The following is a 57671-nucleotide window of genomic DNA, read 5'->3' on the forward strand; positions in this document are numbered from 1 at the left end:
CATTGCTGCGCGAACGACCAAGCCAGCAGAGGGATAAAGGGAAGGAAAAACAACAAGATCAGGAGGGTGAGCAATACCGTGTAACCACGAACAGGATTAACGTTGTTTCTGCGCATAACCTTCCCCCCATTTCATATAGAAGAGGATTAGTATCATGCTGATTATCGTAATGACCATGTTGATTGCCATAGCCGCAGGCCGATACGTAAGATCCGGGTTGAGATAGGCTTGATAGGCCAGAATCGGCAGCGTTGGCTTGCTCACAGAACCCAATACGTAAGGAACTTCAAACGATCCGAATGTATAAGCAAATACAATAATCGAAGAGGCTAGCAATGCAGGCAGCATGAAAGGTAAGGTGACAAGCCTCCATCTTTGCCAGCCATTTGCACCGAGCAGCTGCAATTGCTTCTCATAGGGAACAACCCAAGACTTTAGAATACTCAGCACGGACACGGCAATAAACGGAACCTCTTTCCACACATATTCCAGCACGATTCCAATTCCATGCTGATCGGCAACCCACACAGGAAACTGTGAAGGCTGCTGAATCATCCCAGCCAAGTAGGCGAACCGGGAGATCAATCCGCTTTGCCCGAAGAGTATCAATGTGGCTATCGCGCCTACAACATGGGGGATCGGCAGATTGAACTGCAGCAAGAAATGAAGCCACCCGCCTTGGCTTGTATACCGCCGAATCCAGAGCGCCAGGCTAACTGCAATCACAGCCGCCATAGTCGTTGTAACTAGCGAGATTCCCATTGAATATAAGAGTGCACGATAAAAAAGAGCAGAATGAAATAGCTCAATGTACACATTCAGCGATAACTTCGACTTTCCGATAAGCGGCAAGTAACCTAAGCTTTGAAGCCCGTTCATAAACAAGCCGGCAAAGAACGTTCCCGCTACCAACAGAAGGGCTGGAAGAAGCATCCCCCCTAAGATTAGCAGCTGCACGGGTCTACTTCTGGAATAAAACATGTTTCTTCCAGCCTTCTTCTAACGCCAGCGTGTACGCTGCTTGCAGATCAGGAAGCTTATGCTTCAAAAGAACTTCTGCAGGTACGGCTGTTTCACCGCTTATGGCTTTACGTTCCTCGTAAAGCTTCTTCAGTTCGCCTGCTAATTTCGAAGGATCAATCCCAATTCCGTCTCCCCAGCCGCTGTTCGGATCCGCTTTCTCGAATTGCAGTTGTGGATCAAGTATCAGATTGGCCACTACCATGGCTGCAGCTTTGTGTGCAGCATCATATGGGATCGCAACATAATGATAATCGCCGATTGTGCCTGTGTCGAAGACATATGGCTTTGCTCTGTTGGGCAATTTTCCTTTGCCAATATCCGCCTTAATACCTCCGATATCTTGTGTGAAGGCAAAGTCCACCTCGTTGTTATTGAACAGTGCCGCGAGTTCAGCGGTCGTTTTGGGATACGTTTCGCCTTCTCGCCATAAGGACGGCTTTAACTCGTTTAAGTAATCCCAAACCTTCGCTGCTTCGGTATCAAACCGCTGTTGATCGAAGGGTTCCGACCATTTCTGATACCCACCACTCAGCTCGTAGAACAACTGCTTCACAAATCGCGTACCTGTAAAGTCAGGCGGAGCACTGTAAGTGAATCGTCCGGGATGTTTCGCTGCCCACAGCTTCAATTCCTTATAGTTATGCGGCAGTTCGCTAGGCTTGATCCGGCTTGCATCATACACGAATTGAAACTGCGCACTGCCCCAGACGGATTCGTAGTCTTCCGTATCCAGACCGAAGTCCTTCACGACAGCTGGGTTTGCATAATCGACGAATCGTGCATTCGGAAGCTTAGCTGCAAAGGGACCAAACAAAGCGTCTGCTTGCTTCAGGGTGGCAAAGTTCTCGCCGTTAATCCATATCAGATCCACGCTGCCATCCTGGTCTTTGCCGGCTTGCTTATCGTTTAGCACCTTATTAACCGCTTCCGCAGTATCACCGAGCGGGACGCGGTGCAACGTGATTCCATACTGCTCCTTCAATTCGCGACCATATTTCCGGTCTACGAATTCATTGATCGCATCGCTTCCGCCCCACATATACCAATTCACGGTTTGTCCCTTGGCACCCGCTAACACTTGATCCCAGCTGCTTGAAAGAAGCGGATCGTCGGCAGCTTTTCCTTCCTCGGTGGAAGGTTTACCTGAACAGGCGGCTGCGGCCAAACCAAACATCGTTAATAAAAGAATGAATAATGCATAACGTGTGTATTTCAACCGAAGCCCTCCTTGACTATTAACGAAACCATTTCACGTAGGTCTTGATTACCCGTTCCACGATACCACCTTGAACCAACTTCTCACGCCAATATTGATCAGCCGTTCGCAATAAAGCTTCCGAGCGGGCAGGATACGGATGCACCACTTGCGAAATATGGGGGAGCTTGTGTCCGAAGCGCTTCGCAAATACTGCCTGCTGCATCCAGTCCCCTGCTCCATTCCCGGCAGCATGAGCCCCCAAGATTCTTCCTTTCGTATCGGTAATCACCTTGACGATGCCGTCTGTATCCCGATCGGTTATAAATCGATCCACCTGATCCAACGTCACGGTGTAAATGCGAATTTGATCCCCTCTATCTCTTCGAGCCTCGTCTTCCGTCATCCCCAAATGAAAGATTTCCGGGTCCGTGTAGGTTACCCATGGAACGTGATCGTAGCTTACTTTCCGTTTCAGTCCGAACACCGCGTTGGCTACGACGACTTTACCTTCCATTCCCGCAGCATGCGCAAACGGAAACGGCTTGATCACGTCTCCGACTGCATAGATATGTGAAAGGCTTGTCTGCAGTGTGGCTTTAACCGCAATATGATCATGATCCATTTGAATACCGATGCGTGAAAGTCCAAGATGATCGGTGTTCGGCTGTCGTCCGGTCGCAATCAGAATGGCTTCTGTCTCCAATTGAAGCTTCTCCCCGTCACGCTCCACAATAACTCGCTTTCTCCCGTCAGTCATGGCTTCAACCTTGGTCACACTCGTTTTAAACAGAAACGACATTTCTTTGTCCAGCGCAGTCTGTACGTAGGAAACGAGATGTTTGTCTTCTTTGTTTAATAGCTGCGATCCTCTTACGAGAACGGTCACTTTGGCACCGAGACGGGCGAACGCCTGAGACAATTCCAACCCAACCGGCCCTGCCCCAATAACAACTAGGCTCCGAGGCAGCAATTTCATATCAAATACACTTTCATTGGTCAGATAATCTACATCCTGCAAACCATCTATAGGTGGAATGGCCGCTCTGGAACCTGTGGCAATGACAATGCGTTTGCCATAAATCACTTCGCCGCCGCTTATCTCAATATGGTGCCTATCTCGGAATTGACCGTGACCTTGAAATACATCTACCCCCATACTGCGAAATCGTGCTGCGCTATCATGAGGTTGAATGGCTGCTCTGGCCGCTTGGACTCTTCGGAATGCTTCCAGATAATCGGCTTCGCCCTGCAATTTCATTCCATAGGCTTCTGCAGCTTTCTTAGCCGTATATAGCTCCTTAGCCGCCGCGATCAGCGCTTTGGATGGCACGCATCCGGTATGCAAACAGTCCCCTCCAGGCTCAGGTTCCTTCTCAATCAACGCCACCTTTGCCCCAAAGTTGACCGCACCTGCCGCTACTGTAAGTCCCCCTGCTCCACCGCCAATGACAATAAGATCATAGCTTTTCAACGTACGTGCTCCTTCTCTTTATGGATTAAACACTCGTCGCTTGAGAACAAGCGGTATCAGTGTGACAAGCACGAACACAATCGCAGCAATGACGAGGTATGATTTCTTGTCGTGCAGGAAACTCGAGCCAAGAAAACTATAAGCAAACGTTCCCGGAATGATGCCCAGAAGCGTACCGAATAAAAATGCCTGAAATCTCAATTTAGCCACGCCGGCTCCATAACTGATCAGATCAAAGGGGAATATAGGAATCAGACGCAAAAGCAATATATAAAGATAACCCTTCTGCTCCAGCTGCTTCTCAAGCCTGCCCCATTTCTCCTTCGACCTGTTTGAAATCAATCGATGACCCCATACTCGCGCTAACCCGAAAGACAACACCGCGCCAAGCGTCGCGCCGACGATCGTATACACCGTGCCCCACACCGGACCGAAGGCCAGTCCGCCCGTCAATGAAAGAACGGATGCGGGGAATAGAATCAAAGGACGCACCGCATAAATGAAGATGTACAGCAGAGGAGCAGCCCCTCCGAATGTTACTATCCACGCCCTTATGCCTTCAGGACTGAGATGCAGAACGCTATGATTGAACCCTATTAAACCGATGACGACTACGATGAGCAATAAGGGTTTCTTTATATTGGTTACCGCCTTCATTTGATGTCGTTGTTAAATAGAGCGACATAAGCGCCATAGCCTCTTTCTTCAAGCTCCGCTTTCGGAATAAATGTCATGGCCGCTGAGTTTACGCAGAATCGCATTCCCGTTGGCTGAGGTCCATCCTTAAACACATCGCCTAGGAACGAGTTCGCATTCTGGCTCCTCACTTCCGTCCCAAAAAATATCCCTTTACGTTTAAGCACTACGTTCGTTGACTCCAATGGGTTTGTAAAACTAGGCCAGCCTGTACGCGCATCGTATTTGTCTATAGAACTGAATAAAGGCTCGCCGGAAACGACATCTACATATATCCCCTCAGCTTCGTTATCCCAGTATTCGTTAGCAAACGGCTGCTCATCTATGCCACGCTGCGTTACGTCATACTGGAGCTTCGTCAACTTCAACTTTTCTTCTTTGTAAGCATCCACTTCGACATCTCTCCTTCGCATTTTATTCAAAAAAAAACCGCCGGAAAGGAACTCGCTCACCTTGTAGCTCAGTGGACTTTTCTTGTAGTAGTCTTGATGTTCGTCCTCGGCCTTATAAAACGTTGTTGCTGGGGCGATTTTCGTTACAACCGGTTTACGGGATCTAGAGGCATTTAGATTTTGTTCCCTCCGGGATCCTTCAGCCCGCTCTTTCTGTTCTTGGTTCTTGTAGAAGATGGCGGACTGATCATCCGTAGGATCAACGTTACGCCAGAAAACCCGGAGCAGCTCTTCATAGGAAATGACCTGCGGATTATAATGAACCTCGACCGATTCGAGATGGTCTGTCGTTTTAGCAACGACTTTGTTATAGGTCGGGTCAGTATCCTGTCCCCCCGAATAGCCGGTGTACACCTTCGAAACCCCGTCAAGCTTCTGGTAAGCTTCTTCCATATGCCAGAAGCAGCCGCCCGTGAAAATAGCGGTATCGGAAGTCGTAGGCGAGTTTTCATGAACCGTCGTCAAAGCATCCTGAGCTTCGACTTTCGATTTCAGCGATTTAAGCATGCCGTAAACGACGCCTTTGTGATAGTACATATGCATCGAAGTCAAGTAAATGAGCTCGCCGATATTTTGGGCTTGCAGGCTGTTCTCTCTCACGGGCTCATCCAGTCGATCTTTCAACGTCTCGTGGATATGATTGTGGAGTTCTTTCAGCTTGGTGATCAATACATCCCACTCAGGCGGTTCTGCTTGCCAATCCGAAGGCTTCGAGCCGTATGCGAAAAAGTCTTTATAGCTGTCCGGAAGCACACTAGGCTGCTCCGAAAGTTCGAGCGCATCAAACTGTGTGATGACAAGCACATGCCCCAGATGCCAATGGAGGTTGTTTTTAAAACCTTCCGGTATGACGCTGCGTTTGTCCGGCGGACATTGATTAAGCACACTAATAAATTGATGGATGTGTTTGTTAAATATGCGAAGTGCGAATTCAGCTCTCATCTTCTTTCATCTCCTCGCCAAATTGCGCGGCATAATCGCCATAGCCTCTATCTTCAAGCTCCGCTTTCGGAATAAATTCCATGGCCGCAGAGTTCATGCAGTAGCGCAGTCCCGTTGGTCTAGGCCCGTCATGAAACACATCACCCAGAAAGGAATCCGCATATCGGCTTCTTACCTGAGTCGTCGATGAAAATAACCCGGATCGTTGTTTTAGAACGATATTGTTCGGCTCCATCGGTTTTGTAAAACTAGGCCATCCCGAACCTGCATCATATTTGTCCTTTGAGCTAAACAGAGGCTCGCCCGAAACAATATCGACGTAAATCCCTTCTTCCTCGTTAGCCCAATATTCGTTTTCAAATGGCGGCTCATCAATCGCCTTCTGAGTGACGTTGTATTGGTGCTTTGTCAGCAATTTCAGCTTTTCTGCTTTATTAAAATCTTTATGAAAACCCGTTTTTGCAGTGAATGTCACTTCCCGGTCCTTGCTCCAAGCTTTATTCAGAAAAACATCGCGTCCGGAGGCGTACTCGGTCAGCTCATAGCGGATTGGGTTTTTCTTATAGAAATCCTGATGCTCCCTTTCGGCCATGTAAAACGTCGATGCCGATGAAATCTTAGTGACAATCGCTTTATCGAACCTTTTTGATGCTGCCAACGCGTCTCTCGATGCTTCAGCCAGCTTTTTCTGTTCATTACTGCTGTAAAATACAGCCGATTGATAGTCGGCGCCACGATCTGAGAATTGGCCGTCTGCATCCGTAGGGTCAACATTACGCCAGAAAACTTGAAGGAGATTGTCATACGTAATTTGATTAGGGTTATAAAGGACTTCCACCGACTCCAGATGTCCTGTAGTTCCGGAACCCACTTCTTCATAGGTAGGATTCTTCGTGTGTCCGCCTGTATAACCCGTTTCAACACGCAAGACACCATCAATCTTCTCGAAAGCCTCTTCCATATGCCAGAAACATCCGCCTGCAAAAACAGCTTTTTCGTAAGGCGTGTTCGAATGTTCAATAAACGTATCTAATAGCTCTTGAGCCTTCGCTATTTCTCTTTTGTGATAAGACATATAAATGAGATAAACAATCAAGAAAACCAGGGCAATCGTTAACACATATAACATGCTTTTTTTGAATTTCAATTTCTATTTCTCCTCCGCAGCATCTATTAGAACGATGCATCCAATCTTAGTAGTTCAAGAAACAATTAATTTCATAAATAGATCCGCCAACAAGAGCAACGAGAAGAGACCAAATGATTATTTTTTTGTACATATTCAATATCCTCCTCTTATAAGTAACTATCTATATAAATTTTGATGGTTACAATATATCACGCGCGCACTAATAAAACAAGTAACTATCTATTTTATTTTAAGTGGTTACATTTAGAAGCGAAAATAAACCGAAGTCGATGAGCTATCGACATCAGTTTATTTGTCCACTATATGAGGGATTCGGTTTTGCCCCCTTCCGTTACCTTGCTCTTAATGCGCACCAGAGTGTCTGATGATACGTAAAACCACTGATGCTGGTTTCCCCCGCTCAATGAATTGGCCGGCTATCTCGTATTTATCAAATAAGCGGGGTTTCTCTTTTTTACGAGTTCTCTCAGAATCTCGTTCTCGAGTTCTTTCTCCCCCAGAATCTTCATGGCCTTCTCATATTTCAATTCGACTTTCTGCAGTCGCTGCAGTTCTTGAAGGTGCTCATTGGCCGATGGAATTTCTTCCGGAGCGATATCATCTCGATGCTCCCGCATCCAATTACGGACGGTTTCCGGACGAATGTCATACATGAGGGCCAGCGTCCCCACCTTCATACCAGCCAAAGCTTCTCTTACCACCTTCAATCTTGTTTCGTGGTTCAATCTTTTCACCATTCCGGATCCCCCCTTATTTAGTTGGTATCATTCTTCCACAATCAAAGAACTCGCGACAGACCACTAAATGCTCGGTCAAACTCATGGAATCATTATTTCTGCTGCTATCGTCTAGCTTTCTGACCATTGCATTTGCCTCATCAAACAGGGTGGCGCGGCCTACATATGAAATTGAATAATCCATTAAACAATAACCGCTGCCGTGCTCTTTCGTTGGATGTAAGATCAAGGTAACATCAGGTGTTGAATCGTCTTCGTCTTCATACGAATAAATATCGATTTGCCACGCTTTAGAGCAATAGGAGCCGTCGCGGATATAACCATGATCATGCTTGTATTTGTCCAGTTTAAACCAGCCCTTTTTCATTTATTCCCTTCTTCCGGTTTTCATTTGCTATGTGTAAGATCACTATCATTGCATTATAACAACGATAGAACAGGAGCAAATCTGTGAAAAGTAATGATCTGAACAACAATAAAGGCCATACATGCAATAGAAAGCATGATAAATATCATATTTACATGCCAAAAGTCATGCCGTTCCTTATAAAAGATGACGTACCGCAAATAAGGCTGCTTGAGTCCGGTCTCGCAGCCCAAGCTTCGCGATCAGATTGGACACGTGATTCTTCGCTGTACCTTCCGTAAGATACAGCAAGCCGGCAATTTCTTTATTATTAAGTCCCTCCCCCAGCAAAGCGAGCACTTCTTTCTCTCGCTCAGTCAATAGTCTCAGCTCGTCCGGCTCGGCTTTACTTAATGAATGTGCCTGATCCGAGCCCCTATCCGACATTTTATTTAATTCTTTGATCAGCATGGCCGTGATATCGTGTTGAAGCACCGTGCCCCCATTGTACACAGATTGAATCGCGCAGATGATCGCCTCCGACGGCATATCCTTCAATAAGTATCCATGAACGCCTTTCTCCAATACTTTCATAATGAGTTCCGCATCATCGAACGTGGTCAGAATCAATACCTTCGTCTCCGGAAAGTGCTTGAGAATCAATTCTGATCCTTCCACGCCATCCATTCCCGGCATGCGAATATCCATCAACACGACGTCCGGCTGCCATTCGACTACTTTGGCAAAGGCATCTCTTCCATCTTCAGCGGTACCGACCACCTCCATTCCCGGCTCCAACCCGATGATGGTCGCAAGACCCTCTCTCATCAGCCGCTGATCGTCGACAATCAGAATTTTCAATGTTGTCCCTCCATTTCCGGTTTCGAATAAGGAAACGTTACTTCAACGGCAAAGCCTGTCTGCTGATCCATTCTGAAATGCACCTCTCCGTTCCACTCCTTCACCCTTTCTTGCAAATTGATCAAACCAAACCCCGGCTTCAGCTCGGCAGGCAGCTCTCCGTTATTACGTATGCTTAGCGAAAATCCGGTTTCGGCATAAGCCAGCAAGATGGCAATATGGGTCGCATGGCCATGCTTCTGAGCATTCGTAAGCGATTCCTGTACAATTCGATAGGCCGTCAATCGTAAATCGCTTGGGAGATCAACCGGCGTACCTTCGACTTCCAGAACAGTTTGAACCTCAGCGAATTTAGTGAAATCTTCCGATAAACGGGCAAGTTTTTCATTTAAAGGTGTAGATGTATGAGGCTCTTCTCTGATCGCTCTAACGGAAAAACGCACCTCCTGCAAGGCACACCTAATTAGACTCTCACATTCCAAGTAGGTTTGTTCACTGCGTAAAGCGTCCAGGCTGCTCAGCTTGCGAGCCACTTGCATTTGAACCAACACTGCCGTCAGCTTATGACAAACCGTATCATGAATATCCCGTGCAATTCTCACTCTTTCCCTCCCGGCTGCCCACTCCTCCGTCTGGCTGGCATACGCCTGCAGCTGCTCGTGGGATTGCATCAATTGCGTATACAGCTGCATGGCTTCCGTGCTTGCCTTTTTGTAGAAATGAATCAAGAAGCTCACAATGCACGCAAACACAATAAATGAAGTGGTAATAAAATAGCTTGTCACATCAAACCGTTGATACAGGGACCAATCGATGGTGCTCATCACACTCAAATAGATGATTAGCAGAAGCACTCCAGATGCGATGAGCGCTCGTGTATTCTTGACTAACATGAAAATGGCTAAAGCCGTTATTCCTTTAAATAAAGGATCGGGTAATTTACCGCCTATATAAACATAGCCGTATGAAGCCGATACCATGAAATCGATAATGAGGAGCTGTAATAGCCAGTGCTTCTTCATGCTGGAGTAATAGAGATTCACGAAAAGAAAAACCAGTAAGGAGAATATAACAAACCCTAGTCTCCAAACGTTTTCAGAAGTGAACATCCACGCCAGGACCAAATCATAAACGAGCTTCAGCCCAAAGAGCCATCTGAGCGAAACCGAATTTTTCCACATACTATCCGTTGATTTCAGCATCATCTATAACTCCCTTTGGAGTAATTTTCCCCTAATAGTCTTAACCATATCGCAATGTCCTATGAAGGCATTAAAAAAGGAGCTTGCTCACAGCAAGCTCCCAGGCTGCCCGCTCAAGACTCGACAGCCATTTTTTTATCACCTTCATTTAACAACATCACCGCGTTCATATCGTTCAAAACTAATCTCGCTATCCTCTTCTTGCATGCCGCGAAATTCTAACGAACCGTAGGGGCGTTAATTGGCCGAATTTCGAGGCTTCGGGAATCTAACGAACCGTAGAGGCGTTATGTAGGGATAATCGGCTCCCACATACTCAATATCATTCAAATAGAACCCCTACGGTTCGTTAGAAGTATTTCGGCGCCATTATTGGGCAAATAAGCGCCGTATGGTTCGTTAGAACATTCCGCCGACTACGGTAACCAAACCGTTGTGCGAATTTTCGCGGATGCCAAAAATCTGCGGCCCAGAGCGGGCCGCAGAGCAGAATGACCTATCTAATTCCGATTAGCGCAGTGACTTCAATCCTGTGCGGATTTCTGCAGTAAGAAGCGCAGGCTGCTCAAAGGCCGCGAAGTGTCCGCCCTTCGGAAGCTTGTTGTAGTGAATAAGGTTCGGGTAAGCCTTCTCTGCCCAACTCTTCGGTGCTTCATAAAGCTCATCCGGGAAGACGCTTACGGCAACCGGAAGTTTCACGCCTTTGACGGCGAAGAAGGAGCTTTTGTTCTCCCAGTAAATACGTGCCGCAGAAACCGCGGAGTTCGTCAACCAGAAGAGCGTGATGTTGTCGAGAACGTCGTCGCGCGTTAGACCTTCATTGATTCCGGCAAAAGATCTGGAGATCAGGGCAAGGCTCTTCCAGTCGTGGTCAAGCATAAAGGCTGCCAAACCAGTAGGCGAATCCACAAGGCCAGTCAGTGACTGAGGACGCGTTCCCATGAAGAAGGCGTAATAGAACTTATTCTCGCCAACTTGCTCCACCGCTAGTTTCTCTTCGTCAGAGAGACCGGACGGCAGCGGGTTGCCGGACCACATTGCCGCATCAACGTCAGGCGGAATCACGCCAGCCATGTTAGTGTGAAGGCCGAGCAATCCCTTTGCTTCCTGAACGCCCATGAAATCAACGACGATCGCACCCCAGTCGCCGCCTTGCGCTACATACTTCTCGTAGCCAAGACGCGTCATCAGCTCGCCGTAAGCGCGCGCGATGCGCTCTGGATCCCAGCCTGTGGCAGTCGGCTTGCCCGAGAACCCGTAACCAGGCATCGATGGAATAATGACATGGAATGCATCCGCTTCGCTTCCGCCATGCTCCGTAGGATTGGTAAGCGGTTCGATCAGCTTCATCTGCTCGATGATCGATCCCGGCCATCCGTGCGCAATGAGGATCGGCATCGCGTTCTCATGCTTCGAACGAACGTGGATGAAGTGAATGTCCAAACCGTCGATCTCAGTAAGGAAATGCGGGAAAGAGTTAATTCTCGACTCGATTTTGCGCCAGTCGTATTCATTCGCCCAATAACGAGCAAGTTCTTGCATCGTTTCAAGCTGCGTGCCTTGCGATTGATCCGAGACCGTTTCTTTCTCCGGCCATCTTGTCGCATTGATGCGATTGCGTAAATCGGTTAGCTCTGCTTCTGGAACATTCACGTGAAACGGGCGAATACTTTGTGGATTAGTCATGTTGTTATCTCCTTTTGATATGAGTTTGTGGGTGGTCGAGCCATCTAGCGCATCGTGGAAGTAATTAGCTCGTCATAACTATGCTCAGCCCAGCATCGCAGGGCTTGAATTTTGCTCAGACAGAAAGAGATCTTCTGGGTAATGGGATATCGACTGCATGAAAGTTGTCAGCGGTGTTCTCTCAGGCAAGCAGTTCGGAATATATCCCGGATTCATAAGCATGTAAAGCGATGTCGTCAAGCGTTTCGTCTTTCCCCACTCCACTTTAGTAACCATCTATATATATTTTGTTGGTTACAAACAGAACTATATCATGACCCATCACTTAATGCAAGTAACTATCTATTTTATTTTTAGTAGTTACGATATAAGCCCGTTGTCGTCATCATGTTAGACACGCAGCCGATAGAGGGAGCGATACGCTGTCCCATGCTGTCCGTAACTCCTCGTATTCGGTGAATGTTCTCGTAATGCGCGGAGACAGAGAAGTGGATAGCTCCTGTTGTGCGCAGCCGAGCGGTTCGGCGAGCTCTGCAATCGTGATGCGCTCGGCACCTTGCCGTCCGATCAACGTAACCAATGTTCCTTCCGGGCACGATTTCGGAAGCCTGATCATCAGCTGGTCCATGCAGATCTTGCCGACTACCCGGGCACGCTGGCCATCAACCAGCACGTCCGTACCTTGCATCCGCTGATTCCAGCCATCGGCATAGCCGATCGGCACCGTTCCGATCCATTCGTCTTGCTCGGCTTGGTACGAATTGTCGTAGCCGAGATATTCCCCTTTGGCCAGCTTCTTCACATGGATCAGACGGCTATGAAGGCTTAATGCCGGCTCAAGCTTCACGGAACGCACAAGCTTCTCCGGGTAAAAGCCGTACATCGCCGCCCCGATTCGCACCATATCCATCGCCAGATGAGGAAACCGCAGCGCTGCGGCGCTGCCCGCGCAATGATAATGCCGGATCGCTAAGCCGGACGAGCGGCCCCATTCCTTCATCTCTATAAAGCGTGTGGCCTGCTGCTCCAGAAAGTCCGTGTCGGCTTGCCCTGCCGTCGCGAAATGCGTATAGAAGCCGTCCACTTCAACATCCTCCGCGCGCAGCCATGGAACGAGCTCGTCCCATTCTTCTTGCGTTCGAATGCCAATCCTTCCAAGTCCCGTGTCCATTTTCACATGAACCCAAAGCTTTCCTGTAGCGGAATAAGGCATGAAATTTCGCATCTCGGCAAACCATTTGGCACTTGTGACGGTTAACGTTAAGTCAAGCTCGAGCGCCATTTGCGTGAGCTCCGGTTTAATCGGCGTCAATATGAGAATAGGCAATTTCGTACCGCCAGCGCGTAAATGAAGAGCTTCCTCCAGGTATGCGACCGCTAGATAATCAACTCCCGCGGATTCCGCTGCTGCAGCCGACTCGATGTCTCCATGTCCATAGCCGTTCGCCTTCACGACGGCCATGAGCTTAACTGAAAGATGCAAGGTGCGGCGAATGGTCTGCATATTCTCACGAATGCGGCTCAAACTAACTTCAGCCCATGTGTCTCTTAGCATCCCTTTCACCTCGCTCATTTTGTATATTGAATTGTTTGTTTCTCTTCGTGGCGGGCGATGGCGTGCCCGATCAATTTCTCGACCAACTGTGCATAATTCGTTCCGTCGGTACGCTCCCACATAACCGGATACATGCTGAAATTCGTAAATCCGGGCAGAGCATTAATCTCGTTAAGGAACAAGTCGCCTTCCCCATCGAGGAAGAAGTCGACACGGGCAAGACCCTCACAGCCGTGGGCTTGATAAGCCCGGATCGCCAGTTCGCGAATTCGCTCGATCAAGCCGTCCGGAAGCTCGGCGGGAATCGACATCGTAAGCTTCTTATCGAAGTACTTGGATTCGTAATCGAAGAACGTGTGGTCATGGATGAATTCCCCGGGCAACGAAGCTAGAGGTCTTTCGTTCCCGATGACGGCCACTTGAATTTCTCTGCCTGCCACTTCGCGTTCAAACACGACCTTCTTATCGTAGGAGAACGCTTCTTGAATTCCGGCCAGCAGCTCTTCCCTGTTCGAGCATCTGTTGATGCCAATGCTCGAACCAAGGGAAGACGGCTTCACGTAGCACGGATAGCCGATATTCTCTTCGACGCCGCGAAGGATAGCCGTTTCATCCGTTGCCCACTCCTCGCGGCGGCACACGAGATATTCCGTTTGATGAATGTCGGCTTGGGCCAATATCTGTTTCGACATCGCCTTGTCCAACGTAAGCGCGGCCGACAGCACGCCGTTTCCAACGTAGGGAACGTTCAGCAGCTCCATCAAGCCTTGCACCGTACCATCCTCTCCGTTGGAGCCGTGCAGAAGCGGCATTACTACCTTCGCCCCCGGCAATGCCAGCACACCTGTCAATATTTCACCAATTGATTGGGCTACGTCTTTAGACACGGGTCGTGCAATCAACTGCTCAATCGTTAACCCTTCCTTGGAAAGATGACCAGGCGTGCACCATAAGCCTTCACGGTTAATGTAAATCGGATAAACCTCAAAGCGGCTTTCATCTATGGAAGAAAGAACGGTAACTGCCGTTTTCAATGACACGTCGTGCTCGACGGATTTGCCGCCGTATAGTAGGTATAGTTTCGTTTTCATGTGTAATGCCTCCTCATTTGCTTCTTGTCCGCTGCTCTATCTCTAAGATAACGCTCATGGCCTTGGAGGTTTATAACACGCCATAAAGGATTTCTTAAGAATTTCTTATTTGTAGATTCGCTTTAAGTCGGAACTTCCGTTTGTTTTCAACTAACCTCACCGTAACGGCGGACATCCCGATGGACACCAGGCATACAGCGGCAAAATGGAGCAGGCTGTTCGTGATAAAAAGCCGTTCCAGATTCGTTGCCTCTGCCCCTCCGCGAACGAGCACGATGGCAATCGGATGCAGAATGTAGACCCATACTCGCCACTCACGGAAGGTTTTGCTCGACTGGACCTTCCACTGCATCGCCCAATGGAACAAGAAGTACGTGGCGGGCAGCGCGAAAATGTACATGCTGTCATGCCGCGGAATTCCCGCTTCGTGCAGAAACGATCCTTCAAGGAGCATCATGCCAAGCGAAACCGCAAACAAGGATGCATTGGCCAGCGGCGTTCTCTTCGAAGGCCCTTGCTTAGCTGCCCAAGCCCCGAGAGCCAAGAAAATAGGCGCATAGAAAATCCCATTACGCGTGTAATCGAACACGGTGAACATACCTGTGTACAATTGAGAGAGCCCTGTGCCGCTTGGCAGGATTCCATAATAGCTATCCCCCAGCAGCCCTGCAATGTACAAGAAACCAGCGATAGCCAGCACAGCGTTCATGGACCTCATCCGATAGAGCAAGAAAGTGATCGTCAAACCCAGCATTAATGCCGGCAAATACCACAGATGATAGAAAGTACCGTCAAACACGATGTCCTTTATAAAGGAATAAACCGTGAAGGAATCCGTAAAATAACCCTTATACAGATTGAGCGGAAGGTACAACACAATCGCAATCAAATATAATTTCCCGGTTCTCAGCATGTAACCGCGCAATGCTTTACGATCCTTCAGTGCGTCCCCGGTTAGTTTGCGGAAGAACAAAAACCCGGCCGTCATGAAAAAGACCGGAACGGCAATGCGGGTAAGCAAATTGCTTAGAAGAAAATCGGCAGTGGCGCTGTAAGAAAGAAACGGGCCCGTGTGATTGGCCACGACCATGATTGCGACAGCGAATTTAAGCCAATCGAGTCCGCCGAAACTTGGTTTAGACATAAGCTTGGCTGCCTTGATCCCGAAATGCTGTAACAATAAACCCGTCGCTGTTATTTCCCGATACTAGGTATCGATCGCAAGGTATTAGGGGAATGGTCGTATAAATCCCCTCATCCGCCGCCGGTACATAATAAATCTCAACGTACGCCCGATCATCCTCGAATACGAGATGATCGCCTTCGTACGGGAAGCTTCGGAGACGATCGATATATTCCTCCAAGCACCAATCGTTCCGCTCCATAAGCGCGGCGTGGGGATAGCCGACATAACGAAAATGCCATGGCTCGCAAGAAATATGCGTGATGGATTCCTTGCCTTCCTTATAGCGTTGGATGAATCCATACCGGGCTGCAAGCTGCTTGAAGGTCAAATAGACATCGCTATCCGGAAATGAAGGGGCGATGAAATCCACGTCCTTATTCATCTTGCCGACGTCTATAGCTAGTCCCGTCTGATGCTCGCTCTGGTTGGGCAATGCAACATAGCGTGCCGTGTACTCGGGCCCGTTCTCAGCTAACGAGGATTCATAAATCAGCTCCTGCTCCAATTGGGTCCGATACCCGCTCACTGCGATAATATCGTTTATCCCTTCACAAGCCTCAAGCACATTCACCAAATGCCACAAGCAGGTCTGTTCCAGCAGCATGTCCTCACTCAGCGTATGGACAGCCGGGAACGTACTAAGCGGCGTTAAATTCCCGGAGGACACCGTCTGTCGAACGGGGTTCTCACGATTAATCAAGACCAGATAGCCTTGGTGGATCTCAGAATTAGCCGCTTGCACGGAAGTAACTTTCGTATTCCAACCTATGTTTTGTTCGGCTTGGTATAATTGTCGTCCCATCTCGCACGAACCTCCTCTTTTATCGTTCAATGTGGTTGCAACTCTAAGATAACGTCCAGAGCCGAGGAGGTTTATAAAACGTCATAAAGGAAACCTTAAGATTTTCTTATTTGTGGATTCATGAGGTAGGTTGGGGAGACGATATCTGATAAGCTAATGCTACAAATACGGCAATTCCACTACAAATAACGGAGAGATTCTATGAATCCGATTCAAATTCTGATCGCTGACGATGACCTTGAAATCGCCAAGCTGATCACAATCTTCTTAACCAACGAAGGCTATCAAGTGCTGACGGCAAGCAACGGTCGTGAGGCACTGGACTTGATCGCCAAGGAATCGGTTCAACTGATTATCCTTGATGTCATGATGCCGGAGATGGATGGTCTGGAGGTCGTTCGAACGGTTCGGGCGCAGTACGACGGTATTCCGATTCTGATGCTGAGCGCTAAAGCGGAGGATATAGACAAGATCATGGGACTGACGACAGGCGCTGACGATTATATGGTTAAGCCGTTCAATGCCCTTGAGCTGCTAGCCAGAGTAAAGTCGCTGCTCCGCAGGTCCATGCTGTTAAATTCGCAAACACAAACGCAACCGGCCCAGGACCAAGACGAAATCCAGATCCAATCTCTGAAAATCAATAAGAAACTACATGCCGTTACGGTAGAAGACCGGAACGTGAATTTGACGTCGACGGAGTTCGATATCTTGTATTTGCTGGCGAGCCATCCCAGGCAGGTGTTCAGTGCGGAGGCGATTTTCGAAGCCGTGTGGAAGGACAAGTTCATGGAGTCCAATAACACCGTTATGGTTCATATCAGCAAGCTTCGCGATAAATTGGAGAGCGAGCTGGGCGGCGTCAAGCTGATCCAGACCGTATGGGGAGTAGGGTATAAAATTGATCCATAAAAATCCGTGGAAGAGCCTTCGTTTCAAAATGTTGTTTTTATTCGGGTTAAGCGCGCTGGCGTCCATCGTGACGATCGGTTTCCTAGGCATGGTCGCGCTCGTTGCAGACAGACTTGATTTTCCTTACATCGGCCCGCTATTGCAGCTAATAGAAGCGAGGTTCGGCGTGCTGGTCACGTTTATTTCAACCGGACTAATCTTTACTATCATCTATTTCTTCGCTTTCAGCCATTCGACTATTCGCTACCTGATGGAAATTTCGCAAGGAATCGAGCAGATCTCCGGCGGGAATTTCGATTTTCGCCTCCCGATTCGAGGGGATGACGAGCTCGGCGCATTGGCGGACAATATCAATCGCATGACGACGCAGCTGAAGCTGTCTATCGAGGAAGAACGGCGCGCCGAGCGAACGAAGGCCGAGCTGGTCACGAACGTTTCCCACGATTTGCGCACCCCGCTGACGTCCATCGTCGGGTATTTAGGACTCATCGATGATGATCGTTATCAGGATGAAGTCGAGCTGCGGCAGTACGTTCAAATCGCATACCACAAATCGATGCACCTGAAATCGATGATCGATGATTTATTCGAGTTTACGAGGACAAGCGGAGGCATGAAACTTCGGCCGTCTCCGATCAATCTGGTCGAGCTGATCGGGCAATTGGCTGGCCAATTCCGTTTGCAATTCGAACAGGCGAAGATGGAATGTCGCTTGGTTCTCCCCGATCATCCCCTTGTAATCGTCGCAGACGGGGACAAGCTCGTCCGGGTGTTCGAGAACTTGGTCGTCAATGCGATCCAATACGGGAAAAGCGGCAAGCGTATCGACATCACGACTTCGAGCGACGACGGCCAAGCCGTCGTGGAAATCGCGAACTACGGCGAGCCTTTGCCGGCAGCCATCATTCCGTTGTTGTTCGAACGGTTCTATCGCGGCGAGCAGTCCCGTTCGCGAAATACAGGGGGCTCGGGCCTAGGCCTTGCGATCGCCAAAAACATCGTCGAGCTGCATCACGGTATAATTTCCGCGGCAAGCGACGATGGGAGAACCTCATTCGAGGTGAAGCTCCCGCTAGCGAAATAACAAAAGCGGGGCAGATGCTTAGCTCTGCCCCGCTCCATTATGCCCGGTCATGAAGAACGGTTTTGCCTTCATAGAACATACGCTCCAAGGGTGCTGCTTGTTCTTTGGCTGACAACGAATCTGCAGGTAATTTATAGATAGCGGTTTTACTGCCTAAGCTGGAAACATAAAGTTCCAAATGAACCCGCCCCAGCGGTCGATCGTAATAACCCGGCACATATTTATCCAGCATGACCTGCATAGCCTCCATCGCCTCGTTCATATCCGTCACGGGAAGCAAAGCTCCTTCGATGATGACACTCATATAGGCGGTATCCGTATCGGCTGGTACCGGGCTCGTAATCGTCCCATAATTCTCGCTGACGGTGAAACAGGCCCGCGGGTTATCGGCGATATAATTGATTTTCCTGCCTTCTTCTGCCCCATGAAAATAGATCGCATTATTCAGCCAAACATAATTGAGTGGAATGACATAGGGGACGTCGCCTGAGGATAAACCGAGAAATCCAGTCCGAGCTTGCTCCAGAAAGGATTGGATTAGGTCGGTATCCGTACAATTGCGGTTCTGATTGCGCATGGGGTACATGGTAGAATCACCTTTTTCTTTTTACTTTTAACTTTTACATGGTATAGGATAACTATGAGTGCCGGATCCAAATAAAGTCCAACTTAAGAGTAACCGTCTAATTGTAATATAATAGTTACGAAACACACCTTAACATGAACGATCACGACCGTCAAGTAACTAGCTAAATAATGTCTTGGGTGTTACAATTTAGAGAATTCCACATGAAACAAGGGGGTTGTGAAGCGATGTTTTTGTTATGGGAGGATTTTCTGAGAAGCGACTATCGTGACTGGAGGGGCAGCGGTCATACGGAAGAGCTGTTGGATAAGCCGGGATGGTTGGAGGAATGGCTGGCCATTCACTCTCTTCCCTATCCGGGAGCTCCCTCCGCGAAAGAAATAGAGGATTTGAAACAGCTTCGAGGGCATATCCTCCATATCGTCCAGAAACTGACGGTGAGCGATTCCGTGGACCCCGCAAATCTGGAAGGGCTGAACCGTGCGTTATCGGGCGGACCTATGATCCTGCACATCGCGGAATCGAATTCGGATTTTCGCTTGGAGACCACTCCTTTGCAAACAGGCTGGTCCCGCATAGGAGCGGAAGTTGCCGCTTCATTCGGCCGCTTACTCACAGACAGCGAACCTTCCCGCTTGCGTATTTGCGATAATCCGGATTGTAAGGCGGTTTACTATGACGAAACTCGGAACCGTTCCAAACGGTTCTGTGATGACAGAGCATGCGGCAACCTCATGAAAGTCCGGCGGTTCCGCGCACGCCAAAAAGCCGCCGAAACCGGCGGCCCATCGAATCCTGATTCCCCAGAGATAACCGTTTAGATTATTAAAGGGGCCAACTTGCCCTGAAGTTGGCTGGCTGAACTAGTTGGTTCGCAGCTGAGAGTTCGATTTTCGAACTCTCAGCTGCTTTTTCCCCTGCTTCGACAACTGAGAGTTCCATTTCTGTACTCTCAGCCTACAAAACGAGGGCTTGGCGCGCCAATTCACCTCTGAGAGTCCCATTTTCGAACTCTCAGCTGCTTGTTCACGCGCTTTGACCACTGAGAGTTCGATTTTCGTACTCTCAGCTTCCCAAGCGGGGGCTTACCCAGCCCCCTCCGGCGAATGAATGCTTCTGGATTACTTCCAAAGCTCTTGGCGCTTAGTGTAGTTATCCGTAATAATCGCTTCCACATTCTCGTCGCCTGCAGATTTCATCTCCGCAAGCATGCTGTCGAATCCGGCGTTTGCCTCTTGTTCGCTCTTCGCGATAATGATCTTCGTAATCGATTGCTTCATGATATCTTGAACCTTCTGGAAGCTGAGCGATTCCGGCGTTCCGCCCTCAGGCCCGAGGTTATCGTACGGAGACGTATCCCACACGGAATCGGATAGATTCTTAAACGCCATGAGGTCGATTTCGCCTCGATTGTTGTCTCCGATGTGATAAGGCGTGCCGTCGCTGCCCATTCCGTTCTTGACGAACCATGTCCACTTCTGAAGACCGGACTTCTTGGTTTCAGCGGTCCAGTCTTCTTTCAAGCCCTTGAGAACTTCTGGACGCGGCGTATGTTTGCCATCCTTCATATCCCAAGTTTGGCCTTCAATCCCCCACATGAGGAGATATTGACCTTCTTCGCTTGCGAGGAAGTTGATGAATTTCATCGTTTCTTCCGGATGCTTGTTGTTCTTGGAGATGGCAATCGCATCCCAGCCGAGCGGGCTGCGGGGGCCGAACGTCGTCGTGCTTGGATCGACTCCAGGTGCAACCACTTTATAGGAAAACAGCTGTTTATCCACGCCGCCGGATTTCAGCAAAGCGTTATTCGCGTTACCCGGATCCCAATAGGCAGAAGCAGTTGAGAAGACAAACCCATTAGATAGCTTCTGTTCCCACGTTTGCGTTTTATTGACGGCCCATTCATGATCGATCAAATCTTCGCGGTACAGTTTGTTCATATATAGGATCATTTCGCGGTATTTCGGATCCTTGACGTCGAACTTCAAGCTTCCCCCGTCTTCGTAGTAGGTTTTCATGCCCCACATCCCTTTGAAGGTACCAAGGACAGCGCCCATATTCTCAGCGTTTAAGGTAAGCGGTATCGAAGCTTTCCCATCGATGTTTGGATATTTGGCTTTGAAATCCTTCAGCAGCTGTTCGAATTCGTCGGTCGTGAACGGCTGGCCGCCCTCCGCTTTGTCCGGTGCGAGCTCTTTCAGTAAATCCTTGCGCATCTGGATGCCGAATACCGGACTGTTATCAAGCCCATACCAATTGGACAAATAGTAGTTTTTGCCATCGGTATAACGTGTCTTCTGCAATACATCGCCGTATTGTGAATTGACGTCAGGCCCTAAGGTATCAATCAACTCGTTTAATGGAATGATGGCGCCTGCAGCTATATACTTGTTGACGATATCGCTGCCGCGGTCCATGAGGATGATATCCGGCAGATCACCGCTGGCAAGCATCAAATTCAGCTTCTCCGACGGATTGCCGCTCGGCTGTTGAATTTCGACGGTGACACCTGTACGCTTTGTAACTTCTAGTGCGACAGGGTTAGTGAATGCATCGCCCGTATTTTTATCAAAGAAGGTAAGCGTAATCGGTTCCGACGGTTTATCACTCGTTTCTGCCGAGTTATTCGAATTAGCAGCATTGGTAGAATTGGCAGCTGTCGTGTTATCTTCTTGTCCGTTAGCTGCGGTGTTGTTATCTTTACTGCTGCAGCCGATAAGTAACGTCATAAAGATCGTGATTGTGAGCATGACTGTGAATATACGTTTCTTCTTCATAGAATTGTTGCTCCCCCCAGATACAATGATAGATGATTCCTTACCTTTTCCAAAGACATTCGGTGGTAAAAATAGATTTCGCTGGCCGCGTGCCCGAATTGGCCTTCCACTCACATCCTTTCAGCACCTTTCATAACGAAGAGATCAGCTTTTGACTGCGCCCAGCGTCATGCCCTTTACGAAATATCGCTGCAGAAACGGATAGACGAGCACAATCGGAAGTGTCGCGACCATGGTTGCTGCCATGCGAATCGTATCCGACGACACGGCAAGCCTCTTCGAGGAATCTGCCAACTGCTGTGCTTCAGTCACCATACTGCCAGTCTGGTACTGATTAAGTATCTTAACTAGCACCGCTTGAAGTGTTTTCAAGCTGGGCTTATAGGTGAACACATAGGAGTCGAACCAAGCGTTCCAATGACCAATTGCCGTAAATAGAGCGATTGTCGCCAGCACCGGCGTCGTCAAAGGAAGAATGATGCGGAAGAAAACTTGTAAATCGTTAGCGCCGTCGATCTTAGCCGACTCCGTCAGCTCTTGGGGAAGCTGCTCGATATACGTCCGGACAAGAATCATGTAGAACACGTTCATCAGCCCCGGAAAAACAAACACCCAGAACGAGTCAATCAAGTGTAAGTTCTTCAGAACCATATAGTACGGGATCAGACCGCCGCCAAAATACATCGTAAAGATGAAGTAGAGTGTAACCGGCCTTCTCAGCACCAAATCACGATTGCTCAGCGGATAGGACAGCAAGCTGATGACCAGTATCGTAAGCGGCGTCCCGATGACCGTTCGTGCTACAGTTACCCACACGGCATGCAGGATTTGACCATCGGTTAAAATCTCTTTATAACTCGTAAATGAAAGCTCCCTCGGCCAGAAGTAGATACCTCCCTTGATGGTATCCGACGCGCTGTTAACCGATAGAACCAGCACATTCCAGAACGGGTAGAACGTTGCGAATACGACTGCCAGTAGAAAGGCATACACTGCGCCGGAGTAAAGCATGTCTCCCATTGCCCTGCTTTTCATGCTCTCTTTCCTCCCTAGACCCCTTTAGAAAAGCGATTGATCGTTTACTTTTTTCGCTAATTTGTTCACCAGCAGCACCAGAATAAAGGCCACCACTGACTTGAACAATCCTACAGCTGCGCCATAGGAGAACATCCCATTTTGCAAGCCGTACCTGTACGTATAGGTGTCGATTACATCGGAATACTTCAACACCAAATTGTTTTGAAGCAAATACTGCTGGTCGAAGCCGGCATTCAGAATGCCCCCCACCGCCAGAATGAGCAGGATGACGATCGTCGGGCGCAGCGAGGGCAGCGTTACATAAAGCATTTGCTTCATACGGGAAGCGCCGTCGACTTTGGCCGCCTCAAACAGCTCGGGATTGATCGAAGCAATGGCTGCCAGGTACATGATGGCGTTGAAACCCATGTCCTTCCACATGTTAGATGTAGCGATGATCCACCAGAAATAATGTCCGTTCTGGAAGAAACCGACCGGTTCGTCGGTGATGTGCAGCAGCATCAGCACCTTATTAACGAGTCCTTGCGACGATAACAACGTGACGATAATGTTCGCCGCAATAACCCAAGAGATGAAGTGCGGCAGATACGAAATCGTTTGAACAATGCGTTTGAACGCCCCGCTGCTAATTTCATTGATCGCGATGGCCAGAATGATCGGTGCCGGAAATCCGAACAACAGGCTTAGCGAGCTTTGGGCCAGCGTATTGCGCATAATGATCCAGAAGTCGCCGTTATCGAAGAAGTACTGAAACCATCGGAGTCCGACAAACTCGCTGTGAAAAAACGAGCCAAAAAAAGATCCGCCGGGCTGATAATTGATGAACGCCATGTACAGTCCGAACATCGGGGTATATGAAAACAACAGCGTACAGATGAATGCTGGCATGATCATGAGCCATAAATACTTTTGCTGCCGTAAACGCTTCCACTTTCCATTATTCTTTCCGAGCAGCGGCGCTCGCTGCAACGGTTGTTCAATATGCGCTTTCAATTACGCTCTCCCCCTGCCTTTATCGTCTTGAATATCCTCATTATAGGTGAGCTTTCCGCAGCCAATCCATGCAAACATCCGCCAATTCATACGCCAAAACATCGGAATTCACGCTGTGCCATTGTTGAAATACCGTAGGGCGACTACAATAAAGCAAGTAACGATCATCCCGCTCTCACTCAGGAAGGACGTGGCGCTATCATGCATTCGATACTCCTCGTAGACGACGAAAAGATAGAATTGGAAACGCTTACCCACTATGTGCCTTGGGAATCAATGGGGATACAGGTTGTAGGAACAGCCCGAAACGGCCGAGAAGCATTGGAGTTAACCCATCAGCTCGATCCCGATATCATACTGACCGATGTTCGCATGCCGATCATGGACGGACTTGAGTTTGTGAAACGCGCGAAGCAAATTAGAAAGCGGGTCAAGATCGTATTTCTGAGCGGTCACGACGAATTTCAATATATAAAAGCGGCCCTCGCGGTTGAAGCATCCGGCTATCTGCTCAAGCCCATCGACATGGAAGAGCTGAGGCATCTCATAGAGAAGGTCAAACAGAAGTGCGAGGAAGCCAAACTAACGGAGCGCTCGGAAGAGATGGCCAAAGAGAAGCTGCTGCGGATGCTCCTTATGGAGGAAGCGCCGGACCGTCGAGTAGAACTGGTGCAGAAGCTGCTGCAGCTCGATTCCATGGTTTCTCCGCCTTTTCGCGGTCCCTATAAAGCCGCCTGCTTGATGATTGGCCGCCCCAGCCGCAATGACGGATCTGCTGCGGATTTAAGCATGCCGGACCCTCTTGAGAGGAGCATTGGCGAAGCCGTACATAGCCGATTATTGGCGCTCGGATATCGTGGAGCGTTACTCGATTGGGAGTATCGTACGTTCGCCGGCGTATTCCCAGCCTCCCTGTTTGACGGTGAACAGGAGATATGGCAGCAATTACAGAAGCTCATTGAAGCGGATTTTCCCGTGTCGCTTACAATCGGTTTATCCAAGACCAGCGAACGACTGGAAGATGCATATGCCCTCTTCAAGGAAGCGCATGATGCCGCTAAACAGGCATTCTATTTCGGTAACGGGGCACTGCTTTCCGCTGAAGACGTTCACAAGCCGTCTACGGAAGAGGTGGACGTTGAAGAACATCGCGCTGTGCTTTGCCGGGCCATCGTGCATCAGCGTGCTGAGGAAACGGAACAGGAGGTGGACACTTTTATAAATAAGCTTCGAGAGAAACATGTGCACCCTCATCTTGCCCGCTCCGCAGCCGTTCGTCTCATCACGACCGTGGAGCAGCATTTCAGCGGCGCGATTAACGAGCTTCAAGCCGGTCCGTTCAGCAGCGAATGGGAAATTATGAACAATTGCCAAACCCTTGCCGATATTGGGGAGCATGTCCTGCATGTCTGCAACAGTCTGATCATGGCCCTGTCCGAGAAGGACAAAGACCGCCATCAGCATATCGCCCGGCACATTCAAGATATTATTGAACGTGCCTATCACAAACCGTTGACCGTTGAGGATATCGCGAAAGAAGTCTACTTGTCGCCGAATTACATCCGCACCATCTATAAAGAGAAGACCGGACGCACCATACTTGAGGTGATTACCGAGACACGCATGGAACGGGCAACTGAGCTTCTCGCCGATAAATCGCTCAAGATCCATGAAATCGCAGGATTGGTCGGCTATGAGAACGTGTCTTACTTTTGTTCCATTTTCCATAAGACAACGGGCATGACTCCCAACCACTATCGCAAACAAATCTACTGATTCGGAGGGACTTATCGTGCCCGGCCTCATTCATCGCCTGCTTATAAGACCTTTTCTCAACATGCACTTACGCAACAAACTATTCGTCGTCTTCGGGCTTGTTTCTGTAGTCCCCCTTATCTTCTTTGCGATTTACTCCTATGAAACGATGAAGAGCGAACTGACTAGACAGATGTATTCCAACATGCTTTCCACGACCGATCAGATTGGCTCCAACCTGAAGATGAAGCTCGATTCCTATTCGAAGGTCTCCTCCTCCTTGTATCTGGATGGACGCCTTCGCGATTTCCTGACCATGGATTATTCAGACAATAACCAATACGTCGATGCCTATGAATATATCAACAGCACATTCCGAAATCTGCTCGTCACCAACACGGACCTCAGCAATGTAGCGGTATACACGACCAATCTCACCTTGCCGACCGACCAGGTGTTTATTAAACGTGCGGATAACGATATGATGCGCTACCCCTGGTATCGTTTGGCCAGCAAATCCTACGGCAGCGTTACGTTCACCGTCATGCCGGCGACCAATCCTCCGAGCGAACAGGTGACACAGGGCATTGAGGAGCGCAAACCATCCCGCATCGTCCTCGCTCGTCTACTCGATAACAACAGCTTGAACTACCCGTACGGCATTCTGACGCTGGATATTCCGGAAGCCGACATTTACGCCCTGATGGCGAAGGAGAACAATAATAAAGAACTGTTCATCATTTCCGAGGATGGAGCCATCATTTCCGGCAAGGACAAGAACAAGATCAACCATAATCTGAAGGAGTTTGTGCGAGGTGACTGGGGAAGCAGGAAGGCCGGCAGCTTTATCGGCATGTACAAAGGCGAGCGCGTTTTTGTCGTATTTAATTCCATTGATAATGGATGGAAAACCGTATCAATCGTTTCCTATAACAGCTTGTTGATGAACGTCAAGATCGCCTTCTCCCGTCTGTTCACGATCGGCATCGTCAGCTTGATCCTATCGATCATCCTGATTTATATAACGGCACGGTGGTTTACGATTCGGATCGAGAAGCTGCTGCAGCTCACGCGCCGGATCGAATCGGAAGACTTCGATGTCCAGGCCGTGTCGATCTGGCATGATGAGGTCGGGCTGTTATCCTTCGCCATGACGAAGATGGCCAGACGCATGAAGGAACTCATCAACGAGGTGTACAAGAAGGAAATTGCGAAGAAAGAAGCGGAAATGAGCATGCTGCAGGCACAAATCAATCCGCATTTCCTCTACAACACACTGGCCTCCATCTCATCGTTAGCCATGCGCAGCGACGACAACCGGATTCAGGACATGGTTACCCATCTCGCGAAGTTTTACCGCATCTCGCTAAACAAAGGAAAAACCATCGTCGGCTTCGCTGAGGAACTGAGACTGACGAAATCCTACATTGCGATCCAGCAATTGCGGTTCGAAGGCCTCCTTCATGTACACTTTGACATTGAAGAAGCAGCGCTGCCTTATCCGGTCATTAAGCTAATGCTTCAGCCTTTTATAGAGAATGCGATTAATCACGGGATATGGGACGATGAAGCCGGCATAAACGTGATCATCAAAGCGCGCATTAAGGAAGATACGCTCGTGCTCGAGGTCATCGACGACGGCATGGGGATGCGGCCGGAGAAGCTCCAGCGAATTCATGGTGAAGAGGATGCTGACGGTGACGGAACTTCCGGCTATGGCATCCGCAACGTTGACCGCCGCATTAAGCTGACGTTCGGCGACAGCTACGGCATCCATATCTATAGCCGGCTGGGCATTGGCACAGCCGTTCAAATCCTGATCCCGCTAAGGGGAGCATTATAAGAAGCAAGGAAGAAAACTCTCAGCTTCAAAAAACCAAGGCCCTGCTCTCGCCGGAGGCCGAGAGTCGCAAAATGCGACTCTCAACGGCGTAAACGCCACAAAAAGAAGCTGAGAGTCGCGAAACCCGACTCTCAGCTTCAAAAAAACCAAGACCCCCCTCGCGCCGGAGGCCGAGAGTCGCAAAATGTGACTCTCAACGGCGTAAACGCCACAAAAAGAAGCTGAGAGTCGCGAAACCCAACTCTCAGCATCAAAAAAACCAAGACCCCGCTCGCGCCGGAGGCCGAGAGTCGCAAAATGCGACTCTCAACGGCGTAAACACCACAAAAAGAAGCTGAGAGTCGCATAACCCAACTCTCAGCATCAAAAAAACCAAGACCCCGCTCGCGCCGGTGGCCGAGAGTCGTAAAATACGACTCTCAGCGGCGTAAACACCCAAAAAAGAAGCTGAGAGTCGCATAACCCGACTCTCAGCATCAAAAACCGGAGGCGCTGGCCTCCGGCTTTTCTTCGTAAGTTAGTTCTTAGGCGTCAAGCGGAACAGCTTGGATTCCATTGGCTCAAGCGTCACCTGCAGGGAGCCTTGAACGGCCCCAGAAACAGCCCCCGTCCAGAGATCCTTCAGCTTATAAGCCGCGCCGCCGTCCAAACCGGCCCTTGCCAAATCGACTGTTTTGTCGACAGGCGTGCTGCCGTAATTGAAGAGCGCGATGTAATAATCGCCTTTATCCTTCAGCACGAATGCGTCTGCGGCCTTGGCGCCGGTATTCCCCTCGACCGGGCGGAATGCTTTTCCGATTTGGGCGACTTCCATAACCTGCTTATTCGTCAGCAGCGTCGTGATGTATTCTTGCGCTTTCGCATCGTGAACGTTATCCGAATCCATAAACACGGTTCCCGAAATAACGGCTGAGTTGACTCTGCTTCTCGCCTCGGTTATAGAACCCGCTCTGGACAATGCCATATGATCGGGATCCGTGTAATGATAGATCGTTCCGTTCTGCCACCAGCCGTACGTCAACGCGTTTAGTTGGAACTCCGTATCGGAGATGCTGCCGAACGTATCGGTAGCGATACGTCTGCTGTGCGCGTATTGGCTTGGAAACAGCGGCGCGATAGAGGCGCTGATAAACATTTTATCCGCGATGAGGCTGTCGACATAAGCCATTCCTTGGTTGTACGCTTGCGTTCCGGTTTGGACCGCAGGGTCGTAATGTTCTCCTTCTAAGGCACCGTGGGTAAGGAAATCCAGTTTGATATATTCAAAGCCAAGATTCTTAAATCGGTTAAGGAAATAGGTAATCCGTTCCTTCGCGCCCGGGTGAGACGGATCTACCGCATAAGCACCGTCCAATTTAGGCAGCGGATTACCCGACTCATCCCGCAAGATGATATCTCCGTATTTATAATTCGATCCTTCGACCTGCTGCTCCATATTGTCTCCCCAGTAGACGAATGGTCCCCAGTAGATGCCGGCTTTCTGTCCGTTCTTGCGGATCTTCGAAACAACGTCCGCTAACTGCGCTTCCGTTAGATTGTCCCAGTACGAATCCAAATTGATATAGGTGACCTTCTTATTATTGAAGCCTTCCTTCTGCAGATGCTGCTTCACATAATCGGACGTATCCAGCACATCCTGATAGGTCAGATTGCTTCCGAAAGCCCCCCAGCTGTTCCAGCCGACAGGCACGCCTTCGGGTACTTTCTTGCCAAATGCGAGCGGCGGGGCGATAACTGCGTTTGCCTTGCCGTACTCTTCCATGCCTTTCCGATAATCGCCATAGAAACCGACGAATGCCGTTGGCGATGTCAGTACAGTTCCCTTAATGGTTCCATGAGGGACCGAATCATGCGTCTTAGCGGTCGAAGCGCCGCCGTATACTTCCAACCGATTCAAGCGATTATTGTCGCCTGTAAATCGAATTCCTGTTTTCCATGTATCATGGGTTACCGAACCAACGATAAGACCATTGCGGCTGGCATTATCATAGATTGCCGATACTTCATAGCTCGTATCGGATGAATTGAGAGGCACGGCTTGGTGACGAATCCACATATCGTTGTCATAAGGAACGGATAATACCCGTCCGTCCGTATAGCTGCCAATATCGATGCCACCCGTTGTATTCGTTACGAGCGGAGCTATATAATTCGTTTGCATCTCTGCAGCTGATACTGCTTCTGTTCGGGTGAAGAAATAAGGCGTATCCTCATAAAAGCTGTACCACTGGTTCAATGTCGGACTGCCTTCTTGGCTGTTCACGAATTTTACCTTAATGCCTTTACCGAATCCGTCTTTCAAGGCGGTCACATCCGCCATGGAGAAGCTGTGGCTGTCATAACAGCTGCTTGCCTCTTCTTCGAACTTGCTGTATACGCCTTTGGCAATCGTCTTATTCTTCCAAGCATAGTCCGCCATTCCATTATCGGTGCGGTAAGTAACGGCATAGTCACCATTCTCGATGACAACTGCATCCGCGTACTCCGAGATCTTGATTGATCCGAACTTCTTCTTTGCCGTAGGTGTTCCTAGAGACGGCGCTTCGGTGACTACCTGCTCGCAAGGCTTTACTTGATCCGCTTCTATCGGCGTTACGACAATTTTGTCCATATCAGGTGAATACCCGCCTCCATCCGAGAACAGAATGGTATTGCTTCCAGCCGTCAAGTTGATGCTGATGGTCTGCGAACCCACCGTATTCCAATCCTTCGTGCTCTGGAAGAGTATATTCTGCGCCGGACCACCATTGGTGCTCACGTCGGCAGCACGTGGATCGCCGGAAATATAATATACCGTAAGGTTATAACTGCCCGTTGTAGGGACATTAATCGCATTAAATTGCAAGGAAGCACCTTGATAGAGATTTCCTACCTTTTGCCCGCCGGAGCAAGCGCCGCAATTCGATACGGTTGCATTCCCCGTCAACGTGTTACCTGAAGCTTCTGCTTCATAGCCCTGCGTGATCGGATAAACATTGATTTCATCAAAATCGGGCGAGTATCCGCTGCCATCTGAAATGTCGATATAGTTGCTGCCTTGAACAAGTGTCATGGGAATGGTTAACGTGCCTAACGTATTCCAGTCAGCTGTCTTGTCGAAGTCAATATGACGGGAAGTGCCGCCATTCACACTAATGTCCGCGCTTCTTGGATCTCCTGATATGTAGGAGAAAACAACGTTGTACGAACCGGCTTCCGGCACTTGAATATCGTTAAAACGCATGCCGCTTCCTTGGTACAAGCCCCCTACCTTCTTGCCGCCTGAGCAGACGCTGCAGTCAGATATAGATGCGTTTCCCGACATCGTGTTCCCCGCTGCTTCCGCTTCGTAACTGTAGATGACTTCGTTCGCGGAGCTTGCCGTGGCGTCTGCACTGGAGAGCGTAGACGTGCCGAAGGAAAAACTGCAAACAAATATTAATAGTGCTAAACATGTTGTTAACGCTTTCATGAATGAGCTCCTTCCAAACCATTTATTTGAATACATCTATCAATTTAATCCAGCGCGATTAGCCGTTCAATCCAAATATCTTACGAAACATACCGCAAAACAAAGGAATCCTGGCTGCTGCGTTCCGAAGCTTGTACGTGAGCCATCATCCGTTCTCTACTTTCGATCTACCATCCTCAACTTCTTTCGGATTGTTCGTTGAAAGATAGCGTTTACACGATATACTTAAGAGAAAATCCACCTAAGGAGAAGGTTACGAATGAGCTTTCTGCGCCGGCTCACCCTCTACCCCAAGCTCGTTCTGACCTTTCTGGTCATCGTTATTCCTCTCGTTACGATCAGCCTTCTCATGAACATCCGCAGCGAGCGTCTCGTGCGCAACGAGATCACCAGCTCCATGCAAGCGAAGGTCAATTACTACATCAATGCGCTCGAGGACGATTTCGGCCCCCTTGTCACGTTGGAGCAGCAATATACGCTCGACGATGATATTTTCAATCTCGCTTACTCTTCGATCATTATGACCAGCGAGCAGTATACGAATGCGGTCAGGAACGTTCAGAAGAAGCTGCAGATATTAAAAAACATGAGCCCTTACGTAGAAGACGCCTTCGTAAACTTTCCCGTACTCGAGCGTAAAATCTCTGCTTTGTCCTTCAACGAATTGAACCACGAAGAAGCAGCTGCATTAAACCAAATGGCCGATACGTTCGAATCGCCCTTCCTTCTCTATCAGAATCGGTTATGGATGAGTCTGCCCTATCCGAACAGCCAGTCGATCGGCCGCGGGTTCACCATTGCGCTCGAAATCTCGAGTCATGCCATCAAAGAGTCTCTGTCCGGCTTCCTCATTGACGGCAACGGCGGCGCCATGCTCATGAATCAGGATTTGGACTGGAGCGAGACGAGCGGCAACGTGCCTTCCGACCGCGCGAAGCTGCAAGCCCTCATCAGTAAGCAGCTATCAGCCGGACAGAAGAGCGGATACGAAATCATCGAGGACGGAAGCTCCACGTACTACGGGTTTTTCGAGAAATCGTCGAAGCTCGGGCTTACGCTCGCGATTTTCGTGGAAGAAAGCAGCTTCATTGGTCCTCTTAAACAATACGCGGTTTGGTTATGGGCCATATCGATCGCCGCGCCGATCCTCATTCTGCTGTTTTCCTATCGACTCTACCAGGTCATCCATACGCCGCTGAAGCGACTTGTCGGCGCATTCAAAGGACTTGAGAAAGGCGATCTCTCGGCCCAACTGAATTACCGTTCAAGAGACGAATTCAATTACTTGTATTTGCAATATAACCGTACCGTATCTAGACTGCAGGATTTGATTAACGAAGCCTACGTCCATCAATACCAAATCAAGGTTGCCGAGCTCAAGCAGCTGCAGTCCCAGATTAACCCGCATTTCTTATACAATAGCTTCTTCAACCTGCACCGGCTGGCCAAACTCCAAGAGAATGACAAAGTCGTCGCCTTCTCCAAGCATCTGGGCGAATACTTCAAATACGTAACCAAAAACGCCGACTTCGTGCCGCTCGAACAAGAAATCAAATTCTGCCGATCCTACGCCGCCATTCAGGGCATTCGGTTCGACGATCACGTCCGCGTAGAATTCGGCGAAGTTCCGGAGCGCGTCAGCTCGCTGGCGGTGCCCAAGCTGCTGCTTCAGCCGCTTGTCGAGAACGCCTACCAGCACGGGCTGGAGGACCAAATTGAAGAAGGGCTCGTTATTGTCGCTTTCAAGGATTGCGGGGACCATGCCGAAATCGCGGTGGAAGATAACGGATCGCTGGATGAGGAGGAGCTGGCACATATCGTTGCCCTATTGACCGATTCGGAATACAAGTCCGACAGCGAAGGCTTGCGTAACGTTCAACTGCGCATTCGGCTTAACTTTGGCGAACATGCCGATCTGCTGGCGGGACGCGGCACGCTCGGGGGCTTGCGAATGACCATCATCATCCCATTTAAGGAGGCATAAGGCGATGTACCGACTGTTAATCGTGGATAATGAACCGATTATCGTAAGAGGACTTCAGCAGCTTTTGGGAGAAGAAGCACCGCTTGCGCTGGGCGAAGTATATGGCGCGCAATCGGCTGAAGAAGCTTTGCGGCTGCTCGACATGATGAAGATCGATATCGCTTTGCTCGATATCCGCATGCCCGGGATGAACGGCCTCGAGCTTCAAGCTAAGATCGCGGAGCAATGGCCGGATTGCAGAGTCGTATTCCTATCCGGGTACGACGACTTCTCTTATATCCAGACGGCTTTCCGAAACGGCGGAGTCGATTATGTCCTCAAAATGGACGGCGACGAAGCGATTGTAGCGGCAATCCAAAAGGCGATCGACGAGCTGTCGCGCGCAAGCTCCATGAACCAATTGATCGACCAAGCTAAACATAAGTTGCAGCAGTCGCTGGCCCCTTTGCAGAGAGATTACGTGAGCCAGCTGATCCATGGCCTCGCATCCGCCAAGCAAGAGAGAATGGACGAGCTGAAGATGCCGCTGGACGCATCCGCACCGCCGCTGCTTCTGATCTCGCGCGTCGACCGCTTCGCCCCCTCGCATTCCGATGCGGATAAAACGCTCATGTATTACGCCCTGCAAAATATCGCCGGCGAGTTCTGGGCAGGCTGCCAAGCTTTCAGCGTTATGCTCGATCCGTCCGCGATGGTTACATTCATCCAGCCTGCTCCGAACAGTCAATGGGATACCGCGAGCCAGCGGTGGGTACGGTTCGTGCATGGTCAGCTGGAGACGATACAAGCCGCCTGCAAACAGTATTTAAAGCTTCCGGTCTCGTTCGTCGCCAGCTCGGAGACCATCGATTGGGACGGCATTCACTTGAAATACTCTGAGCTCAAGCAAATCTTGTTCTACGGTTTCGGTCAGCGTAACGAGATGCTGTTAACGGATGGCGTCAATCGAAACTTCGCTTCGGGAAGCCCGCAAACCAATGAGACCATCATCAAAGCCCAAAGCCGGTTAAAACAGCTGTTATCCTCCGAGATGGCGCTTGAGAATCGCCTGATCGCCGATTTCGACGAGCTCGCCGCGCTCTCCCGCAAGCTGACGGGCAAACATCCCTTTCTATACGAAATGTACAACGGCATCGCCTATATGCTGCTATCCGCCATTAACCATCAGCCGCGGACAGAAGAGTTTCCGTCAGATTGGCTGACCAAGCTTGTCTCCCTGGATGCCCACTCCTCTTGGGAGGAGGCGCTCGATTATTTGCGGGACATCATCCGCCGATTGCTCGACATCCGCAATCAAGAGAGCGAGGCAGGCGCTCACATGCTGATCGCCAAGCTGAAATCCTTTATCGACGGCCACTTGAATGAAGACCTGTCGCTCGTCCGGCTTGCGGAAACCGTCTACTTGAATCCGACCTACTTGTCTCGACTGTTCAAGCAGCAGACCGGTCAAGGCATTTCCGAATATATCGCCGAGCTTCGGCTAACGAAATCTTGTGATCTGCTCAAGTTCTCGAATCTGAAAATACAGGATATCGCCTTGAAAGTCGGGTTCGATTCTGCGACGTCATTCGGAAGGTTCTTTAAGAGGGAAATGAATGCGACGCCTCATGAGTATCGGGAAAGCGCATCCGCATCATAGAGAAAAGCCGCCGGTTGTCATTTCACCGGCGGCTTTCTTATTGGTTTATTGGAACACGCGAACATAATCGACGAACATGTCGACCTGGTTGTTGTATCTGGCGAGATCAATCGGCCAGCCGCCGCCGAGCGCCAGGTTGAGCATGAAATACATCGGCGTTTTAGCTTGGTCGAACGTCGTATGGCGCCATACCTCGACGTTGTCGATGTAGTAGATCGTGTCGGTCGGCGTAATTTTGGTGCCGTAAATATGCCAAGTAGATGCGTTGTCGCCGAAAGCGAAGTTAGAGGAAGAGCAATGCGTGTCGTGCATTTCCGGGCTGCCGGCCCACCAGTGCTTCGCTTGGCATGCGCCATTCGGATCTTGTCCGTACGCTTCGACCGTATCGATTTCCGCAGTCGACGGCACGCCTTGCGAAATACTGTTCTGTGACATGAGCCAGAACGCCGGCCACGTCCCTTTGCCTGCAGGCATTAGAATGCGAGCCTCAAAGTAACCGTAAGTCGCCGCGACGCCGGTTCCGTTGGTGCGTACGGAAGACAACAAGCCGCCGGTATAGGTTCGGTTCCAGCCCATCGGGTCAACCGTTCCGGCTGGAGCTTTCTTGGCACGAATACGCAAATAGTTGCTTCCGAGGATCGCAAACGGATCGTTTGCCCCGCCGTAATCGGCGAAAATCGCTTCGCCGAATTCGGTGCCGTTCGGCGCGTCCGGTTTAGACGTTGCGTATGTGGCGCCTATGCCCGTGCGGGATGCCGACAACGTTCCCGTGAAATCGTCTTGGAAAAGCACACTCATACCCGAAGCTTGGGTAGGTGCGGATGGAATGCCTTGCTTCCAAGTGACGCCGCCTTCGTTATACAGCTGCAAATAACAGTTATCCGAGTGCGCATAGTTCGGATTGCCTTCCGGCGAATCCCATGCGCTCAGGATGACCGAGATCGGTCCATGCGGGAAGTCAGCGGCCGGGAATGTTACTTCGCCATAACCGTTTGCATCAGGTGTCACCCGCTGGAACCAGGCATCATAGCCGTTCGCGTTCGGATGCGCGGTATCCGGCTGGTGCCAGGACCTTGCCCATACGTTCTGCATGCCCGGCGCATAGAACTTGATCGTAATCGTGCCGTTAATCGAAGCGCCGTAAGATGGCGACACGACGCTCACTTGGTAATTCGGGTAGTTCCCCGGATTTGTTGGCGGTTCCGTTGGAGGCGTCGTTCCACCTCCGGTGCCATAATACTTGATTTCCGTCGCTCCTGAAGCCGAGCCGGCTTGCGGCGTGAAGACGATTCTCAGCTTGGAAGTCGTAACGGATGTAAACGTAACTGTATTGACCTGACCGCCAGTCGGCGCTGCAGGCGACTTGGATTGACTTGCCGCGTTTGTCCATGTCGTGCCATCCCAGTATTGCACGTTGTAGGAGGCCGGAGCTTTGACACCGCCTCCGTCATCGTAAATATAGATCTCCGCTTTAGACACGCTGCTGCTCGCACTCAATTGCTTCTGCACCCAATCGGTCGCGTTCGGCGACTGGTAGCTGGTCCAGCGGTTATGCGGCGAGTTGACGTAGGAGATTGTACCGTCATCAACGTCGTCCACCTCATCCATGTGGAACGTATACGACGCCGTGGATGTTCCCGCTAACGGTGTCGAGGTTGGCGGCTCCGTCGGCGGCGTGGAAGAATCCGTACCGTAAGCGATTTCCGTTACGCCGGATTTCGATCCGGATTGATGCGTGAACAGCACTCTGAATTTGCTTGCCGACACGGACGTAAAGGTTACCCGATTGAGCTGGTTGCCGGTCGGAGAAGCCGGGGATTTGACTTGGCTTGCAGCATCCGTCCACGTGCTTCCGTTCCAGTATTGCACCTTATAGGAGCTTGGCACCTTCACACCGCCACCGTCGTCGTACAAATAGACGTCAGCGCTGCTTCTCGTTACGGCCGAACCGAAATCCGTCTGCAGCCAGTCCGTCGCATTCGGCGACTCATACGCGGTCCAACGGTTTTTCGGCGTGTCGTCGTAAGACAAGGTTCCGTCATTCACGCTGCTCGCCGAGTCCATGAAGAACGTGTAAGACGCAGTGACAGTAGCCCCAGTGTCGTACGCAAAAGCCTGCATACCGGAGAATAGCGTAGATAAGAATACGCTTACAATTAGGAGCGACAAGAATGCTCTACTACGCCTTAATCTCTTCTTTTTCATTAATCATCACTACCTTTTCGCTAAAGTTGGTTGCAAGAGTATTATAGCGAAGTCGCGAGCCGCTGCCATCAGCCGTTCGCTACTTTCACTCTACCGATTTCTACTTTTTTAGGTGGCACAACAAAAGCGCAGTCCTTAGCGGAACTGCGCTTTTGTTTAGTCTAACGGCAAGCTCGTCCTCAGCATGATGCATCGGAATTCGCCATCGCCATCGGCAATCTTCGTCGTGTCCCCAGGCTTGGCGGGTCTACATGCACAGTAGAAGTGATAGAATCTATTATTCCAATAGATGACCGAAGACTTATGCGCATGTGTCTCATCCAGTTCACCCGGCTGACCATGCGGAACCCACGGTTCATCCATTATCTTCCAGTTCGTCAAATCCTTCGACGCTGCAAGCAGCCCTTGCGCATGCTTGCCGTCGAACCCGAAGCCGAAGTTCACCCAGTTGCCCGTCCGGCTATCGAACCGGATATGGGGATCGCTTACGTATTGGCTGTAAAACGAGCCCGGCTTCACGCCCATAACAGGCTCACCGCCGGCGAGCCTCGTCCAGTGCAGCAGATCATCCGACACCGCGAGCCCCGTCTCCTCCGTCCATGGCCACTCCTGTTTGTCCTTGGCATTGTAGAACATCCAATACCGTCCCTCGAATTCGACGAAGCAGCACTTGTACAAGCCGGCCCGCTCCCATTCGCCGCCATACTCATACGAGAAGATCGGCTCTTCGAGGCGATGCCAATCCAGCAAGCTCTCGTTCTCGCACCAAGCAAGCCCCATCTTCGCTCCCCCGGCCTCGTAACCGAACTCGGGATACGAATGATAAATCATCCAGTACTTTCCGTCGGTTTTCTTCAAGCGGGGCAGTTCGTATAAATCGTTGTTTTCCAGCAGCACCCACGAGTATGCCGCGCCTACATAATCCCAGCGGGAGGGATCTTCTCCTCGGCCCATAATTACGCCTTCGCGCTTCCACTCTACTAAGTTGTCACTTGTAGCGAGCGCCGTCCGATATCCTAAACCATCGAAGCCGATATGCATCATATAAAACGTATCGTTATGGTAAAAAACGAAAGGACAGTCCACCGACATCGCGTCATACGTGCCTGCCTCGCCCGAACCTTGAAGCACCGGCACTTCCCGCTTATATGGAGTACGCAAATGTTCGAATTCACCTTTTCCTACATCAGCCATACGCTCCGAAGCCCCTTTCCCCTTCTACTCTTTCACGCTGCCAACAATGACCCCTTTAATGAAGAATCGTTGCAGGAACGGATATACGCAAATGATCGGCAAGGCGGCGAGGAAAATTTGCGCGCCTTTCAATGTGCGGTCCGATATGTCCGCCAGCGACTCCGCGTCCGCCATCGAGACGAGGCTGAGGTCGCGGTTGATCACGACGGTTTGCAAATAGCTTTGCAGTGGATATTTGTCCGGTGAGTTCATCAGAATGAGACCGTCGAACCAAGAGTTCCAGTGCCCGACCATGGAGAACAAAATGAGCGTGGCAATCGCCGGCATCGATAGAGGTACGTATACCTTCCACAAAATTTTCCAATGTCCTGCTCCGTCGACGAAAGCCGCTTCTTCTAATTCTTTGGGCAAACCACGGTAGAAATTGAGGAGCAGTACGGCATTAAACACGTTCACCGCTCCGGGCAAAATGAGTGCGCCAAGCGTGCCGAGCAAATGAAGCTTCTGGATCACGAGATACCACGGAACGATTCCGCCCCCGACCAGCATCGTCAAGACGAAGAACCAGACGTAAAACAATCTGCCCTTAAACGCGAACGACTCTTTGGACAACGGGTATGCAAGCGTAATGGTCAGCAGCATGTTTAGTGCGGTCCCGAGCAGCACCCGTTCCACGCTGATGGTGAGGGCTTTCATAAACTCGGGCTTTTGCAATACGAAATTGTACGATTGCCAAGTGAAATCGACCGGCCACAGCGACACCTCTCCGGAGCTCGCCGCAGTGCTCGAACTGAGCGACACCGCAAGGACGTTGACGAGCGGGAACAAGCAGAGAAAGGCAAGCAGGATGAGAAAGAGAGCATTGCAGACATTAAATATTTTTCCGGATACGGAAGTCGTCTTCAGCATTTGTTCCGCTCCTTATTAGAAGATTCGGTAGTTGGCCAAGCGATAGGCTAAGTAATAGGAAACGGATATCAAAACGATCGATACACCTGATTTCATCAACCCAACGGCCGTTGCCAGGCTGTACTGTGCTTGCTCAAGACCGAGCCTGTACACGAGCGTGTCGATGATGTCCCCGCTTTCGTAAACGATCGGACTGTACAAGTTGAAAATTTGATCGAACCCGGCATTCAAGACGTTGCCCAAGCTCAAAGTCGCCAGAAGCACGATGACCGGCGCCATGCCGGGAAGCGTGATATGCACTATCTGCTTCCAGCGATTCGCCCCATCGATAACGGCGGCTTCGTAAAGCGCCGGGTTAATGCCCGCAAGCGCAGCCAAGTAGACAATCGTACTAAAGCCAAACTCCTTCCACACGTCCGATAAGACGACAACGGCCGGAAACCAACGAACGCTGCCGAGGAAAAAGATCGGTTCGATGCCGAACACGCCGAGGAATTGGTTCACAATACCCGAAGTCGGCGACAAAATATCGATGAGTACGCCGCCCAGAATAATCCAAGATAGAAAATGAGGGAGGTAGATCAATGTTTGGATCGAACGCTTAAACGTATGCTTGCGCACTTCGTTCAGCAGCAGCGCCACGAGTATCGGTACGGCTAATCCTGCAACGATTTTCATGATCGCGATGAAGACCGTATTGCGAATGACTTGCCAAATGTCAGGCAGCTTGAACATATAATCGAAGTTATCCCAACCCACGAACGGTGAGTGGGCAAAGCTCTTCACGACAGAAAATTTCTGGAACGCTATAACGAGTCCTGCGATCGGGCCGTAACTAAACACCAGCACCAGCAGAAACGAGGGGGCCACCATCAGATGCAAAGGCAGCTGTCGGCGCATTTTCGGTTTAAACATCTACGGACACCGCCTTCCCGGCACAAGATAAGGAAGGGAGGCCGGAAGCAAGTCCCGACCTCCCGATTGCGTTCATTACTTATGATGATTAATGATTCATGGTGTTTATGATTTTTTGGCGTACCAATCGTTAACTTCCTGCGTAATTTGTTCGCCGCCCAGCTTGTTCCAGTCGGATACGAATTGGTCGAAATCGGAGATCGGCGCGCCCAGGATGATTTTCGTAAACTTCTCGAGCACCAGTTTATCCAAAATCGCTTGTTTGTCCGTCATGCCCGGCGTTGGAGCGCCGAAGAATTCACTCTTCATCAGCAGGCTTTGATCGACGTAGTTTGCTCCGATGACATCCCATGAACCGCCGGCTCCGAATACTTTGTTTGTGCCCCAGTTCGTTTTGTCGCCGCCGTTGAACAGCACGATTTTGTCATAATAGCTTTTCTCTTCCGGCGTTAATTTAGCTGCATCATTGGCTTGAAGTGCTGTGACGACGTTCTTATGCACGGAAAGCAATCCTTGCGGCGTTCCGAAGCCGCCTTGCATCAGCGCATATTTGAAGAATTCGATTCCGTCTGCGCTGTGGAACTTAGCAGGTTCGGCCGTTTCGCCAACGATCTTCTCATTGTAGAAGTTAAACAGTTTGACGATCGCTTCCGGATGTTCGGCGCCTTTCTTGACGACCCAGAAGGCATTGAAATCAGCCTTCGATTGCGCCATCGCAGGCGTTCCGTCTACGGAAGGAATCGGGAATACGCCCCACTCTGCGTTCGGATCTTTGTTCACGCCGTCTTGCAGCGGCCACAGCGGATTCCACATCGCGCCGAAGCTCATGCCCACTTTGCCGGCCGTTTGCAGCTCGGCTGCTTTACCGCCGTCTTTGACGCCGAATTCTTTGTCAATCAAGCCCGCTTTATACAGCTCTTGCAGCTTCGCGAGGGCGTTTTTCATTTCCGGCTGCGTGCTGCCGTTGACGAGCTTGCCGGAACTGTCTTTGATCCAGATGTTCGCGTAAGCGTGGAAGCCGTTCATGAAACCGGAGAAATCCGGGTATCCGCCGAACAAGTCCTTCGAAGCGGCGAGGCCGTAAGTATCGTTCTTGCCGTTGCCGTCCGGGTCTTTCGTCGTGAACGCTTCCGCAATATTGATGAAGTCGTCCATCGTTTTCGGTTCGGGCAGGCTGAGTTTCTTAAGCCAATCGGTTCTGACATAAAGCAGCGGAGCTCCCCCGAGGTAATCCTCTGCAGGCGGGATGGCCATCAGCTTGCCGTCATACATAGCCGCCGATTTGGCGTTCGTGCCGCGGTCAATCATCGTTTTCGTCAATTCGGAGCCGTAGTCCGCGACGTACTGTGTCAAATCCTCGAGCTGTCCACCTTCTGCCAATTGGCGGAATTGTACGGAATCAACCTGGAAAATGTCCGGCAAATCGTTCGACGTAATCGTCAGGTTCATCTTCTGGCCGTATTGGTCGCCGTTGACGATCCATTTGTACTTGACCTTGATGCCGAGCTCGCTCTCGTAAGCTCTCGTCCACACGTTGTTCTCGATCGTGTCGCCGTCTTTGAATTTGTAAGTAGGATCTGTGTAGCGGACAGCTGCAATTTCGATCGGCGGATCGTATTTCGCGTTCGGATCGATCGCCGCCGGAGTCTCCGTCTCGGTCGTGCTTGTGTTTGCAGCCGTTTCCGTTTCAGCCGCCGGTGCGGTGGTATTTCCGCTCGTGCTGTTGTTGTTATTGTCGCTATTGCCGCATGCCGTCGTAACCGCCAGCAATAGAGCAAACGATGCGGTCAAGCTTCTGTTGCGCAGCTTCTTGTTCATACTGTGCCTCCCCGATTATATGTGTGTCTTAAGGAATCGTTCCTTATATGCTTAATGATAAAGCAGGTTTACTTCCGAGCCTATCGTCCGTTGTTTACATCGGATCGACCGATTTCAACTTCTTGCGTTGTAGAGATTGTAGAGCAATTCCGCCGTCTCCGCGCGGGTCGGCGTGTTGCCGAGATGGTCGAACAGCAGGGCGATCGCTGCCGGATCGAGATGAGAAGCTGCCCATGCCCGCTTCGCAATCGCGATCATTTCCACCTTTGTGATGGATGCGGTCGGATTGAATTTGTTATTTCCGCTGCCCGAGACGATACCTAATGCTCTCGCCGTACGAAGTGCATCCGAGTAGTAGGCATTGCCCGGCACGTCGGAGAAGCTGTCGCCTGTCTTTTCTCCCTTCCATTCGAGAATCCGTGAGAGCAGCAAGGCGAAATCCGCGCGAGAAATCGTTTTGTCCGGACTGAATCGGTTAACTGTCGTACCTTTGATAATCCCTTTGGAAGCTAATACTTCGATTGCTCGCTTTGCAGGCGATGAGCTGATATCATCGAACATCTTGTGGACGAAAGCGACGGCATACGTTCTGAAATGAGTTGTCTGGAAGACGACCGATTTCGTCTCGGCGTCGTAACGTCCGTTCGGGACAGCGCTGATGCGGCCCGCTCCGTCAACGTACCACACGACGATATGCTCGGGATTCCGTAATTCCTCCGCCGTCGGCACATAAGGAATACTTACCTGGATCGGTGCTTGCGGGTTATTCCATGAAATGACCTTATCTCCGTCTAGGGCGGTCAGCTCGATGACGGGATGATTGCCGATTTGTTGTTTTGTCTCTGCACTCCAAGTATCGGTATCTCTGCGGCCGATTTGAATTGATAGCTCGCTTGAAGCGATAGACTGTCCTTTAAACATGCCGCTTGGCAGCACGACCGACGCATGCGGCGTTTTCACTGCGATCGATAGCGACGAGTCGCCCGATAAAACATCAGCAGGCAGTTTGAGCTCGTATGTTGGAGCAGCCTCTTGGGATGCAGGCGCTTCGAGTACGATTTTATGGATACTGCTCTTAGCCGCGCTATCCTGGGCTTGTTTCCATACATCCTCGCTCACGGTTAACGTCGTGGTTCCCGTATTTGCATTCGTGGATACAGCCGGTACGATGACGACCGTATCTCCGACTACCTTCGTTGCCGGGATTGGCTCAGGCACATATGGACTAGACGTTGGAGGCTGAACAGCTGCATCCTGCTCAAACACCCTTACATAGTCGACGTACAAGTCAATTTGATCCCCATATTTCGCCAGATCGATCGGCCAGCCTCCACCGAGCGCCAGATTGATCATGAAGTACATCGGCGTATTGGCCTGCTCGAAAGACGGATGCCTCCATACCTCGACGTTATCGATGTAATAGATGACTTCCGTTTCGGTAATTCTCGTGCCATACGTGTGCCACGTCGACGCGTTGTCCCCATAGGCAAAATTAGTGGAAGAACAGTTCGTTTGATGGGTTTCCGGGCTGCCCGACCACCAATGCTTGGCTTGGCAGGCTCCGCTAGGATCGTGGCCGTAAGCCTCAACCGTATCGATCTCCGCTGTCGACGGCAGATGATCCGCTCCTGCACTGTTTTGGGACATCAACCAGAATGCCGGCCAGGCTCCTTTGCCCGCGGGCATTTGCATTCTCGCCTCAAAGTAGCCATTCGTCGCGGCAATGCCGGTACCATCCAAGCGGACGGACGAGAGCAATCCGCCGATATACTTGCGGTTCCAGCCTTGCGGATCTGCGTATCCGTCAGGTGCCTTCGTTACTCGGATGCGCAAATGATCGTCGCCAAGAATGGCGAACGGATTCAACGCGTCCGTCGGATCGGCGAAGATTGCTTCGCCGAATTCCGAGCCGTTTGGCCAGTCCGGCTTAAGGGACGCATACTGTGCTCCGGCGCCTGTCTTGGATACCGACAGCGGACCTGCGAAATCGTCCTGGAACAGTACATGCATGCCTGTCGTTTGCGGCGGCGCGGCCGGAATGCCTTTCTTCCAAACGACGCCGCCTTCGTTGTACAACTGCACATAGCTCGTCGTTGATTTCGTGAAGTTAGGATCGCCCTCCGCAGAATTCCAAGCATTCAGGATGACAGTGAGTGGACCGTGCGGCAATGTATCGGCATCGAGTTGGATCGAGCCATTCCCTTCCGCGTCCGGTGCAGTGTGCTGGATCCAAGCGTCATAGCCGTTCGGATCCGGATTCGCTTCATCCGGTTGATGCCATACTCTCGCCCATACGTTCTTCATCTCGGGGGCTTTGAAGTCGATGGTCACATTGCCCGATACGGTCGACCCGATAGCCGGGGATATAATTTCGATTGCAGGCTCGACTTCCACGACAGGAGGTGACGTCGGTACCGGTTCTTTGTTCGTGTCGACATACGAGACTTCGGTCGCTCCCGAACGGGAGTCTCCTTGGTGCGTGAACACGACGCGATACTTGCTGGCAATCACAGTGTTGAACGAAACGAGGTTCAAGCCCGGCGCCGGTTCGGCAGGTGTTCGTACTTGTCCGGGAACGCTAACCCAATCACTGCCGCTCCATGATTGAATATCGTACGAAGCCGGAGTTTTCACTCCACCGCCGTCGTCGTAGAGGTAAATGCCAGACATATTCTTGGAGAGCGCGCTTTCGTACTCGGTCTGCACCCAATCCGTACTATTCGGAGAGCCGTAGGCGGTCCAGCGATTACGCGGGAAATCGTTCAATGAGATAATGCCGTCATTGATAAAACTTGCCGAATCACCGTTGTTCTCATAAGACGCCGTCGCCGTGCCCGCGGAAGGCTCCGTCGGCAGCGACTGTATGGCGGAGTCCACGTACTGGATTTCGGTAACGCCTGTTTTGGCCGTGCTGTGCGTAAAGAGGACTCGGTACTTCTGCGCTTCCACCGGAGTGAACGTAACAAGATTAAGCGCATTGCCGACAGGTTCCGCTGGGGTTTTCGCTTGATTAGCAGCGCTCACCCATTCATTACTCTCATTTAAATATTGAACGTCATACGAGGCAGGCGGCTTGATGCCTCCACCATCGGAGAAGAGGTAAATGCCGACCGCATCCTTCCGCTTCGGCGAGCCGAAGTTCGTCTGTACCCAATCGGCTTCATTCGGAGACTCGTACGAAGTCCAACGATTCGCGGGAGCAGCTGCGTACGACACGATGCCGTCGTTGACGTGACTCACCTGATCGAGACGGAATGTATAAGATGCCGATGCATTGCCGAGCGGCGATACTTCCGCACCGGGTACCGGCTCGGTGTTCGAATCGGCGAAGATGATTTCCGTCACGCCGCTCTTCGAGCCAGAGTGCGTGAAGAGCACACGGAATTTCGTCGATGATACGGAATCGAACGTAACGAGATTCAGCTCGTTGCCGGTAGGCTCTGCGGGTGATTTCATTTGATGCGGAACGATCGCCCAGTCTGTTCCGTCCCAATATTGGACATCGTACGAGCTGGGAGCTTTGATGCCTCCGCCGTCGTCGAAGATATAAATGCCCGTCGTGTTTTTCGATGAGGCACTTGCGTATTCGAACTGTACCCAGTCCTGCGGGTTGGTCGATTCATAGGAAGTCCAGCGGCTCTTGGGGCTGTCGTCATAGGATACAATGCCGTCGTTCGCGTCTTCCAGACGATCACCGTGGTACGTGTACGATGCCGTCAACGCAGCCAAGGAATCCTCTGCGGCTGCCGCCGACAGGACGGGAAAGCAGTTTGCGATCAAACCCAAGGTTAATACCAGAGAGAACCATTTGAGCACGGATTGCCGTTTCATTGCTTATTGACCACTCCATTCTCCTCAGAAGGTGATCGGCACTCAGGGCCCTGAACGCCGATAACTTTATCTTACGGGAGTGCTCGGCTCTCGAATATCGTCCGTTGCCGACATCGAATCTACAATTCTTTACTATTTCATCTGCACATGAAAAAACCGAAGCAGCTGCTTCGGTTTTTTGAATTCCAATCTTTTTTAGTATCTGGCTGGGGTAATGGCTTTCTTTTTATTTTTAATATACCTCCCAAACCAACTCATCTTCTTATTACGTTCTAATGTAAATTTAGCACCATCAATTAATAGTCTAGACCTCAACTCATCACGACGATTTAATGTATGTAACCTCTTTAGAAACTGCTCGTCCACCGGCCCATCCCCCCATTGTTGTTAATAGAGAAACTAGGAAATAATGCGTATCTACATTCTATGATGTCCGATGAAAAAAGAGTGTCATACTGTCTGTGAAAATACGATGATTTTTGTCGAATTCGATTAAGATTTGAGCACCTGACTTTACTTTTATAAAGTAGGTTTAAAAAAATAGTCTCCTTATGCAATAGATTTATACCTGCTATAGTAGTCCCCAGGGCGATTGAAGCTTCAATTCCCACCCTATAACTAAACTCGTGAGGTGAATTCTATCCAATGAATATCGAGGCCAAAAAATCGGATTTGTTGTCTACTTTTCATTACAGGCATGCAACGAAAGAATTCGATCCGACGAAGAAAATATCCGAAGCCGATTTTCAATTCATTCTTGAGGCGGGCCGCCTTTCTCCGAGCTCAGGAGGCAATGAACCTTGGAAATTCGTTGTCGTTCAGGATTCGGAATTCAGAAAAGAACTCGCACCGCACGTATCCGGCGCCATGCGGTCGCTGCCTACGTCGAGCCATTTCGTTATTATTTTAGCCAGAAAAGGGCTCACTCATGATTCTTCTTATGTCTTGGAACAACTTACCCAAGTGAAGGGTATGCCTATAGAAGTGTATAAAAGCATGGAACAAGCCTACGCGCAATTCTACAATGATCTTCATCTGAATTCTGAGCGCGAGCTGCTGGACTGGTCTTCCAAGCAAACGTACTTGGCGATGGGCAATATGATGACGGCGGCGGCGCACATCGGCGTTGATTCATGTCCGATCGAAGGTTTCGATATGGATGCCGTCAATGAGCTGCTGGGCAAAAAAGGGCTGCTTGGTAACGACGAGTTCGGCTTGAGCGTCATGACGGCGTTCGGCTATCGCTCCAGTCAACCAAAGCGTGCCAAAACAAGACGGCCCATGGAAGATATCGTTCAATTCGTATAACGCTACAAGTTCCAAAAAAAACAAACAAAGGATGTGTCCGTATGTTAGACAATAATCAGCCATTAGCTGCGAAAATCGCAGAACTAGAAGAGAGATATCAGCGCATGGAAGATATTGAACAGCTTAAACAATTAAAAGCCCGCTACTTCCGTTTTGTTGATGAAAAGAAATGGACGGAATTCGGGGAGCTCTTTACTTCGGATGCCACGATTATTGCCCAAGGCCAAGATTTCTCTAAAGGCGGTAGTGCAGCTTATGCGAAAATGATCGGGGAGCTTGTAGGTAAGGCTCCTACGGTTCACCACGGGTATATGCCCGAGATTGAGATCATCGACAAGGATAACGCCAACGGTATTTGGGCCATGGAGGACTTGTTGACCTTCCCTGACGCGAAGGATGCCTATCCGGGACATCACGGGTATGGCCAGTACCGCGAAACGTATCATAAAGAGAACGGCAGCTGGAAAATCAGCAGCACGATTCTAACGCGATTCCGCATGGATCCTCTTACGAACTGGGATCCTAATACGGACCCTGTGACGGGAGAGCCTCACTGATTTCATTGAAGAACCATAATGAATGCATAAACGGGACAACGCAGAGTTAATGATCTGCACTGTCCCGTTTTGCTAAACATATAGTGGAGAATTTATTGAAGCCGTCACATAAGAAAACATCAAAAACCCGATAATAATAGACGTAACAATTGACAATTGTGGATCTCAATAAAGAATGCGAGATGATGAACTTGGAATCAACGAAATTTGAGATGCCTTGCATTGAATCGATTTCTGAAGTGTTGCAATTTCTTTCGGGAAAATGGACGTTTCTAGTCATAACCGAACTTTTAAAGCAGCCTCAGCGTTTCAATCAATTGCGAAGAAATTTAGGTAACGTGAATACGAAAGGTTTAACGGATACATTACGGAATTTAGAAGAACATCAGATGATAAAACGCCACGTATTTCCTACCGTACCTGTGACAGTCGAATATTCAATCACAGAAAAGGGAGCCTCCTTCTCGGATGTGTTTCAGCACATTAATCAATGGAAAACCACTTGGGATCCTCCCGTTCAACCTTCATCTCATTAAAGATCATCCCTGTCATCCACCGGTCCATCCCCTGTGATTTCGCAATTCAAACTCTTCCGAATCCCTTCGCCCACACTTACTTTCGATTTCGATCACGCCCATACTTAGCTAACACTTAACGAGAAAGTTTTCTAATACTTACGTGCTAAGTTATATGCGTACTCAATCATTTTTCATCGAAGGAGAATTCGGAGAATGCCGTTCTACCAATCCATTAAAGTGAAAATCATATTGGTTCTACTTCTTGTCGGTCTCATTCCGTTATCAGCCGCTTCCTCGTTGTTCGTGTACTACTTGAAAGACGGCTTGAAGCAAGAAGCTGAGCTAAACTTGGAACAGCGTGCGCAGCTAAATGCCAACGACTTGAATACATGGCTGACGCAGAAGATCAATACGCTCGTTAACACTGCGAATGCGCACCCCGAGTTTGCGGGCGCCTCCGCCGAGCAGGTTTTACCTGTACTGAAAATACTGGTTGAAAGCGATAAAGAGATCGCCGATCTCGGTTTCATCGACTCTGGCAAGATGGGTCATAATACGTCCGGAACGCAGTTTGACGCCTCAGAATTCGCTAATGTGAAATTGGCTCAGGAGGATCCTAAGCTCCGTGTTTCAGACATCGCGATTAAAGCAGGCTCCGGCGAGAAAATCGTCATCATCGACAAACCGCTCGTGAACGACCAAGGCAAGTTCGCAGGCATCGTGCAACAGCTTATTTTCGCCGACGAAATCTTGCAGCGCATGGATCATATCCGATTCGGGGAACAAGGCTTTGGCTATTTAGTATCGCCTTCCAATACCATTCTGGTTCACCCGAACAAAGCGTTTATTGGCAAAACAATTTCTGAGGTGGCAACTTCTGATACCGCCGATTTGATTCAAAACCAAGGATTAACCCGTAAGAATGGCATCTTCACGGATACATGGGACGGCCAAGTCCGTTCGACTGCGTACGCTGAAATCGCTTCGACCGGATGGAGAGTGTTCGTTACGTTGCCGCAGTCGGAGATGATGGAGAAAGCGAATGACATGACCTGGACAACGTTGATTATTATCATTTCTTGTCTAGTCGGCGTCGTTGTTCTTTCTCTCTTCGTGGCCCGAATTATTCAACGGCCGATTACACAAATGACTTCTTTAATGGCACATGTCGCCTCCGGGGATCTCACCGAGCGGATCGATGCATCCGGTAAAGACGAGATAGCCGTGTTAAAGCGAAACATCAACCACATGCTAGACTCCATGCGTGAAATGATAGGAAACGCGCTGCATACATCCAGCAGTGTAACGGCGGCTTGCGGGGAAATCTCGCTGAGCACGAACGAGGTCGCCAAAGGAAGCATGAATCAAGCCGAATCGGCGCAAATCATGAGCGATTTATTCAAGAATCTCTCGAGCGCGATCGGCGATATTTCTCAGGTTTCCAGAGAAGCTGCCCACTTGTCCGAGCAGACCGTAGCGGTCGCTCAAGATGGCAGCGACGCCGTCCATGTTTCGCTGAGCGGCATGCTGCATGTTAAGGATACCATCGGGCTTCTGGAACGCGACTCCATTAAAATCGGCGAAATCATCAACCTTATCGACGACATTGCCGAGCAGACGAATTTGCTCGCTCTCAATGCGGCAATCGAAGCGGCCCGCGCCGGCGAACTAGGCCGAGGCTTCGCGGTCGTCGCCGATGAAGTGCGCAAGCTGGCCGAACGCAGCAGCCAGTCAACAGGGGAAATCACGGAAATCATCAAGCTCATGCAGCAGAACACGGATAAGAGTGTGATCGCGGTCTCCGAAGGAGTCGCGCAATCCCAGAGAACGTACGATTCCTTTACTCAAATCAAGACGATCGTTGCAGAAACGTCGAAGAAAGTATCGGAGATTTCAAGCGCAAGCAGCTCTCAAATGCGGCAAGTTCAGCAAGTGACGGAAGCCATCGAATCCGTCGCCGCGGTCAGTGAACAAACAGCCGCCGCCTCTGAGCAAACGGCATCATCGTCGGAAGCACTGGAAAGTTTGGCACTCGAATTGAGCAGGAACGTGGCTAAATTTAAAGTCTAATTGCAAACAGGACAAGCTGCGCTGCTGCAGCTTGTCCTGTTTTTTCTTGCCTACTACGATATCAACACTACAGGAATTAACCCTTTCGTGTGCCTGCCTTGCGACCGGATTTCAACGATGAAATCGTGCCTGGATTCGTTCAGCAGTTCCGGCATTACGGTGAATTCGATTTCCTTCTTGCCGATATTGCAATGGTACTGCTCTAGGGAGAAGCGCGTTTTGGCCGATGGACCGACTTTCCAGCCGGAAGGTACATGCCATATGACTTCAATCCATTGCTGAACATAGATTTGGTTATCCAGGACAAGCTTGAACGTCTTTTGAACCCCTTCGCGAGCATATGGTTCGCCGTCGTAAACAAGCTGCGCCGAGAAGATAACAAAGTCGTAGTCGACCGCAAACGGGCCTTGAGCCAATTTATCGGAAAACGTTCTGGATGCCCACGCGTTGATTTTCACCGGCGTTTGATTAAGTTGAGACTCTTCCTTCATGCGAACCGTGTAACCGCCGTTAACATTCAGTACGTCGCACCACTCGCTTCCAAGGAATGTAGGCGCGAGTCGCAGCACTCTGTCCGTCATTTCCGTCACCGTCTTCGGATAATTAATTCCGTTCTCGGTAATGTTGAGGCAGCACGTTTTAATGTTGTCTCCGATCGGAGTTTTCCATTTCTCAGGTATTCCGCTTTCTCCGTAAATGATGCCGAGGATAGCTCCAACCGTCGCAGCCGCGCAATCCGTATCTTCTCCGCAGTTCGTGGCGATACAGACGCTCTCCCCGAAATCTCCTTCACCATACAACCATCCGATTAAGGTGATACCTACGTTACTAGGCGCATCCCAGCCGATTTCTCCGATCGGCGTTTCTTCCGGGATGTCTTCAAACGGCGTGCACAATACTCCGAAGCTTCCGGGAACGTCTTGCAATACGCGAATTCTTGCTTCTTGCCACGTAAGGCCCGAACGATAGCTTTCGATCGCCGTTCGAATTCCCTTCGTGACGCCGCAGTCATCCGGAATATAGGAGAGGCCGATATCGATCAGACGAAACGTATCCTTCTCGGCGAATGCGGCGCTTTGCACGGCGGCAAAAAACACTTCGGCATACACGCCTTCGTGGCTATGGTCCACGATTGCATCTTCATAGGCGTATTCGACGGCAATTTCCGGATGTCCCGGAGCGAGACAAGCCCATATTTCGGATCGGATACATGCGCCGTTGCTATCGCGAAACACATTGTTGACGTACCCGGACAATGGCGGCACGATCCCCATCCGCATATTGTTCTTACCAGCGCCATATTCGCCCCAGTTCGGAACGATAAAGGAATGCCAGTATTCGCCTAAGATTCTGGCATCTACGGCCCTGCCGTATTTCTCGGCTGCGTTGAGCCATACCAGTTGAAGATCGAGATCGTCGTTGGGCAACGGGTCACCGTTAAGCTCCTGGGTGTAGAAATCGACGTTAAACACGCCTCTACGGCATTCGAAAGGTGCGCCGAGCGTACCTCCAATGTTTTTGCCGATCCAACAGCCTCGTACTTTTTCTTTATACTCCTGGAGCGATAATATCACGTTGAGTCCTCCGTTTAGTTCGTTATAGTTGGCGCAAGAGGTTGGAGAGGAACGCCGCCGCCGCCGATAGAGGTCGCGGAATTATTCGTGACTTCCCGCAATTGAGCGAACAATTTCACCATATCCCGGTTCCACGCCGTATCGGAGTAGCCGCCGTCCTCCCAAGTACTCATCTCCACGCCCGAATCTCGCATTTCTTTGGCTACCCCATATTCGATGCTCCATAGATTCTGACCCCAGCCGTCGTTATGACCTGCCGTATCCGAAATGTAGGCGCCGTAGTATCGCATCGTCCATGCCAGTTTCTTGGCCGGCGTCGTCTCCAATGAAGCCAATAGCGTATTCAATGCGGTGTCCGAAGGAATGGCCAGCAAGGAGCCCATTCCGAGAAACGGCGTATACCCGCTGGCGAAAATACCGTACGTATCATACGACCCCATATCCGCTGCGATCGCAGGCCAACGATATTTGTTTACGCCGCCCGTCTGTCCGCACCAGCGTGCGCAATCGATCGTGAGTTGAAGAGCGTGGCGGATATTGGCCGTTTCGGGAGAGGTCAACTCGCCCTTGCGAATATTGCCGCCGAATCCCGTGAGCCCCGATCCTCCATGCCCGAGATACCCGGTCGACTGCCCGCTGCCGTAAATGTCCAGCGTGGAGCGGATGCCTCCGCCTGCGACGTATATTGGGCCGCCGTTCGTAAAACGACCCATATAGTTGTACTCTTGGATCGTTCGGCCATCGCCCATGACCAGGCCGCCCATGTTATTAGGCGTACTGCCATCCCAATTGCCATCGTTCGGCTTAAATAGCGTCCCGTCGCTGATTGGCCAGTATAGGCTCGATGCCGTAGGGTTGATCGGCGGATCGACGATCGGCCAATCCGCGTTGTACACCTGACGCGATGGACCGGATGGATCGAACACCATTAAACCGTTGTCGTAACCGAATCCGTCAGGAGGCTGCACGCTTCCCGCCGGAACTGGAGGCCCGGAGAAAACGGCTCCCGAACCGATCGGCATGTTCCAAATGCTGCTGCTGCCGAAAGGCTGCACGTATTTATCCCGCCCATCCGCTGCCGTGTAGCTGAACTGAAAGGCATCGATGTCCGTGAAATATCCGCTGGAACTGGTGTTCTTATCGGTTCTAAGCTTGATTCTGATCGTATGCGTGCCGCTGGATAAGCCGGTTTTGGTATACAAAACTTGATGAATAAGCTTTGTCGAGTTGTAAGTGTCTAACGCAGAGGTATCCAGTACGCCGTCGATATAAACGTCGACTTTGCCGTGATCGTTATTTTTCGAACCAATCCATTTGATTCCCGTACCGTTAAACGTATATTGCGCTTCGTTGCCGGTCGTACTCGACCAAAGCGCCGTGTCGTTATAAAATCCGGCAGCCGTTCCGCTCGTCCACGTTCCCGTGTAACCGATATCCGTGCTCGTATTGTCGACTTTCGATTCCGCCGTGGTCGGCACCGGCGTATACGGCGACAAATAAGATCCGGCGATCACGGTCGTCGTCGCTATGCCCGGCCCCGTCCAGCCGACGGCAATATTGTCCGATCCTGTCCCTTCTTTGTGAAGCACTTCGATGTAATAGCTCTCGCCGGCCGTTAACGCAACGGAAGCCGATTGTTGCGCAGGGTATTTCGTCCATTCCAATGCGTTCGTATAATTCCCCGGAGCGACTTCCGCGATCTTCTTCTTGTTGGCCGCGATGTTATTTCCGCTCAACCATAGTTCGCTATTATCGTCCCCGGCGATATAGAACGTATAGTTGCCGGTTGCGGTCGGCTTTAGAAAGCCGCGAATACGGGTCCCGTAATTGTCCGCCCAATTCGACGGCGCCTGCAGGCTCGTCAAGCTGCTCGTTCCCGAAGGATTAGATGTGAATGGGATATCCGATATCGAAATGCCGGCTATGCCTGTCCAATACTCCCTTAAGATAGTACCCGACGAGTCTTCGACCTCAAAGGCGTCTACATCGGTGAAATAACCGCTGGAACTGGCGTTTTTATCGTTTCTGAGCACGATTTTGATCGTATGATAGCCGTTATTCAAACCTGTTTTCGTAAAAAGAACCTGTTGCTTCAGGCTGGAGGAAGCATACGTATCGACTGCGGCTGCACTTAAATTGCCATCTATGTATACGTCGGCTTTTCCGTGATCGCTATTTTTCGAACCGTACCATTTGACGCTCGTTCCCGTGAATCGATATTCGGCGGCACTGCCGGTCGTACTCGACCAACTGGCGGTATTGCTATAATATCCGGACACGGCCCCGCTGCTCCAAGTACCTGAGTAAATAACTTTGGCGTTCGCGTCATCGACTTTCACCAAAGCAGCCATCACCTTGTTGTTTGCGTCCATGCCGAAAAACAATCCAATCGTAATGGCGAATGTTAATGCGGTTAAAGCAACCTTCCTCATGTTCAACACGAAAATTCCCCCATTGCTTTTTAATGAGTTGCATCAGGCTTTTCATGTATTGCGGAAATCCGTTTATCGCGATTAACCCTCCACCACCCCCTTCACGGCGGTTATTTACTCCTTCACTCCTCCAAGCACAAGCCCTTTGACGAAAAACCGCTGAAGGAAAGGATACACGATCAAGATCGGCAGCGCTCCGAGAATGATTTGTGCCGCTTTGGCCGTCCGGTCGGATACTTCCATCAATTTGCTATACTCCGCCAAGGAAAGGCTCGTTAATTTAAGCTGGGATAGCACGGTTCGCAAGTAACTGGACAACGGATAATTTTCCGGCGAATTCATCAGAATCAAACCGTCGAACCAAGAGTTCCAGTGATTCACGACGGTGAATAACGCGATGGTCGCTAATGCGGGAAGCGAAAGCGGAACGTATATTTTCCATAATGCTTTCCAGTACCCCGCACCATCGATGAAAACGGACTCTTCCAGTTCCTTCGGGAGATCCCGGAAAAAATTCAAGAGCAGAATGACATTGAATACGGGTACGGCACCTGGTAAAATCAACGCCCAGATCGAGTCAATTAACCCTGTCGACTTCACGACCATGTACCAGGGGATCAAGCCGCCGGAGAAGAGAATCGTGAAGACGAAATACCAGGCATAAGTCGAGCGAAATCTAAACGCCTCTTTGCTTTTGGAAAGCGGATATGCAATCAACACCGTCAGAAGCAAATTGATGAACCCCCCGACGGCCACCCGTTCCAACGTAACGAGAAAGGCCTGACCGAACTCTTTTTTTCCCAAAATGAAGTCGTAGGACTGCAGCGTGAAATCCACGGGCCACATCACGACATTGCCGGCGGATGCAGCTGTGCTCGAACTAAAGGAGAGCGCGAGAACGTGAAAGAACGGAAATACGCACAGGATCGCGAGAACGGCCAGAAACGCATAGTTGAAGATGTTGAATCCGATTCTTCCGGGCGTCAGAAATACCCTCATGCCGCCACCGCCTTTCTAAAAAATCTTGTAATTGGCAAACCGGTAAGCCGCCCAATAGGAGATCGAAATCAATAGGAACGAAACGACGGATTTAAACAATCCGATTGCGGTCGCAATGCTGTACTGCGCTTGAACGAGGCCGATCCGATAAACGAGCGTATCGACGATATCCCCGCTTTCGTAAACAGGAGGGCTGTATAAGTTCAACACTTGATCGAATCCGGCATTGAGCACGTTGCCTAAGCTGAGCGTAACGAGCAGGATAATTACGGGTCTGATGCCCGGCAGCGTGATGTGCAGCGTCTGTCTCCAGCGCGAGGCTCCGTCGATTGTCGCTGCTTCGTAGAGAGACGGATTGATGCTCGTGAGTGCGGCCAAATAGATGATCGTGCCAAAACCAAACTCTTTCCAAATGTCCGATATCACGAGCACGAATGGAAACCACCTGTTATCTCCAAGAAAGAAAACGGGATCGATCCCTATCGCTTTAAGCATGCCGTTGATAATCCCTTCTGAGGGAGAAAGCATATCGAGCAGAATGCCGCCGAGAATAACCCAGGACAGAAAATGAGGAAGGTAGACAAGCGTTTGAACCGTTCGTTTGAAGGCGATCTTTCCGATTTCGTTCAGCAATAAAGCGATGAGAATCGGCACGGCCAACCCTGCGACGATTTTCATGATCGATATGTAGAAGGTATTCCATAACACTTGAGCGATGTCGGGATAATGCATCACGAACTTGAAGTTATAAAGACCACGCCATTCCGACCTGAAAAACCCGCGAGAAGGAGAAAACTTTTGAAATGCGATGACGATTCCGTACATCGGGATATATTGGTAAATAAAAACCAATAGCACCCCCGGCCAAATCATCACATGCAGCGGCAATTGGCGCAGGAACTTTCTCGATATCATGCAATCGGCTCCAATCTGGTTTGTGGAGAAGAAAGGGAAGGAGTTGCGTCCTTCCCTTCTCCCGCGAGGAACGAATGATTATTGCTGCGCTTTCGCGGCTTCGTTGATTTCGGTTTCGATTTGGCTTCCTCCGAGCTGTTTCCAGCTGTCCACGAACTTATCGAATTCGTCGACCGAGACGTTGCCCATAATGATTTTGATGATGGATTCGATCTCGAGTTTATCCAAGGCTCCTTGCATTTCGCCCATCGTCTGGGTCGGAGCGCCTGAGTAAGCTTCGTTCATGAAACCGTCTTTCAACACGTAGTCTCTTTGGATGACGCTGAACGAACCGATTTCATCGAATACTCTGGACATGCCCCAAGCGGATTTATCGCCGTTTTTGTAAGCCATGACTTTGTCGTAGGAGTTCTTTTGATCTTGGTTCAGGCTAGACGTGTCACCTGATTTGATCGCGTCCACGATTGAGAGATGAACGTCAAGATTTTTGCGAAGCGGCTCGATATTGGTGTACGAGTAAAAGTATTTCTCCAATCCGTCCCCTTGGGAATACTTCTGCCAATCAGCTGTTTTGCCGTAGAGGTTCTCGATGTGCGCATTCATGAACTTCACGATGACTTCCGGGTGCTCGAAGCCTTTTCTGGCGACGTAGTATTTGCTTGTCGAGGATCTGAGCGTTGCCTTAGCCGCAGTTCCGTCGGCGGATGGTACCGGGAACGGTTTCCAATCCATGTCCGCATTTTTCTCCATCGCGCCTTGCAATGGCCATAGCGGCGTCCACATGACGCCATAGAAGAGTCCGATTTTGCCCGATACGATGTCTTCGATGAATTTGTCGCTGTTTTTCACGCTGAATTCTTTATCGATTAAACCGCGCGAGTAGAAGTCTTGCAATTTCTCGAGGCCTGCCTTCATCTCTGGCTGAACGCTGCCGTAGACGATTTGTCCGTTTGCGTCTTTAATCCATGTTTTCGGATAAGCGTGGAATGAGTTCAGCAATCCGTCGATATCTCCGTTGCCGTTGCCGTACAGTCCGCCGAAAAGTCCGATGCCGTACGTATTTTTCTTGCCGTCTCCGTCCGGATCTTGATTCACGAACGCGTCGGCTATTTTCTCGATATCCGCGAACGATTTCGGCTCGCCCAGGTTCAGCTTGTTAAGCCAGTCCGTGCGGATCCACAGCGAAGGCGATCCATCGCCGGTAGAAGATGTAATGTGCGGCATGCCCATCAGCTTGCCGCCCAGCTTAGCGGCATTGATGCGAATGCCTCCGTCGGAAGAGTAAATCTCTTTCAGCGCGGGGGAAGCATATTTCTCGAAAGCTTCCGTCATATCCGCCAATTGACCGTCTTCGGATAGACGTTTGAATTGCTCCGGGCTGACTTCCATGATGTCCGGCAATTCGTTGGAAGCGATCGCGACGTTCATCTTCTCACCATACTGTTGATCCGAAGCCGTCCACTGATACTTGACCTTAATTCCGAGCTCGTTCTCATAGTACTTGGACCAATCGTTGTTCTCTAGGGATTCGCCTTCTTTGAACTTCATGTTCGCGCTTGTTTGTTTGACTGCTGTGACCTCGATCGGCGGATCGTACTTGCCGAACGGATCTGCTGCCGTTTCTTGCGAAGCACCTGACTCCGAAGACTTGTTTGCCGACTCGTTTGCCGACGACTCACTTGCAGCAGTGTTCTCTGGCGTGTTGACATTGTTCTCTTTGCCGCCGCATGCGGTCAAGACGAAAGATACAGACATGACCGCTAATAACGCGGATATTGCTTTCGGATAACGCTTCATTTTTTTGTCCCCCTCATCGTATGTGCAATTCCATTTCCTCTACAGTTGTAATTCTATAATAGCGTCTGCTATGCGCTCTACTTGCATCTCATGACATCCGTCTCTCATCTTTTTACGTGGATTTTATTGACATTCGACTCTCTTTTCTTTACCTATTGCCGCTTTCACA

At 50.2% G+C, this 57671-nt stretch carries 43 protein-coding genes (1 of these 43 cut by a window edge); 11 read left to right on the forward strand and 32 right to left on the reverse strand.

The window, feature by feature from the left end:
• The 16 genes from AC506A_RS17765 to AC506A_RS17840 all read right to left on the reverse strand — a co-directional run.
• Positions 1-116, reverse strand: partial view of an ABC transporter permease gene (locus AC506A_RS17765; protein ID WP_495462341.1) — the beginning only. It extends 697 nt beyond the left edge of the window; only the first 116 of its 813 coding nucleotides appear in the window; its start codon is at positions 114-116; the stop codon falls past the left edge of the window.
• Positions 97-981 carry an ABC transporter permease gene (locus AC506A_RS17770; protein WP_495462342.1) on the reverse strand — a complete coding sequence of 295 codons (885 nt, stop codon included), beginning with the start codon at positions 979-981 and terminating at the stop codon, positions 97-99. The genes AC506A_RS17765 and AC506A_RS17770 overlap by 20 nt, the downstream gene beginning before the upstream one ends.
• Positions 962-2239, reverse strand: a complete 1278-nt coding sequence (locus AC506A_RS17775; protein ID WP_495462343.1) for an ABC transporter substrate-binding protein — start codon at positions 2237-2239, stop codon at positions 962-964. The genes AC506A_RS17770 and AC506A_RS17775 overlap by 20 nt, the downstream gene beginning before the upstream one ends.
• A gap of 19 nt (positions 2240-2258) precedes the next feature.
• On the reverse strand, positions 2259-3692 hold the full coding sequence (locus tag AC506A_RS17780) for a dihydrolipoyl dehydrogenase family protein (RefSeq protein ID WP_495462344.1): 1434 nt from the start codon (positions 3690-3692) through the stop codon (positions 2259-2261).
• 18 nt (positions 3693-3710) lie between these two features.
• Positions 3711-4316 (reverse strand): TVP38/TMEM64 family protein, encoded by a 606-nt coding sequence (locus AC506A_RS17785; protein ID WP_495462345.1) that lies wholly within the window; start codon positions 4314-4316, stop codon positions 3711-3713.
• Between the two features lie 29 nt (positions 4317-4345).
• Positions 4346-5782, reverse strand: a complete 1437-nt coding sequence (gene msrB, locus AC506A_RS17790; RefSeq protein WP_495462346.1) for a peptide-methionine (R)-S-oxide reductase MsrB — start codon at positions 5780-5782, stop codon at positions 4346-4348.
• Complete coding sequence (msrA, locus tag AC506A_RS17795; RefSeq protein WP_495462347.1) at positions 5772-6929, reverse strand: peptide-methionine (S)-S-oxide reductase MsrA; 1158 nt, start codon at positions 6927-6929, stop codon at positions 5772-5774. Before msrA ends, msrB begins: the two co-directional genes overlap by 11 nt.
• Positions 6930-7348: 419 nt before the next feature.
• Entirely contained in the window at positions 7349-7669 is a 321-nt protein-coding gene (locus AC506A_RS17800) for a hypothetical protein (RefSeq protein WP_495462348.1), read from the reverse strand.
• Positions 7670-7682: 13 nt separating this feature from the next.
• On the reverse strand, positions 7683-8036 hold the full coding sequence (locus AC506A_RS17805) for a hypothetical protein (protein WP_495462349.1): 354 nt from the start codon (positions 8034-8036) through the stop codon (positions 7683-7685).
• 177 nt (positions 8037-8213) lie between these two features.
• The gene (locus AC506A_RS17810) at positions 8214-8876 is read right to left on the reverse strand and encodes a response regulator (RefSeq protein WP_495462350.1); all 663 of its coding nucleotides are present in this window, start codon (positions 8874-8876) and stop codon (positions 8214-8216) included.
• Positions 8873-10081, reverse strand: a complete 1209-nt coding sequence (locus AC506A_RS17815) for a sensor histidine kinase (protein WP_495462351.1) — start codon at positions 10079-10081, stop codon at positions 8873-8875. The genes AC506A_RS17810 and AC506A_RS17815 overlap by 4 nt, the downstream gene beginning before the upstream one ends.
• Positions 10082-10588: 507 nt before the next feature.
• On the reverse strand, positions 10589-11764 hold the full coding sequence (locus tag AC506A_RS17820) for an epoxide hydrolase family protein (protein ID WP_495462352.1): 1176 nt from the start codon (positions 11762-11764) through the stop codon (positions 10589-10591).
• A 385-nt stretch (positions 11765-12149) separates the two neighbouring features.
• Complete coding sequence (alr, locus tag AC506A_RS17825) at positions 12150-13319, reverse strand: alanine racemase (protein WP_495462353.1); 1170 nt, start codon at positions 13317-13319, stop codon at positions 12150-12152.
• Between the two features lie 14 nt (positions 13320-13333).
• Positions 13334-14410 carry a D-alanine--D-alanine ligase family protein gene (locus tag AC506A_RS17830; RefSeq protein ID WP_495462354.1) on the reverse strand — a complete coding sequence of 359 codons (1077 nt, stop codon included), beginning with the start codon at positions 14408-14410 and terminating at the stop codon, positions 13334-13336.
• A 94-nt stretch (positions 14411-14504) separates the two neighbouring features.
• On the reverse strand, positions 14505-15554 hold the full coding sequence (locus AC506A_RS17835; RefSeq protein ID WP_495462355.1) for an acyltransferase family protein: 1050 nt from the start codon (positions 15552-15554) through the stop codon (positions 14505-14507).
• Positions 15547-16398, reverse strand: coding sequence for a D-alanyl-D-alanine carboxypeptidase family protein (locus tag AC506A_RS17840; protein ID WP_495462356.1), 852 nt, complete (start codon positions 16396-16398; stop codon positions 15547-15549). The genes AC506A_RS17835 and AC506A_RS17840 overlap by 8 nt, the downstream gene beginning before the upstream one ends.
• Before the next feature lie 201 nt (positions 16399-16599).
• Between AC506A_RS17840 and AC506A_RS17845 the strand changes: the two genes are divergently transcribed.
• Together AC506A_RS17845 and AC506A_RS17850 are read left to right on the forward strand one after the other, a co-directional pair.
• On the forward strand, positions 16600-17310 hold the full coding sequence (locus AC506A_RS17845) for a response regulator transcription factor (protein WP_495462357.1): 711 nt from the start codon (positions 16600-16602) through the stop codon (positions 17308-17310).
• A gap of 28 nt (positions 17311-17338) precedes the next feature.
• Positions 17339-18394, forward strand: a complete 1056-nt coding sequence (locus AC506A_RS17850) for a sensor histidine kinase (RefSeq protein ID WP_495462358.1) — start codon at positions 17339-17341, stop codon at positions 18392-18394.
• Between the two features lie 37 nt (positions 18395-18431).
• Here AC506A_RS17850 and AC506A_RS17855 read toward each other — a convergent pair whose 3' ends face one another.
• Entirely contained in the window at positions 18432-18980 is a 549-nt protein-coding gene (locus AC506A_RS17855) for a pyridoxamine 5'-phosphate oxidase family protein (RefSeq protein ID WP_495462359.1), read from the reverse strand.
• A gap of 227 nt (positions 18981-19207) precedes the next feature.
• Here AC506A_RS17855 and AC506A_RS17860 point away from each other — a divergent pair, with 227 nt between their 5' ends.
• Entirely contained in the window at positions 19208-19801 is a 594-nt protein-coding gene (locus tag AC506A_RS17860; protein ID WP_495462360.1) for a CGNR zinc finger domain-containing protein, read from the forward strand.
• A 300-nt stretch (positions 19802-20101) separates the two neighbouring features.
• Here AC506A_RS17860 and AC506A_RS17865 read toward each other — a convergent pair whose 3' ends face one another.
• The 3 genes from AC506A_RS17865 to AC506A_RS17875 all read right to left on the reverse strand — a co-directional run bounded on the left by AC506A_RS17865 (position 20102) and on the right by AC506A_RS17875 (position 23788).
• Positions 20102-21757 (reverse strand): extracellular solute-binding protein, encoded by a 1656-nt coding sequence (locus tag AC506A_RS17865; RefSeq protein ID WP_495462361.1) that lies wholly within the window; start codon positions 21755-21757, stop codon positions 20102-20104.
• Between the two features lie 144 nt (positions 21758-21901).
• Positions 21902-22792, reverse strand: a complete 891-nt coding sequence (locus AC506A_RS17870; RefSeq protein ID WP_495462362.1) for a carbohydrate ABC transporter permease — start codon at positions 22790-22792, stop codon at positions 21902-21904.
• A 24-nt stretch (positions 22793-22816) separates the two neighbouring features.
• Complete coding sequence (locus AC506A_RS17875) at positions 22817-23788, reverse strand: ABC transporter permease (RefSeq protein WP_495462363.1); 972 nt, start codon at positions 23786-23788, stop codon at positions 22817-22819.
• Positions 23789-23989: 201 nt separating this feature from the next.
• Between AC506A_RS17875 and AC506A_RS17880 the strand changes: the two genes are divergently transcribed.
• Positions 23990-25564 carry a response regulator gene (locus AC506A_RS17880; protein ID WP_495462364.1) on the forward strand — a complete coding sequence of 525 codons (1575 nt, stop codon included), beginning with the start codon at positions 23990-23992 and terminating at the stop codon, positions 25562-25564.
• A gap of 16 nt (positions 25565-25580) precedes the next feature.
• Complete coding sequence (locus AC506A_RS17885; protein ID WP_495462365.1) at positions 25581-27386, forward strand: sensor histidine kinase; 1806 nt, start codon at positions 25581-25583, stop codon at positions 27384-27386.
• Positions 27387-27903: 517 nt separating this feature from the next.
• Here the strand turns inward: AC506A_RS17885 and AC506A_RS17890 are convergent.
• Entirely contained in the window at positions 27904-30837 is a 2934-nt protein-coding gene (locus AC506A_RS17890) for a carbohydrate-binding protein (protein ID WP_495462366.1), read from the reverse strand.
• A 259-nt stretch (positions 30838-31096) separates the two neighbouring features.
• Between AC506A_RS17890 and AC506A_RS17895 the strand changes: the two genes are divergently transcribed.
• Together AC506A_RS17895 and AC506A_RS17900 are read left to right on the forward strand one after the other, a co-directional pair.
• Positions 31097-32821 (forward strand): sensor histidine kinase, encoded by a 1725-nt coding sequence (locus AC506A_RS17895; protein ID WP_495462367.1) that lies wholly within the window; start codon positions 31097-31099, stop codon positions 32819-32821.
• 4 nt (positions 32822-32825) lie between these two features.
• The gene (locus tag AC506A_RS17900; RefSeq protein ID WP_495462368.1) at positions 32826-34460 is read left to right on the forward strand and encodes a response regulator transcription factor; all 1635 of its coding nucleotides are present in this window, start codon (positions 32826-32828) and stop codon (positions 34458-34460) included.
• A 45-nt stretch (positions 34461-34505) separates the two neighbouring features.
• Here the strand turns inward: AC506A_RS17900 and AC506A_RS17905 are convergent, their stop codons facing one another.
• From AC506A_RS17905 to AC506A_RS17930, 6 genes are all read right to left on the reverse strand, one after another.
• Entirely contained in the window at positions 34506-36665 is a 2160-nt protein-coding gene (locus AC506A_RS17905) for a galactose-binding domain-containing protein (RefSeq protein ID WP_495462369.1), read from the reverse strand.
• A 156-nt stretch (positions 36666-36821) separates the two neighbouring features.
• Positions 36822-37859 (reverse strand): glycoside hydrolase family protein, encoded by a 1038-nt coding sequence (locus tag AC506A_RS17910; protein WP_495462370.1) that lies wholly within the window; start codon positions 37857-37859, stop codon positions 36822-36824.
• A gap of 24 nt (positions 37860-37883) precedes the next feature.
• Entirely contained in the window at positions 37884-38768 is an 885-nt protein-coding gene (locus tag AC506A_RS17915; protein ID WP_495462371.1) for a carbohydrate ABC transporter permease, read from the reverse strand.
• 15 nt (positions 38769-38783) lie between these two features.
• Complete coding sequence (locus tag AC506A_RS17920; protein WP_495462372.1) at positions 38784-39683, reverse strand: ABC transporter permease; 900 nt, start codon at positions 39681-39683, stop codon at positions 38784-38786.
• A 105-nt stretch (positions 39684-39788) separates the two neighbouring features.
• Complete coding sequence (locus AC506A_RS17925; protein WP_495462373.1) at positions 39789-41501, reverse strand: extracellular solute-binding protein; 1713 nt, start codon at positions 41499-41501, stop codon at positions 39789-39791.
• Positions 41502-41615: 114 nt separating this feature from the next.
• Positions 41616-45332 (reverse strand): S-layer homology domain-containing protein, encoded by a 3717-nt coding sequence (locus AC506A_RS17930; protein ID WP_495462374.1) that lies wholly within the window; start codon positions 45330-45332, stop codon positions 41616-41618.
• 645 nt (positions 45333-45977) lie between these two features.
• Here AC506A_RS17930 and AC506A_RS17935 point away from each other — a divergent pair.
• From AC506A_RS17935 to AC506A_RS17950, 4 genes are all read left to right on the forward strand, one after another.
• On the forward strand, positions 45978-46640 hold the full coding sequence (locus tag AC506A_RS17935; RefSeq protein WP_495462375.1) for an NAD(P)H-dependent oxidoreductase: 663 nt from the start codon (positions 45978-45980) through the stop codon (positions 46638-46640).
• A 41-nt stretch (positions 46641-46681) separates the two neighbouring features.
• Positions 46682-47197, forward strand: a complete 516-nt coding sequence (locus AC506A_RS17940) for a nuclear transport factor 2 family protein (RefSeq protein ID WP_495462376.1) — start codon at positions 46682-46684, stop codon at positions 47195-47197.
• A 185-nt stretch (positions 47198-47382) separates the two neighbouring features.
• Positions 47383-47733 carry a winged helix-turn-helix transcriptional regulator gene (locus tag AC506A_RS17945; protein ID WP_495462439.1) on the forward strand — a complete coding sequence of 117 codons (351 nt, stop codon included), beginning with the start codon at positions 47383-47385 and terminating at the stop codon, positions 47731-47733.
• 195 nt (positions 47734-47928) lie between these two features.
• Entirely contained in the window at positions 47929-49785 is a 1857-nt protein-coding gene (locus AC506A_RS17950; protein ID WP_495462377.1) for a methyl-accepting chemotaxis protein, read from the forward strand.
• A 53-nt stretch (positions 49786-49838) separates the two neighbouring features.
• On the opposite strand, the gene AC506A_RS17955 is transcribed toward AC506A_RS17950, so the two are convergent.
• The 5 genes from AC506A_RS17955 to AC506A_RS17975 form a co-directional block, all read right to left on the reverse strand.
• Entirely contained in the window at positions 49839-51359 is a 1521-nt protein-coding gene (locus AC506A_RS17955) for an ADP-ribosylglycohydrolase family protein (RefSeq protein WP_495462378.1), read from the reverse strand.
• Between the two features lie 14 nt (positions 51360-51373).
• Positions 51374-53791, reverse strand: a complete 2418-nt coding sequence (locus AC506A_RS17960; RefSeq protein WP_495462440.1) for a PA14 domain-containing protein — start codon at positions 53789-53791, stop codon at positions 51374-51376.
• Positions 53792-53905: 114 nt separating this feature from the next.
• Positions 53906-54790 (reverse strand): carbohydrate ABC transporter permease, encoded by an 885-nt coding sequence (locus AC506A_RS17965; RefSeq protein WP_495462379.1) that lies wholly within the window; start codon positions 54788-54790, stop codon positions 53906-53908.
• A 15-nt stretch (positions 54791-54805) separates the two neighbouring features.
• Positions 54806-55705 carry an ABC transporter permease gene (locus AC506A_RS17970; protein WP_495462380.1) on the reverse strand — a complete coding sequence of 300 codons (900 nt, stop codon included), beginning with the start codon at positions 55703-55705 and terminating at the stop codon, positions 54806-54808.
• A 78-nt stretch (positions 55706-55783) separates the two neighbouring features.
• On the reverse strand, positions 55784-57502 hold the full coding sequence (locus tag AC506A_RS17975) for an extracellular solute-binding protein (protein WP_495462381.1): 1719 nt from the start codon (positions 57500-57502) through the stop codon (positions 55784-55786).
• Positions 57503-57671 lie beyond the last annotated feature (169 nt).

The sequence above is a fragment of the Paenibacillus sp. N22P23 genome, assembly GCF_059383735.1.

Excerpts from the sequence above, each read along its gene's own strand:
- AC506A_RS17820 (WP_495462352.1), bottom strand. The coding sequence starts at position 11,764 with ATGACTAATCCACAAAGTATTCGCCCGTTTCACGTGAATGTTCCAGAA.
- AC506A_RS17920 (WP_495462372.1), bottom strand. The coding sequence starts at position 39,683 with ATGTTTAAACCGAAAATGCGCCGACAGCTGCCTTTGCATCTGATGGTG.
- AC506A_RS17835 (WP_495462355.1), bottom strand. The coding sequence starts at position 15,554 with ATGTCTAAACCAAGTTTCGGCGGACTCGATTGGCTTAAATTCGCTGTC.
- AC506A_RS17925 (WP_495462373.1), bottom strand. The coding sequence starts at position 41,501 with ATGAACAAGAAGCTGCGCAACAGAAGCTTGACCGCATCGTTTGCTCTA.
- AC506A_RS17880 (WP_495462364.1), top strand. The coding sequence starts at position 23,990 with ATGCATTCGATACTCCTCGTAGACGACGAAAAGATAGAATTGGAAACG.
- AC506A_RS17900 (WP_495462368.1), top strand. The coding sequence starts at position 32,826 with ATGTACCGACTGTTAATCGTGGATAATGAACCGATTATCGTAAGAGGA.
- AC506A_RS17770 (WP_495462342.1), bottom strand. The coding sequence starts at position 981 with ATGTTTTATTCCAGAAGTAGACCCGTGCAGCTGCTAATCTTAGGGGGG.
- AC506A_RS17910 (WP_495462370.1), bottom strand. The coding sequence starts at position 37,859 with ATGGCTGATGTAGGAAAAGGTGAATTCGAACATTTGCGTACTCCATAT.
- AC506A_RS17915 (WP_495462371.1), bottom strand. The coding sequence starts at position 38,768 with ATGCTGAAGACGACTTCCGTATCCGGAAAAATATTTAATGTCTGCAAT.
- AC506A_RS17805 (WP_495462349.1), bottom strand. The coding sequence starts at position 8,036 with ATGAAAAAGGGCTGGTTTAAACTGGACAAATACAAGCATGATCATGGT.
- AC506A_RS17840 (WP_495462356.1), bottom strand. The coding sequence starts at position 16,398 with ATGGGACGACAATTATACCAAGCCGAACAAAACATAGGTTGGAATACG.
- AC506A_RS17870 (WP_495462362.1), bottom strand. The coding sequence starts at position 22,792 with ATGAAAAGCAGGGCAATGGGAGACATGCTTTACTCCGGCGCAGTGTAT.
- AC506A_RS17965 (WP_495462379.1), bottom strand. The coding sequence starts at position 54,790 with ATGAGGGTATTTCTGACGCCCGGAAGAATCGGATTCAACATCTTCAAC.
- AC506A_RS17855 (WP_495462359.1), bottom strand. The coding sequence starts at position 18,980 with ATGTACCCCATGCGCAATCAGAACCGCAATTGTACGGATACCGACCTA.
- AC506A_RS17845 (WP_495462357.1), top strand. The coding sequence starts at position 16,600 with ATGAATCCGATTCAAATTCTGATCGCTGACGATGACCTTGAAATCGCC.
- AC506A_RS17905 (WP_495462369.1), bottom strand. The coding sequence starts at position 36,665 with ATGAAAAAGAAGAGATTAAGGCGTAGTAGAGCATTCTTGTCGCTCCTA.
- AC506A_RS17800 (WP_495462348.1), bottom strand. The coding sequence starts at position 7,669 with ATGGTGAAAAGATTGAACCACGAAACAAGATTGAAGGTGGTAAGAGAA.
- AC506A_RS17930 (WP_495462374.1), bottom strand. The coding sequence starts at position 45,332 with ATGAAACGGCAATCCGTGCTCAAATGGTTCTCTCTGGTATTAACCTTG.
- AC506A_RS17935 (WP_495462375.1), top strand. The coding sequence starts at position 45,978 with ATGAATATCGAGGCCAAAAAATCGGATTTGTTGTCTACTTTTCATTAC.
- AC506A_RS17850 (WP_495462358.1), top strand. The coding sequence starts at position 17,339 with ATGTTGTTTTTATTCGGGTTAAGCGCGCTGGCGTCCATCGTGACGATC.
- AC506A_RS17890 (WP_495462366.1), bottom strand. The coding sequence starts at position 30,837 with ATGAAAGCGTTAACAACATGTTTAGCACTATTAATATTTGTTTGCAGT.
- AC506A_RS17970 (WP_495462380.1), bottom strand. The coding sequence starts at position 55,705 with ATGATATCGAGAAAGTTCCTGCGCCAATTGCCGCTGCATGTGATGATT.
- AC506A_RS17950 (WP_495462377.1), top strand. The coding sequence starts at position 47,929 with ATGCCGTTCTACCAATCCATTAAAGTGAAAATCATATTGGTTCTACTT.
- AC506A_RS17830 (WP_495462354.1), bottom strand. The coding sequence starts at position 14,410 with ATGAAAACGAAACTATACCTACTATACGGCGGCAAATCCGTCGAGCAC.
- msrB (WP_495462346.1), bottom strand. The coding sequence starts at position 5,782 with ATGAGAGCTGAATTCGCACTTCGCATATTTAACAAACACATCCATCAA.
- AC506A_RS17815 (WP_495462351.1), bottom strand. The coding sequence starts at position 10,081 with ATGATGCTGAAATCAACGGATAGTATGTGGAAAAATTCGGTTTCGCTC.
- AC506A_RS17975 (WP_495462381.1), bottom strand. The coding sequence starts at position 57,502 with ATGAAGCGTTATCCGAAAGCAATATCCGCGTTATTAGCGGTCATGTCT.
- AC506A_RS17865 (WP_495462361.1), bottom strand. The coding sequence starts at position 21,757 with ATGAAGAAGAAACGTATATTCACAGTCATGCTCACAATCACGATCTTT.
- AC506A_RS17940 (WP_495462376.1), top strand. The coding sequence starts at position 46,682 with ATGTTAGACAATAATCAGCCATTAGCTGCGAAAATCGCAGAACTAGAA.
- AC506A_RS17945 (WP_495462439.1), top strand. The coding sequence starts at position 47,383 with ATGAACTTGGAATCAACGAAATTTGAGATGCCTTGCATTGAATCGATT.
- alr (WP_495462353.1), bottom strand. The coding sequence starts at position 13,319 with ATGCTAAGAGACACATGGGCTGAAGTTAGTTTGAGCCGCATTCGTGAG.
- AC506A_RS17960 (WP_495462440.1), bottom strand. The coding sequence starts at position 53,791 with ATGAGGAAGGTTGCTTTAACCGCATTAACATTCGCCATTACGATTGGA.
- AC506A_RS17895 (WP_495462367.1), top strand. The coding sequence starts at position 31,097 with ATGAGCTTTCTGCGCCGGCTCACCCTCTACCCCAAGCTCGTTCTGACC.
- AC506A_RS17860 (WP_495462360.1), top strand. The coding sequence starts at position 19,208 with ATGTTTTTGTTATGGGAGGATTTTCTGAGAAGCGACTATCGTGACTGG.